Here is a 51801-nt window from a genome sequence, read left to right on the forward strand (position 1 = left end):
CGGTCTCTTTCCGAACCCGGTCGTTAAGTCTCCTTGCGCTGATGGTACTGCCCTGTGGTGGGGTGGGAGAGTAGGTCGCTGCCACGGTTTTTTGTTGGGGAGGGGGTTGCCTTGTGGGCGGCCCCCTCCTTTTTTGTGTGTGGGGTGGTTCTTTGGGGGCTGTCTTGGCCCTCTTTTTTTGTGCCTGTGCTTGTGCGTTTGTGAAAGGGGTGTTGTGCGGGATGGCCGTGGAGAGAGTTCCCACTGGTCGGCGGAGTCGGGTGGCCGGCGCTTTGGCGGTGGGCGGCGATGTCATGTCGTAAGCTGGAGGGCACGAGTACTATGACGCGCTGCTACTGCTCAAGGTGGCAGCGCTTTTGAGTGTTGACGGACGGGTTGGATGACTGAGGACAGCCGATCGGGAGACCGCGAGGACTCCGGAGCAAACGAGCATGGTGGTGACCGCTCCGGCGAGCCTGGCGGTCGGGGACGTGGTGAAGGACCCCGCTCCCGATCCGGCTACAGCGGCTCCCGGGACGACAGAGGCGACGACCGGCGGGATGATCGCGGTGGCTCCCGGGGCCGTGACGACAGTCGGGGCGGGGGTTACCGCGGAGGAGACCGCCGTGACGACCGTGCTCCGCAGGGGGACCGCGGTGGTTTCCGCGGGCGGGACGACCGTGGCCCCCAGGGCGATCGCGGTGGTTTCCGCGGGCGGGACGATCGCGCTCCGCAGGGTGAGCGTCGTGGCGGCGGTGGTTTCCGCCGTGACGACCGCGCTCCCCAGGGGGACCGCGGTGGCTATCGCGGGCGGGACGACCGTGGCCCCCAGGGGGACCGTGGTGGCTATCGCGGGCGGGACGACCGTGCTCCGCAGGGTGAGCGTCGTGGCGGTGGAGGTTTCCGCCGTGACGACCGCGCTCCCCAGGGGGACCGTGGTGGTTTCCGCGGACGCGACGACCGTGCCCCGCAGGGCGACCGTGGTGGTTTCCGCGGACGGGACGACCGTGGTGGTGGAGGTTTCCGGGGCGGGGACCGCCGTGACGACCGGCGCGGAGGAGGTGGCTTCCGGGGCCGGGACGACCGGCGCGACGACCGTCGCCCTCCCCGTGAGGACCGCGACCCCGCCGACATCCCGCCGCAGCTTCCGGAGGAGGCCACCTTCTCCCAGCTCGACCCCGAGACCCGGCGTGACCTCCACTCGCTGCCCAAGTCCCTGGCCGAGCTCATCGGCAAGCACATCGTCGCCGCAGGCATGCTCCTGGACGAGGACCCCGAGCGGGCCTACGCCCATGCCGCCTACGCCCGCCGCAAGGCGTCGCGTGTCCCCGGTGTGCGCGAGGCCTCCGGTGTGGCCGCCTACACCGTCGGCAAGTGGCAGGAGGCCCTGTCGGACCTGCGGGCCGCACGCCGGATGAGCGGCCGGGACAGCTTCCTCGCCATCATGGCCGACTGCGAGCGCGGTCTGGGCCGACCCGAGCGGGCGCTGGAGATCACCGGCGACCCCGCCGCGGCCTCCTTGGACACCGCCGACCGCATCGAGCTGCGGATCGTCGCCGCGGGCGCGCGCCGCGACATGGGTGACGCCAAGGCCGCACTGGCGGAACTCCAGGTTCCGGAGCTCAAGGAGCGCCGGGCCCGTCCGTGGGTCGCCCGCCTGTTCTACGCCTACGCCGACGTCCTGGAGGAGCTGGGCCGCGAGGACGACGCACGTGAGTACTTCTCGCGGGCCTCGGCCGTGGACAGCGATGGTGTGACCGACGCCGACGAGAGGCTGGCCGCGATCGAGGGCGTCGAGCTGGTCGACGTCGACACCGAGGACGGGATCGTCTGGACCGACGCCGAGGAGCAGGAGCTCCCGGAGGCCGACGAGGCCCCCGCCGGCGAGGGCCGTGACCGTCGTGACGACCGCGGCGGCGGCCGGGCACCGCGGGACAGGTACTGAGCCCGTTCCGGGACACCGACGGCACCGCGCCGCCGGGCGGTGAACAGCCGCTCGGCGGCGCCGTCGTGCGCCTGGGGGCGCTCCCCGGAGCCCACGACTCGGTGGTCTGCCTGACCTACGACGGCGACCGCCCCCTGCTCGTCCGCCACAGGGACCGGGGCTGGGAGTTTCCGGGAGGCCATTGCGAACCCGGCGAGACGGTCGAGGACACCGCCCGGCGGGAGGCGCGCGAAGAGGCGGGCGCCACCCTGGGCGAGGTCGGGGTCGTGGGCCACTACGTCCTCGCGAGCGGGCACGTCACCGTCGTCACCCACGCCCGGGTGACCGGGCTGGAACCCCTGAGCGGGGATTTCGAGACCGTGGGGGTGCGGTCCTTCGACGTCCTGCCCGCCGACCGGGAGCTGTCCTGGGCGGACGGCGTCTACGCGCACCTCCTGCGGGAGCTGGGGCTGCCCGGGGCCCCGGCCGCTCAGCCCCCGGCCGCTCAGCCCCCGACCGCCCTGGAGTAGACGGTCGCGGCTGCGACCGGTTCGTACCCGAGCCGCCGGTTGACGGCCAGCATCGGCGCGTTGTCCTCGTGGTTCCCGGTGTAGGCGCGCTCGGCGCCCCGGTCCCGGGCCAGGTGCAGGGCCGCGGTCTTCGCGTAGCCGGCGAGACCCCGCCCGCGGTACTCGCGCAGGACCCCCGTCATCGCCGACTCGACGCGGCTGCCGCCGTCGGACGTGTAGCAGGTCATACCGACCGGTGCGCCGTCGACCAGGATCACCTGGCTCACGGCGTGGTCGTTGTCCGGGCGGGGCCACACGGTGGAGCGCCACTCGTCGTAGGACATGAACCGGCCGTCGTTGTCCGCGCCGGGCTCGTCGGCGGTGGTGAGGCGGTCGATGTCGTAGACGGGCCGCGGGTCGTCCGCGAACCGCTCGAAGGGGCGGAGCTCCACCCCCTCGGGCGCGGGCGGGACCTCCGGCAGGTCCTCCAGGTCCAGGCCCAGGACGTGATGGCTCTCGACCGGGCTGTAGCCGCGCTCCGCCAGCAGTGCCGCGAAGTCCTCTCCGCCGACCTGCACGCCCTCCCCGGCCGCCTCCGCCCGCAGGCTCCCGGCCCCCCGCGCGACCAGGACGGCCTCCGAGGCGTCCAGGAGGCGGGAGTCGAGGCCGGTGCCCAGATGCGTCGCGGCGACCGAGGCGAGGACCGACACCCCGGTCCTCGGGGTGGCCTCTCCGCCGCGCCGGAGTACGGCGCGTATGTGGCCGACCACGCTCCCGTCCTCCTCCACGGCGATGAGGACGGTCTCCTCGAACTCGGCCGAAGGGTGGTCCAGCCGCCAGAGGACGACCTCCTCCGTCAGCACGCGACACGGGTTCGTCCGGTGGAGGAGGGAGAAGAGACCGGGTGTGTCGGCCCGTCGGGCCTGGCGGATCTCGACTGTCATGCGGCGAGACTAGGTGAGCCCGACGGGGGCCGCACCCCCTTTTCCGCAAGGCCGGGGTCCGAGCCTCAGGAGCGCTCCCCGTCCGCCTTCCGCTCGGCCTGCTCCTGCGCGAGCCGGTCCAGCCAGTGCACGATGCCGGACACGTTGGTCTCCGGTCCGGCGAGGATGTCGAGGACCGCGGCGGACTCCGGCGGTGCGTCGGCGGGGAGCGGGCTGTACCTGGAGACCACCTTGTCCCGGACCATGGCGATGGCGTGGTCGAGGTCCCCGGTGGTCCCGTGGGACTCGCGCACCGTCTCCACCCACAGGCGGAGTTCGCCCTCGGCCTTGTCGAGGGTCTCCGGGACCGCCGTGACCGCACCGAAGTGGGAGAACATCAGCCGCTGGGCGCCGATGTCCCCGAAGAGCCGGAGGGTGCGCAGGCACGCGTCCAGGTCGAAGTCCGGCGGCGGGGTGGCGGGGCTGACGTCCCCGGTGAGCGGCCTGTACACGCCCAGCGCGTCGCCGACGTAGAGGTCGCCGGTGAGGGAGTCCACCAGGCCCATGTGGTGCTTGGCGTGTCCGGGCGCGTAGTGGGAGACGAGTGTGCGGCCGCCGCCGAGGTCGATCTCACCCGTCTCGCCCACAGCGCGGATCCGCGCGGCGTCGGTGGGGCTCATGTGCCCGAACAGGGTCTCCAACCTGTCGCCCCACACCATGGCGGCGCTGGCCATCAGCCGGCTCGGGTCGGCCAGGTGGCGGGCGCCGCGCTCGTGCACCACGATCTCGGCGTTGGGGAACAGGGCGGCCATGTCACCGGTGCCGCCCGCGTGGTCCAGGTGGATGTGGGTGACGACGATGGTGGCCAGGTCCTCGGGTGCGAGCCCCAGGCGCGTGACGGCGCCGTGCAGGACGCGGGCCGAGGCGGCGGTGCCGACCTCGACGACGCAGGGCCGTTCGGACCGGATGAGGTAGCTCGACACGACCCCCGGGTATCCGGCGAGCATCGTGTCGATGGCGAAGATGTCGTCGCCCAGGGGGGTGATCCCCTCGGGCGGACCGCTCACGTCCACGTCGTCGTGCACGGCAAGCACCCCTGTTCCCTCGGTTGTGTGCGGTACGGGAAGGACCTGTCCCGAACCGAATCCGACTCTAGGACAAGGGCGTCATGACAGGTCGGACCGGGGGCGGAGTAGAGGGGCGGGTCGTGCCGGGCCGGCGGGCGTCCGGGGCAGGACCCGCGGCGCGCGGGCCGGTGCGGGTCGCCGAAGGTTGTCCACAGGTTCCGGCGGGGCCTTCCCTGCGGGGGCGGGCCGGGCGATCCTGGAGGTCAGCGCAGACGCCCCGACCAGCCGCGGAGCGCCGGACCCCCGGCGGCCTCCCAGCCCTCCGCCGTGTCGCGCCCCTTCCCCCGCCCACCATCCCAGGAGGACGCATGCGACAGGAGACGGCGGTCGCCCGGCGGCGTGCCGCGGCCCGCCCACCGACCGAACAGCCCGGCACCGCGACAGAACCCCCTCCCGGACCCGGCGCCCGCGCGGTCGACCGCCGTGGGGAGCCGGACCCCTCCGACGGGGCCGGAGCCCGACGCGAGCCGGGCCACCGCAACGAGATCGTGGTCGCGGGGCGTGTCACCGCGGAGCCCCTCGTGCGCGAGCTCCCCAGCGGGGACCGTGTCGCCACCTGGCGGGTCTGCGTGGCCAGGCCGACCGACAGCCGGTACGCCGGCCGGGGGGTCGACTCGATCACCTGCGCCAGCTTCGACCAGGACCTGCACGAGGGGATCCGCGCCTGGAGGCTGGGCGACGTGGTCCAGATGAGCGGGGAGCTGCGCCGCCGTACCTGGCGCGGGCGGGAGGGGGTTCGCAGTGTCTGCGAGGTGGAGGCGAGGACCGCGACGCTGGTCCGCGCGGCCGAATCGGGGCACGGCGGGCGCGAGGAGCCGGGGCGGTGAGGCCGCGGCTCGGGTGCTCACCAGCCCAGGCGGGCCAGAACGCCGCGCGCGGCCGGGCCGTCAGGGTCCACCGTGGCGTCCGCCCACACGGCCGCGCACAGGGCACGGAGGCCGTCCAACCGGTCGCCCGTCCCCTCGATCGCCGGAGCGCCCCCGGTGACGGTCACCGTCCACCCGCCGCAGCGGGCCCCGTGGCCGGTGTGCGCCACCTCCGGGTGCGTGTCGTTCATGCCCGACACGTCCCACGCCAGGTAGGCGGGCCGCTGGTGCGCGGGGGCCGCGAGGACGTCCGCGGGCGCGGTCACCCCGGACAGCACCAGCAGGCCTGCCGCGCCGTGCACGGTGGCCCCCTCGATGTCGGTGTCGAGGCGGTCTCCGACGATGAGCGGGTTGCGGGCGCCGGTACGTCGGATGCCCTCCTCGTGCAGGGGGCGCATCGGCTTGCCGGCGACGACGGGCTCGACCCCGGTGGCGTGCGCGATCACCCGGACGAACGACCCGTTGGCCGGAGTGGCGCCCCACTCGCTGGGCGCGGTGGCGTCGGCGTTGCTGGCCACGTACAGCGCGCCGCGCGCCACCGCGAGCGCCCCCTGGTCGAGCAGGTCCCGGCTCATGCTCCGCGAGTACCCCTGGACCACGGCCACGACCGAGTCCGAGGCCACCGTCACCGGGCGCAGGCCCATCTTCCGGACCGCCTGCCGCAGGCCGGTGTCGCCCACGACGAGGACGTCCGAGCCCGCCGGGTGGCGCTCGCTCACGAGCCTGGCGGCCGCCTCGGCAGAAGTCACCACGTCGTCGGGTGCCGCGGCCACCCCCAACTGCGTGAGGTGTTCGGCGATCCGGGCGGGGGTGCGGCCGGCGTTGTTGGTCACGAACGCCACCTTGGCGCCGGCGGCTCGCGCCTTGCCCACCGCCTCCGGGGCCGCGGGCACCGCGTGCGGGCCGATGTACACGACCCCGTCCAGGTCCAGGAGCATCGCGTCGTAGAGCGTGTTCAGGGGACGGTCTGCGGCGAGCAGGGACATGTCGGGGAACCTGTTCCGTGCGGTGGCGTGGTCGGTGTTCAGGCTATGGCCTGGCCTCCGGCCCCCGTGACCGCGCACCCCCGCAACGGGTGTGCCCTGTGTCGCACGGGGCCGGGGCCTGCGGGGCGGGGCCGCCCCGGACGCGGGGCCGGAGCCGGCCCCCCGGCCCCTTTCGGCGGCAGCGGTGGCGGGGGCCCGGCCGGGACGGGCGGTCGCCGCCGTAGGGGGCCGGCCCCACCGGGCGGGTGCGGAGAACCCCAGGCCGGTACTGCGGCCGGCTCCGTGGCGCCGGAGGCGCGCCGGCGAACACCATGGACCCATGTTCAGACTTCCCGCGGCGCTGCTCGCCGCCTCCGTCCTCCTCCTCGCCGGGAATCCGGCCGCCGCGGACACGGCGGACCCCGGGGGAGGGGGGCTGACCCCCGGCGCCGTGGACGCCTACCTGGACGACTACCTGGCGTCCTCGCCGCTGCCCGGCGCCGCGGTCGCCGTCACCCGGGGCGCCGACGTGGTCCACGTCGCGGGGTACGGCACCGACTCCGGGGGCCGGCCGATCACCGCCGACACCCCGATGGGCGTGGCCTCCGTCAGCAAGGCGTTCACCGCCCTGGCGGTCATGCAGCTCGTGGAGGAGGGGGATGTCGGGCTCGACGACCGTGTGGCCGAGCGGCTGCCCGGGTTCACCCTCGCCGACCCGCGCGGCGCGGAGATCACCGTCCGCCAGCTGCTCACCCACACCTCCGGGATGTCCGACACCGCCTTCCGCGAGAAGAGCGAACCCGCCCCCGACGACCTCTCCGGCGCGGTCGCCCGGCTGGCGGGCGCCGGTCTGGCCGCGGAGCCGGGCACGGAGGTGAACTACCACAACCCCAACTACCACGTGGCGGCACGCCTGGTGGAGGCCGTCAGCGGCCTGCCCTTCGGCGAGTTCCTCGAGCAGCGCACGTTCGCGCCCCTGGGCATGGACGACACGGTCACCGTCGACACCGTCGGAGAGGTCTTCGAGGCCGGGGTGGCCAGGGGGCACGTCGGTGTCCTGGGGAACGCCGTCCCCGCCGTCGAACCCGCGAGCTACGTCAACGGCGCCGGGGGCATGGTCACCACCGCCGCGGACATGGCCCGGTGGCTCGTCGCGCAGAACAGCGGGGGCCGGGGCGCGGACGGTGCGCGCATCCTCTCGGAGGAGGGCGTCGCCGCCACCCACGCCCCGCTGGGGGGAGGCGCCGGAGGGGAGCGCAAGGGGCTGGGCTGGGACGTCGGAGAGACACCCGCCGGTGCGCCGATGCTCTCGCACGGCGGCATCCAGTTCACCTACACCGCCCACCAGGCGCTCCTGCCGGAGAGCGGCCACGGGATCGCGGTGATGGCCAACACCGGACTGGGAGGCGCCGACGCCTCGGCGCTGCTCCACGGACTGGTCGCCCTGGCCGACGGTGGCGAGCCGTCGCCTCCCGCCGGACCGTTCCTGCTGGTGGTGGACGCGGTCCTGGCGGGCCTGGCCGTGTCGGCGTGCTTCCTGGCCGTCCGGGGCGTGCGCGGAGCCGGGAGGTGGGCCGCCGCGGCGAGGGAGCGGGCCCGGTGGCGCACCGCGCTCCGGCTGGTACCGGGCCTCGCCGTGGTCTGCGCCGCGGTGGTCCCGCACCGGCTGGTGGCGCTGCTCGCCCAGGGCCGGGACCTCACATGGCTCCAGAGCCTCTACACCGCGCCCACGGCCGTGGTGCTCCTGGTGACCGCCGCGCTGGCCTTCGCCGCGGTGTACGCGGCGCGGGCGGCCGCGCTGGCCCGCCCGCGCCGGCCGCTCAGTCCAGAACCCTCATGACCAGCCCGGTGCGCGGCTTGGGGCCGAACGAGGTGGACTTGCGCGGGGTCAGCTCGCCGCGGTCGGCCACCGCGTACACCTGGCCCACGCCCAGCGCGGGCACGACGACGGCGGTCCCCTTCTCGTGGTGGGCGGCGGCGACCGCCTCGGCGGGGTCGTCGTGCACCATCCGCACCAGGTCCTCCGGGAACTCCCACAGCGGCATGAGCACCTCGTGCAGGACCGCGGTGGGAAGGCGGCGCCACGCGGGGGACCGCTCCGGCATGGCCCGCTCCAGCACACCCTCGTCGAAGCCGTGCGCCAGGTGGGCGTCCCCGTCGGGCGACACCAGCAGGAGGGCGGGGGACTCCGACCCGGCCCGGGCCGCCACCCCGGCCAGGACCTCCGGCGAGGCCGTGCCGAGCGGTTCCACGGTGGCCGCCTCCCGGGCCTCCCGGACCGCCGTGTCGGTGTCCAGGCCGGGCAGCACACGGTGGATGGCCCCCAGGCGGGGAGGGTGGGTGTCGCTGTCGACCAGCAGGGCCAGCCCGTAGCCCCATCCCGGGTCGGGGTACTCCCGGTGGAGGCGGCGGTAGGCGGCGTAGCGGTGGTGCCCGTCGGCGATCAGCGCGGAGCGGCCGGCCAGGTCGGCTGCCACACGCCGCAGCTCACCGGGGTCGGTGAGGGCCCAGAGGCGGTGCTCGGAGCCGTCGCGGGTGCGTGCGGACACCAGCGGGGCCAGCGCCGCCGCGGCCTCGGTCGCGGCGGTCGCGGCCCCGCCGCCGCCCCGGTAGACCAGGAAGATCGGTTCGAGGTTGGCCCGGGCCAGGCCCATCAGGGCGAACCGGTCGCGCACCGGCGGGTCGGCCACGTCCTCGTGCGGGCGCACCGCCGACCCGGCGCCGTCCTCGGGCAGCCGAAGGTTGCCCACCAGGCCGCGCTGGCGCCGGCCGTCCGCCGTGACCTGCTCGTACACGTACAGGGCGGGTTCGCCGTCCAGGGCGAGGACCCCGTCGCCGATCCAGCTGTGCAGGAGGTCGGCGGCGGCGCGGTAGCGGTGCGGCACGGCGCTGTCCGGGTCCTGCCTGCCCAGTTCGTAGGGCAGGGTGACGCGGGCCGCGTTGTGGGGGTCGGACCGCTGGAGCTTCCGCGCCTCCTCGGCGTCGGGGATGTCGTAGGGCGGCGTCAGGAGTCGTGCGAGGTCGAAGTCCCCGTCGATGAACCGGTCCACGTCCGGGTCCGCGTAGCGCAGACCGCGGAAGGGGGCCAGTTCGAGAGCGTGGCGTGGCATCCCAGCAACGTACCCGCCGTGCGGGGGCCGTCGTGTCCGCCCGCGCGCCGGCTCAGAGGAGGCGCCGCAAGCGCAGGAGGTCGCCGACGCTCGCGTCCACCCTGACCCTGCGGCCCAGGAGGGCGCGGGCGGCGTCCAGGCGGTCCTCGGACAGGGCCACCAGGTCGTCGCTGTCGACGGTGACCCGCACCTGCGGTTCCGGGGCCGCGCGGTCGGCGGGCCGGTGGGTGAGGCCGGTCAGGCCCCCGACCGTCAGGCGCATGTCGAAGGCGGTCCCCAGGTCCGGGACCACCACGCTGACGGAGCGCTCGCGGATGTGCTTGCGCCGCTTCTCCTCGGACTCGGAGAGGATGCGCCGGTTGATCTTCTCGATTCCCGCGAGACAGGCGTCGATGCTGCTCATGGCGACATCATGCCCTACCGCGGAGTGCCGGGAATCCTTCTGGGTCCACCGTGACGAATGGGATGGCCTGCCGCGAACGCGTGTCAACGGCGGCCCCGCAGGGGTAGCGTGGGAAGCACCCCCCGCTGCGCAGTGGCCCCTGCTTCCCGGGCCCTTCCCCATTCTCCCGCGGTCCCATCAAGGAGCACCTGAATCATGGTCGTCGACGCGGTACGCACCTATCTCGATGCCGCCAATGGCCTCACCGAACTCTCGCGCAAGCAGGCCGTCGCCGCCGCCAAGACCCTGCTGCGGGCGAACGGCGCCGGAGGCCCCGCCCTCCCCGGGGCGGGAGAGGGCGACACCCCGCCTCCGCGGGTGGGGCAGAGCATCCAGGCGCTGGCGGGCGAGCTCATCGAGACCAGCCAGGCGAACAGGTCGGCCCTCGCCGACCTGGTCCGCGCGGAGGTCGGGCGCCAGCTGGAGCGGATGGACGTGGTCCCGCGCGGTGAGCACGAGCGGCTGGTGCGCCGGGTCGCCGAGCTGGAGCGGCGGCTGGCCGCCCGCCACGCGGTGGAGAGGGCCCTGGCCCCCGAGGCGGCGGGGGCGGCCTCCCCGGTGGCTCCGGCCACCGGTCCCGCCGGACAGGACGCGGACGCGGTCGCCGCCCGCGGACCCGCCGTCCCGCCGGAGACGCAAGGGGCTGCGGGAGGCGGGGTCCCGGAGGTCCGGGAGGCACCCGGAGGCGAGGCTCCCGAGGGTTCCTCCGGCGCCGCTGCCGACGACCGGGACGGGGCCGGGGACCCCGCCGGGGAGGGGGAGGAGGCCGCGCCCGCGGAGGCCGGAGCGGCCGGGACCAAGGCCAGAACCCGGGCCCCTGCCAAGACGGCGCGGGCGCGCTCCACCGCCAAGCGAACCCCCAAGGGCAAGGGCCCCGCGAAGAAGTAGAGTCGGTCGAACGCGATCACCGGGAGAACCATGGACCCCAAGGAACAGGCCGAGGCCGTGGCCGAGCAGACCCTCAGCGGCACCCGGGAGCGCCTGGAATCACTGGGCTCCCGACCCACGTCCGAGCACGTCGCGGTCTTCGACGCCCTGCACCGGGAGCTGTCCGGTGTGCTCGGGGCGCTCGACCAGAACGCGAACACCCCCCGATAACTCTCGGTATCGTAGGTGACCATGGCAAAACGTACTCGGCTCGACGCGGAACTGGTCCGCCGCGGGCACGCACGCTCCCGGGGCCACGCCGCCGAGATCATCGACGGCGGGTTCGTCAAGGTGGCCGGGGTCGTGGCCTCCAAGGCCGCGACCCAGGTGGGCCAGGACCAGCCCATCGTGGTCAGGGCCCCCTCCGACGAACCCCCGTACGTCTCCCGGGGCGCCCACAAGCTCATCGGCGCCCTCGACGCCTTCGCCCTGGACGTCACCGACCGCCGCGCGCTGGACGCCGGCGCCTCCACCGGCGGCTTCACCGACGTGCTGCTCCGCCGTATGGCGGCCCACGTCACCGCGGTCGACGTCGGCTACGGGCAGCTCGCCTGGTCGTTGCGCAGCAACGACCGGGTGCGGGTGATGGAGCGGGTCAACGTCCGCGAGCTCACCCCGGAGCAGATCGGTGAACCGCGCCCGGACCTGGTCGTCGGCGACCTGTCGTTCATCTCCCTGAAACTGGTCCTGGGACCGCTGAAGGACTGCGTGGCGGCCGGTGCGGACTTCGTGCTCATGGTCAAGCCGCAGTTCGAGGTCGGCAGGAACAAGGTCGGCGCGGGGGGAGTGGTCCGCGAGCCCGCGCTGCGCGCCGAGGCGGTCTCCGACGTCGCCGCCCACGCCCTCTCCCTGGGCCTGGGCGTCGTCGGCGTGACCGCGAGCCCGCTCCCCGGGCCCTCCGGAAACGTCGAGTACTTCCTGTGGCTGCGCGCGGGGGCCCCGCCCCTGGACCCGGCCGACCTGGCCCGGGCCGTCGAGGAGGGGCCGAGCTGACGGGCATGGCACCGTGTCTCAGGTGTCCGGTAACGTGACCCGGCCGGGTCAGCGAAGCTCCCGGCCAGTACTCGGGCTCCCCTGTCGGGGAGCGAACGTAAGGGGACGGCGATGACCAGCGGACGCAGTGTTCTCCTGCTGGCCCACACCGGTCGGCCCGCGGCGGTGCGCAGCGCGCAACTGGTCCACGAGAGCCTCAGCCGCGCCGGCCTGACCGTGCGCATGCTCAAGGCCGAGGTCGAGGAGCTGGCCGCGGTGGGCTGTGTGCTCTCCCCGATCGAGGCCGTCGAATCCGCGGACGCGGCCGAGGGGGTGGAGCTGGTCATGGTCCTGGGCGGCGACGGCACCCTGTTGCGGGCCGCCGAGATGGCCCGTCCCGCCGGGGCGCCGCTCCTCGGGGTGAACCTGGGCCACGTGGGCTTCCTCGCCGAGGCCGAGCGCGAGGACCTGGGCGCCACCGTGCGCAGCGTCGTCAACCGCGACTACGACGTCGAGGAGCGCATGACCCTGGAGGTCGCGGTCTTCAACGGGGGGCGCAACAACGGGGCCCCGTCGGTGCGCTCCTGGGCGCTCAACGACGCCACGCTGGAGAAGGGTGAGTCCCGGCGCATCCTGGAGGCCGTCCTGGAGATCGACGGCCGCCCGCTCTCCCGCTGGGCCTGCGACGGGGTGGTGTGCGCCACCCCGACGGGGTCCACGGCGCACGCCTTCTCCGCGGGCGGGCCGGTGGTGTGGCCCGACGTGGAGGCCCTCCTGGTCGTGCCGCTCAGCGCGCACGCCCTGTTCGCCCGGCCCCTGGTCGTGGGGCCGCACGCCACCATCGCCTTCGAGGTGCTTCCGGACACGGCGCCGGGGGTGCTCTGGTGTGATGGACGGCGTATGGTCGAATTGCCCGCGGGGGCACGAATCGAGATCACCCGTGCCGATACGCCGGTCCGGCTGGCCCGGTTGCACCGGGCCCCGTTCACCGACCGCCTGGTGGCCAAGTTCGGCCTTCCGGTCGCGGGTTGGCGCGGGCGGGTCGAGCACGGTCACTGAACGCGGAGTGCGTTCCGGCGCGGCGTTCGCACGAGCGCGCGCGATGAAGTGGAGCCAACCACAGGAGAGGGATCGGTGCTCGAAGAAGTCCGTATCCAGGGACTCGGGGTCATTGACGACGCCGTTTTGGAGTTGTCACCGGGGCTGACCGTCGTCACGGGTGAGACCGGCGCGGGAAAGACCATGGTCGTCACCGGGCTCGGGCTGCTCTTCGGCGGGCGGGCCGACCCCCAGCGCGTACGGCCCGGCGCCGACCGGGCGGTGGTGGAGGGGCGGCTGACCGTCCCCGCCGGCGGCCGTGTGGCCGACCGCGTGCTGGAGGCGGGGGGCGACATCGACGACGACGTCCTCATCCTCACCCGGGCGGTGTCCGCGGAGGGCCGGTCGCGCGCCACGATGGGCGGGCGCTCGGCCCCCGTCAGCCTGCTCGCCTACCTCGCCGACGACCTGGTGGCGGTCCACGGGCAGTCGGACCAGCAGCGGCTCCTGCGCGCCGACCGGCAGCGCTCCTCACTGGACCGCTTCGCCGGCGAGCAGCTGGCGAAGGCCGCCAAGCAGTACACCCTGGCCTACCGCCGCCACCGGGAGGTGACCGCGGAGCTCGAGGAGCTGGTCGAGCGGGCGCGCGAGCGCGCCCAGGAGGCCGACATGCTCCGCTTCGGTGTGGAGGAGATCGCAGCGGCCGAGCCCCTGCCCGGCGAGGACGCCGAACTCCTGGCAGAGGAGACGCGCCTGGCGCACGCCGACGGCCTGCGCATGGCGGCGACCACCGCCCACGAGGCACTGGCGGGGGACCCCGCCTCCGACGTGGAGGTCGACGTGGCCGCGCTGCTCTCCGCGGCCCGCCAGGCGGTGGCCTCCGTCCGCGAGCACGACGCGGAGCTGGCCGCCATCGGCGACCGGCTGGACGAGGCGTCCTACATCCTCACCGATGCGGCCACCGAGCTGGCGTCCTACGCCGAGTCCGTGGACGCCGACCCCGGCCGCCTGGCCCAGGTGCAGGAGCGCCGCGCGCTCCTGACCTCCCTGTCCCGCAAGTACGGCGGGACCACGGACGAGGTGCTGGGCTGGGCCTCGGAGGCGGCCAAGCGGCTGGCGGACCTGGACAACGACGACGAGCGCATCGAGGCCCTGCGCGCCGAGGCCGCCGAGCTGTACGAGGGGCTGGACCGGTGCGCCGCTGAGCTGACGCGCGTCCGCACCGAGGCGGCCGACCGCTTCGGCTCGGCCGTCACCGAGGAGCTGACCGCCCTGGCCATGCCGCACGCCCGCGTGAGCGTGCGGATCACCACGGGCGAGGAGTTCGGCCCGTACGGACGCGACGAGGTCGAGGTCCTGCTGGCCCCGCACCCCAGTTCACCGCCGCTGGCGCTCAACAAGGGCGCCTCCGGCGGTGAGCTCTCCCGGGTGATGCTGGCCATCGAGGTGGTGTTCGCGGGGGCCGACCCGGTGCCGACGTTCGTCTTCGACGAGGTCGACGCGGGGGTGGGCGGCAAGGCCGCGGTGGAGATCGGCCGCCGCCTGGCCAAGCTCGCGCAGCGCTCCCAGGTCATCGTCGTCACCCACCTCCCGCAGGTCGCGGCGTTCGCGGACGCGCACCTGGTGGTGGAGAAGTCGACCGAGGGCCTGGTCACGGAGAGCGGCGTGGTGCGGTTGGACCGCGCGGGCCGGGTCCGCGAGCTGTCGCGGATGCTCGCCGGCCTGGAGGACTCCGAGCTGGGCCGCGCCCACGCAGAGGAGCTGCTCACCAACGCCGCTCCGGAGCGCGCCTACCCCGCCGCCTGAGCGGGAGCCCCGGGACCCGCGGGGCGGATGTGTGACACGGGCCCGTTCCCGGGTAGGGCGGTGGCAGGCCGCCGTCGACGTCCCCGTTGGGGTGGTGACGGCGGACCTGCCCGAACACGCCGATCTCCCAGGTGTTATGACTTACCGTAGTCGCGTTCTGACAGTATGCCAGCGATGAAGGTAACGGATGCGCTCAGCGCCACAGTCATGCGGTTCCGCCGCTCCCGGGCGGACGCTCCCACAGGGCTGGTCGCGCCCGTCCGCTCGGACCGCCGCACCAAGAACCTGACCAAACGCCTCCGCCCCGGCGACATCGCCGTCATCGACCACGTCGACCTGGACCGGGTCAGCGCCGAGGCGCTGGTCGGCTGCGGGGTCTCGGCGGTGCTCAACGTCGCCAAGAGCATCAGCGGCCGCTACCCCAACCAGGGGCCGGAGATGATCGTCACGGCGGGCATCCCCCTCGTCGACGACGTCGACCCCGAGGTCTTCACCCGGGTCCGCGACGGCGAGCGGCTCCGGTTGGAGGGCGCCACCCTGTACCGCGGCGACGAGGCGCTCGCCCGCGGGACCCTCCAGGACGCGGGGACCGTCAGCGCCGCCATGGCCGAGGCCCGCGCCGGGCTCGCCACACAGCTGGAGGCGTTCGCGGCCAACACCATGGCCTACCTCCAGCACGAGCGGGACCTGCTCCTGGACGGTATCGGCATCCCCGACATCGAGACCGACATGGAGGGGCGCCACGTCCTCATCGTGGTCCGCGGCTACCACTACCGCGAGGACATCGCCGCCCTGCGCCCCTACATCCGCGAGTTCAGACCCGTCATCATCGCCGTGGACGGCGGCGCGGACGCGGTCATGGAGGGCGGCTACCGGCCCGACATCATCGTCGGCGACTTCGACTCGGTGTCGGACCAGGCCCTGGCGAGCGGCGCCGAACTCGTCGTGCACGCCTACCGGGACGGCCGGGCCCCCGGCCTCCCCCGGCTCACCGACCTCGGCTACGACGCGGTGGTCTTCCCGGCGACCGGCACCAGCGAGGACGTGGCGATGATGCTGGCCGACGGTTCGGGCGCCGCCCTCATCGTGGCGGTGGGCACGCACGCCACCCTGGAGGAGTTCCTCGACAAGGGCCGTTCGGGCATGGCCAGCACCTTCCTGACCAGGCTCAGGGTGGGCGGGAAGCTCGTCGACGCCAAGGGCGTCAGCCGCCTGTACCGCTCGCGCATCTCGCCCTGGGCGCTGCTCGGGCTGGTCGCCGCCTGTCTGCTCACCATCGTGGTCGCCGCCTACAGCTCACCGGCGGGACAGGTCTACCTCACCTTTCTCGCGGCGCGCTGGGACGTGTTCTCCTACTGGCTGACGGGACTGCTGACGTGATCGATTTCCGCTACCACCTGGTGTCCATAGTCGCGGTGTTCCTCGCACTCACCGTGGGGCTGGTCCTGGGGACCACCATGCTCCAGGACCCCCTGCTGAACACACTCCAGTCCGAGACCGCGGACCTGCGCGGCCAGAGCGAGGACCTGCGCTCCGAGCGCGACGTCGCGGACAAGGTCAACGCCGGGGCCGACGAGATGGCCGAGGCCGTGTCCTCGGACATGCTCGACGGCCGCCTCACCGGCCTGGGCGTGGTCGTGGTGACGGCCCCGGGGGCGAACCCCGAGGTGGCCGACGGGCTCGCCGCACGGGTCGAGGAGGCGGGCGGCGAGGTCGTCGGCCGGGTCGCGGTCACCGACGCCCTCGTGGACGCGGGCAACGCCACCTTCGTCGACGAGCTGTCGATCCAGGTCTCCCAGGACCCCGACGGCCTGACCGGAGGACCCTACGACAAGGCGGGCACGGAGCTCGGGCGCGCCCTGGCTTCCGCCGGCGGGGCGGGGTCCGGCGACGGGGACGCGGAGGGCGCCGGACGGGCGACGGAGGACCCGCGGGAGGCGGAGGAGACCCCCGGAGGGGGTGGCTCCCACGACGCCGAGGCCGTCCTGGACGCCTTCTCCGAGGGCGGTCTGGTCCAGGTCGAGGGCGACCCCGCCGTGTCCGCCGACGCCCTGGTCGTCCTCGCGCCGGCGGCGGGGTCCTCCGACGGGGCCGACCGGGAGGCCGTCAACGCGGTGCTCACCACCGTCACCACCGCCCTGCACCGGGAGGTCGGCGCCGCCGTCCTCGCCGGCGACGTGCCGTCCTCCCGCGGTGACGGGATGCTCGCCCAGGCCCGTGCGGCCGAGCCGGAGTTCGCCACCGCGGACGTGACCGGGCGCCCCATGGGCGACATCATCGCCGTTCTGGCCCTGGCCGAGAACCTGGAGGGGGGCGCCGGGGCGTACGGGATCGGTGAGGGGGTCCGGGGGTTCCTGCCCGACCCGCTGCCCGCCGCCCGCGAGGCGGACGACGCGGCGTCCGGCGCCGCGGAGGAGGCGGCGACCGGCGGGAGGGGCGGCGCCGACGAGTCCCGCCGCACCGTCAGGGAGGGGGAGTGACACCCGTGCCCTCCCACGCCGTGCGCGCGGCCGCGGTCGCGCATGCCGGCTGCGGGCGCCGGCCCGTCCCGCCGCCCCTCCGCTCCCTGGCGCAGGGCCTGGCGGGCGCCGTGGTCGGCGCGGCCGCCGCCCGGGCCGCCTACGCCGTGCTCACCCTGCCCGAGCGCGCCTGCGCCCCCGCCGGGACGGGGGCGCAGGGCGCGACCGGCACGGCTCCCGGAGACCCCCGGGCGGAGGGCTCCGCGGGGGCACCCGGGGCGGACGCCCCCTCCGCCTGGCTGCGCCGCAACTTCCGGGGCCGCGTCGTCACCCTCCAGGAGGGACCGGCCCTGGCCTCGGGGGTGTGCGCCGCCAGCCTCCTCGTCCCCGGGCCGGCGCCGCGGGTGCGCGCCGCGTCCGCCCTCGCCGCGGCGGGGGCCGCCGCGTTCGGGGCCTACGACGACCTCTCGGGCAACGGCCAGGCCCGCGGCCTGCGCGGACACCTGGCCGCGCTCGCGCGCGGAGAGGTCACCACCGGCCTGGTCAAGATGGTCGGCATCGGCGCCACCGGGGTCGCCGCCGCCTCCCTGCTGCGCCGCGGGCCGGTGGACACCCTGGTGGACGGCGCGCTCATCGCGGCCGGCGCCAACCTGGTCAACCTGTTCGACCTGCGCCCCGGCCGCGCCGCCAAGTTCGCCCTCCTCGCCGCGGCGCCGGCCCTGGCCTCGCCCGCGGCGCCCCTGCTCGGCCCGGTGGTGGGCGCCTGTTCCGCGCTGCTCCCCGACGAGCTGGCCGAACGCTCCATGCTTGGCGACGCGGGGGCCAACGCCCTGGGCGCGGCCCTCGGGGCCGCCGCCGTCGCGCAGGCGCCGCGCCCGGTGCGCCTGGCGCTGTTCGGCGCGGTGGCCGCACTGACCCTGGCCAGCGAGGTGACCAGTTTCTCCCGTGTCATCGACCGCGTCCCGGCCCTGCGCCGCCTCGACCAGTGGGGCAGGAGCCCCGTCCGCAGGACGGCCGCCGGAGGGGCGGAGGACGACGGGCGTGCCGGTGCTCCGGGCGAAGGGCGCCCGGTGGGGAGGTGCGCGTGAGGTGTCCGCGGTGTCCCGCGCCGTCCACGGCGTGACGAGCGGTGTCGGCGCGGCGGCGGCGCTCATCGCGGTGGCCACCGTGGGGGCGCGCCTGGCGGGGTTCGGCCGCACGGTGGTCTTCTCGCAGACCGTCGGCGACACCTGCCTGGGCACCGCGTACGTCACCGCGAACCAGATCCCCGCCGTCCTGTTCGAGATCGTCATCGGTGGGGCGCTCACGGCCGTGGTCGTCCCCGTCATGGCCTCGGCCGCCGCCCGCGGCGACCACGACCAGGTGCGCCGCACCGCGTCCGCGCTCATCACCTGGGTGCTGCTCCTGTCCGTCCCGCTGTCCGTCCTGCTCGCCCTCGCGGCGCCCCCGGTGATGGCGCTGATGCTCGGAGCCGGAGCCGGCTGCGACGGGGAGGCACTGCTCGCCCTGTCCTCCCGCATGCTCGTGGTCTTCGCACCCCAGATCGTCTTCTACGGGCTGGCCTCGGTCCTGTACGGCGTCCTCCAGGCGCACCGCAGGTTCCTGGCGCCCGCACTGGCGCCGCTGCTGTCCAGCCTCGTGGTGATCGCCGCCTGCCTGGCCTTCGTGCCGCTGGGCGGCGGCCACCGCCAGGACGTCGCGGGCCTGCCTGCCGCGGCGGAGCTCACCCTGTCGCTCGGCACCACAGCGGGGGCGGCGGCCCTGTTCCTGACGGTGCTCGGCCCCGCCGCGCGGCTGAGGACGGGATCCCGGCCGCGCCTGACGTTCCCCGCCGGGGTGGGGGAGCGGGTGCGCTCCCTGGCGGCGGCGTCACTGCTGCCGCTGGTGGCCATGCAGGTGTGCCTCCTGCTGTCGGTGGCGCTGGCCAACTGGGGTGGGGGCGCGGGGGCGGCCGTGCTCTACACCTACGCGTGGGCCCTGTTCACCCTCCCGTACGGGGTGATCGCGGTCCCCATCGCGACGAGCGCCTTCACCGCCCTCGCCGTGGCCCACGCCGAACACGACCGGGAGGGGTTCGCCGCGCTCGCCGCCGGAGGCGCCCGCGCCTGTGTGGTGGCCACAGCCGGGGTGGGCACCGCGCTGGCGGCCGCCGCCGCCCCGGTGGCCGGGGTCTTCGCCCAGCAGGATCCGCAGACCCTCGAGCGCGCCCTGCTGGCCTACGCTCCGGGTGTGGTGGGCTTCGGCCTGGTCGCCCTGCTCAGCCGGGCCCTGTACGCGTCCCACCACGGACGTTCCGCCGCCGCGGCCCAGGTGGTGGGATGGCTCGTGGTGACGGTGTGCGCCGCGGTTCTGGTGTGGCTGCTCCCCTCGGGATGGTCGATCGCCGGACTGGGCGCGGCCAGCACGGTCGGCCTGACCCTGGCCGCCGTACTGCTCTGCGCGGGCGTGGCGCGCGCGCACGGCCGCGGCGCCCTGGCGGGTGTGGCGCGCTCGGTGCTGGCCGCCGCCCTCGGCGGCGGCGCCGGATGGGTGGCGGGCCGTGCGGTCGCCGGGCTCCTGCCCGCCGACGGGGTGTGGCAGTCGGCGGGGGCGGCCGCCTCGGCGGGCGCCGCGGGGCTGGTGGTCTACGCGGCGGTCGCGGCCCTGGCGGACCGTGCCGCCGTGCGGGCCGTCGCCGACCGGGCCAGGACCGTACTCGAACGCAGGAGGGGGAAGCGGTGAACGGCAGGATCGCGCTGGTCGTCGGTACCAGCACAGGAGGCGTCGGCCGCCACGTCCGCTCACTGGGCGCGGGACTGCGCGCCCGCGGGTACCGGGTGGCGGTGCTCGGCCCGGCCGAGGCCGAGCAGGAGTTCGGGTTCACCTCGGAGGGCCTGCGCTTCTCCCCTGTGCCCATCGGCCCCGCGCCCTCGGCGGGGGACCCCGGCGCGGTGCTGCTCCTGCGCTCGCTGACGCGCGGCGCGGACGTGGTCCACGCGCACGGGATGCGCGCCGGGGCCCTCTGCGCGCTGGCGGGCGCCCGGCCGCTGGTGGTGACGGCGCACAACGCGCCGCCGCCGGTCGGGGGCCTCCTGGCCCTGGCCTACCCCCTTCTGGAACGGATCGTGGCCCACCGCGCGGACGCGGTGCTGGGGGTGTCCGGCGACCTGGTGCGGCGGATGCGCGCGCTCGGGGCGCGGGAGGCCCGCCTCGCCGTGGTGGCCGCGCCGGAGACGGGGACGCCGCTGAACGGGCGCGAGGCCACGCGCGCCGACCTGGCGGTCCTTCCCGAGCGCCCCCTGCTGCTGACCATCGGCCGGCTCGCGGAACAGAAGGGGCTGCACATGCTCCTGGACGCGGCGCCCTCCATCGCCGACCGCAGCCCGGAGCCGGTGATCGCGATCGCCGGGGACGGCCCCCTCTGGGGCCGCCTGCACGACACGGCGGCCGAGATGGACGCCGACGTGCGCATGCTCGGCCACCGCTCGGACGTGGCCGACCTCCTCGCCGCCGCGGACGTGTTCTGTCTCACCAGCCGGTGGGAGGGGCCGTCGCTGGTGATCATGGAGGCGCTGCGGGCGGGGCTCCCCGTGGTCTCCACCCGGGTCGGGGGGATCCCCGACCTGTACGCGGGGACGGTGCTGATGGTGCCGCCGGGGGACACGGAGGCGTTCGCGGCAGCGGTGGGGCGGGTCCTGGACGACCCCGTGCTGGCCGCGGACCTGCGGACCCGTGCACGGGAGACCGCGCGGACGCTGCCGAGCGAGGAGGACGCGGTGGAGGCCGCCGCCGCCGTCTACAAGTCGGTGCTCCGCCGCTGATCCGCGGGGCGCCGGGGGCGGGGCGGGGCGCGGCAGGATCCCCCGGGCCGGGGGACGGGGACCCCTACCCGGGGGCCTGACCCATGTGTCCCGGAGGAGCGATGAATACCACCGCCGCCGCCTCTTCCCGGGAGGGGCCGGAGATGCCATCCTGTTCCGTGGGTCCGAAGGTGTGTCACGGAGTGCGCACGACCGGTACCCTTGGTTTCACGTGAGGGGAGTATCCCTGTCGCGGCGGTGTCGTCATCACGGAGTACAGAGTCGTTCTCCCGGTGCCGTCGGTTCACGTCCTCAGGACGTGAGCGGGAGAGACCTCCGGTAGTTCGACGTGCGTGCACACTGCTCGCGCGCACCAACCGGAGGAGAATCCGTCCGTGGACGTTCCCATGTGGGTGTGGGCTGCGACGATCGGTGGAATGATCGCCATCCTGGTGATCGACCTGGCCATCGTCGACCACCCCTGGAGCAAGAACAAGGGTCCCCAGGAGTTCGGGATCAAGCAGGCCGCCTGGTGGGCGGTCTTCTACATCGGCATCGCCATCCTCTTCGGTCTCGGGGTCTGGTACTTCGGCGGCGGTTCGGCCGGCGCGGAGTACTTCGCGGGCTTCGTCACCGAGAAGAGCCTGAGCATCGACAACCTCTTCGTGTTCTACCTCATCCTGAGCTCCTTCGCGGTGCCCAGGAAGTACCAGCACGAGGTCCTGCTCGTCGGCATCGTCATCGCGATCGTCATGCGCGGCATCTTCATCGCCCTCGGCGCCCAGGTGATCAACGCCTGGAGCGAGGTGTTCTACCTCTTCGGCGCCTTCCTGATCTACACCGGTTACAAGATCGTCCGTGACCACATGAAGGGCGACGAGGAGGAGAAGGACTTCACGCAGACCCCCGTGGTCCGCCTGGTCAAGCGCTTCTGGCCGGTCAGCAGCGACTACCACGGCGCCAAGCTGACCGTGAAGCTCGACGGCAAGCGCCACGTCACCCCGATGCTCCTGGTCATCCTCGCGATCGGCGTCATCGACCTGGTCTTCGCGGTCGACTCCATCCCGGCGATCTTCGGCCTGACCCAGGACACCTACATCGTCTTCACCGCCAACGCCTTCGCCCTGCTGGGCCTGCGCCAGCTGTACTTCCTGCTGGCCGGCCTGATGGACCGCCTGGCCTACATCAGCTGGGGCCTGTCGGCGATCATGGTCTTCATCGGCGTGAAGATGATCTTCCACGCGCTGCACGAGAACGGCATCCACATCGTCGACATCGGCATCGGCACCTCGCTGACCGTGATCCTCGGCATCATGACGATCACCATCGTCGGAAGCCTCGTCAAGTCCAGGATCGACGAGCGCAACAAGCCCGCCGTCGAGGAGGAGAAGGACGTTCCGGTCGACAGGTCCTGATCTCGGGCGGGCGGCCTCCGGGCGGCCCGCGGACATCCTGCGGAACGGCCTTTTTCGAACAGCTGTTCGTCTATAGTGGTGGTGTCCTGGCGCGCGAGCGCCGGGGCACCACCACTTCTCCGTAGTGGAAGAAACCGACGTCGGCGATCGTTAGTCTTGACGGACGGGGAAGGCCGGAGGCCTCCCCGTATCCCCTCACCGGCCCGATTCCGAGGCCGAGGCGGTCGCCTGAGGCCGTTCGCCCGCCACGCCGCGAAGCCACACACGGGTCGCCCGCCGTCATCGGACGCGGTCCGCGCCCCGGTGTGCCTATGCCGAAGGATGTCTCACTCGATGGTCGAACAACTGGTAGTCCGGGGAGCCCGAGAGCACAACCTCAAGGACGTCTCGCTGGACCTTCCGCGTGACTCCATGATCGTGTTCACCGGCCTGTCGGGGTCGGGGAAGTCGTCGCTGGCCTTCGACACGATCTTCGCCGAGGGGCAGCGCCGCTACGTCGAGTCCCTCTCGGCCTACGCGCGCCAGTTCCTCGGCCAGATGGACAAGCCGGACGTGGACTTCATCGAGGGACTGTCCCCGGCGGTGTCCATCGACCAGAAGTCCACCAGCCGCAACCCGCGCTCCACCGTCGGCACCATCACCGAGGTGTACGACTACCTGCGCCTGCTGTGGGCCCGCATCGGCGTGCCGCACTGTCCGGAGTGCCGTCGGGAGATCGCGCGGCAGACGCCGCAGCAGATCGTGGACCGTGTCCTGGAGATGACCGAGGGCACCCGCTTCCAGGTGCTGGCCCCGGTCGTGCGCGGACGCAAGGGCGAGTACACCGAGCTCTTCAAGGACCTGCAGTCCAAGGGCTACACCCGGGCGGTCGTGGACGGCGAGGCGGTGCGCCTGGACGAGGCGCCCAAGCTGGGCCGCTACGACAAGCACGACATCGCCGTGGTCGTGGACCGGCTCTCCGTCAAGGAGGGCGCCCGGGGTCGGCTCAACGACTCCGTCGAGACCGCGCTCAAGCTCGCCGGCGGCACCATCGTCCTGGACTTCGTGGACCTGGACGCCGACGACGCCGAGCGGGAGAAGGTGTTCTCCGAGCACCTCTACTGCCCCTACGACGACCTCTCCTTCGAGCAGCTCGAACCCCGCTCCTTCTCCTTCAACGCCCCCTACGGCGCCTGCCCCGACTGCTCGGGCCTGGGCACCCGCATGGAGGTCGACGCCGAGCTGCTGGTCCCGGACCCGGAGAAGACGCTGGCCGAGGGCGCCATCGGCCCCTGGTCGGGCGGGCCCAACAGCGGCTACTGGGAGCGCATCCTGACCGCGGTCGGCGAGGCCGTCGGGTTCGACCTGGACACCCCGTGGGAGAGGCTGCCGCGCCGCGCGCGCAAGGCGCTCATGGAGGGGCACGACACCCAGGTCCACGTCACCTACCGCAACAGGTACGGGCGCAACCGCTCCTACTACACCGAGTTCGAGGGCGTCATCCCCTGGGTGAAGCGCCGCCACTCCGAGACCGAGAGCGACTACGGTCGCGAGCGGCTGGAGGGGTACATGCGCACCGTGCCCTGCCCCACCTGCGAGGGGACCCGCCTCAAGCCGGTCGTGCTGGCCGTGACGGTGGGCGGACGGTCCATCGCCGAGGTCGCGCAGATGTCGCTCACCGACAGCGCCGCCTTCCTCGCCGGGCTCACGCTCTCCGACCGCGACGCGGTCATCGCGGCCCAGGTCCTCAAGGAGATCAACGCCCGCCTCGGCTTCCTGCTCGACGTCGGCCTCGACTACCTGAGCCTGGCCCGCTCCTCCGGGTCGCTCTCCGGCGGCGAGGCCCAGCGGATCAGGCTCGCCACGCAGATCGGCTCCGGTCTGGTGGGAGTGCTGTACGTGCTCGACGAGCCGTCCATCGGCCTGCACCAGCGCGACAACGCCCGCCTCCTGGAGACCCTCCAGCGGCTGCGCGACATCGGCAACACGCTGATCGTGGTCGAGCACGACGAGGACACCATCCGCGCCGCCGACTGGGTGGTGGACATCGGCCCCGGCGCGGGCGAGCACGGCGGACACGTCGTGGTGTCCGGCATCGTGGACGAACTCCTCACCTCAGAGACGTCGCTGACCGGCGAGTACCTGTCCGGCCGGCGCGTCATCGCGCTCCCCGAGGGGAGGCGACCCCTCACGAAGGGGCACGAGCTGGTGGTGAAGGGCGCCCGGGAGAACAACCTCCACGGGATCGACGTCGCGTTCCCGCTGGGCGTGTTCACGGCCGTCACGGGCGTGTCCGGTTCGGGCAAGTCCACCCTGGTCAACGAGATCCTGTACAAGGCGCTGGCCAAGGAGCTCAACGGGGCGCGCGACGTGCCCGGCCGGCACGTGCGGGTCAACGGCATGAACAAGGTCGACAAGGTCGTGCACGTCGACCAGAGCCCGATCGGGCGCACCCCGCGCTCCAACCCGGCCACGTACTCCGGGGTCTTCGACCACATCCGCAAACTGTTCGCGCAGACCACCGACGCCAAGACGCGCGGCTACCAGCCCGGCCGGTTCTCCTTCAACGTCAAGGGCGGCCGCTGCGAGGCCTGCGCCGGCGACGGCACGCTCAAGATCGAGATGCAGTTCCTGCCCGACGTCTACGTGCCCTGCGAGGTCTGCCACGGCGCCCGGTACAACCGGGAGACCCTCCAGGTCCACTACAAGGGCAAGAGCATCTCCGAGGTGCTCGAGATGCCCATCTCCGAGGCGCTGGAGTTCTTCGAGCCGATCAACGCCATCCGCCGCCACCTCCAGACCCTGGACGACGTCGGCCTGGGGTACGTCCGGCTCGGGCAGCCCGCCACCACCCTCTCGGGCGGTGAGGCCCAGCGCGTCAAGCTCGCGGCGGAGCTCCAGCGGCGCTCCACCGGCCGGACGGTGTACGTGCTGGACGAGCCGACCACGGGCCTGCACTTCGAGGACATCCGCAAGCTGCTGGGCGTGCTCAACCGGCTGGCGGACACCGGCAACACGGTGATCGTCATCGAGCACAACCTCGACGTCATCAAGACCGCGGACCACGTCATCGACATGGGACCCGAGGGCGGTTCGGGCGGCGGCACGGTGATCGCGGAGGGCACCCCGGAGGAGGTCGCGGCGGTCGCCGAGTCCTACACCGGGCGGTTCCTCGCCAAGCTGCTCTAGCGGTCCGGGGCCGAACGGGCCCGCCCTCGCCGGGTTCGGCGGGGGCGGGCCACTCGCCGTCCCGGGCCGGGGCCGGGACGGGACGCCCGGCGCCGGGCGGGCCCCGGAAGGGGCCGGCCACAGCGGATCGGCCCGTTCACGACGGGTGCCGCCGGGTGGGTACAGTCGGGCGTGTCCGTGCGCCACCCTGCCCCGGGCAGCCCCTCGACAGCCAGGAGGTCGGCCACCGCCATGAACGCTCCCCCGCCCGGACCCGAACACGGAGTGCGGCCGGAGGGCCGCCAGGAGCCGCCCCACGACCGGGCGTACGGGCACGCCCCCGCGGACCCGGCCGAGACCACCGTGCCCGCCGCCGGGCACGCGGCCCCCTCCGCCCCTCCCGGGCCCGAGCGGCTGTACCCGCTGGCGGGCTGGCGGACCCGGGTCCTGGCCAGGCTCATCGACCTCGTCCTGGTCGCCCTGCCCGCGCTGCTCGTCGGACTCGTCGTGACGCTGGCCTGGGTCGGGGTCCAGCAGGTCTCCAACGGGTCGACGCAGGGCATCGAGGACCGGTACCCGGTCTTCCTGTCGGTGGTCTGGTTCGCGTTCTACACCGGCTACGAGACCTTCGCCCTCGCCCGCCGGCACCAGACCCTGGGCAAGCGCAGGCTGGGGCTGAAGGTGGCGCCGGTGGAGGGCACCGGCAGCCTGGGCGCCGTGCGCATCACCGCCCTGGTCGTGCGCGCCGCGCTGCTGGCGCTGCCCTTCCTGTTCGTGTACCTGCTGTTCTTCGCCCTCGGCTGGCTCTGGTGGCTGCTGGTCGCCGTCATGGCGGTGCTCACCGGCGGCATGGCCGCCTGGAACAGGCCCAACCGGCAGGGCCTGCACGACAGGATCGCGGGGACCGTGGTGCTCGACGTCGCCGACCCGCAGGCGCACCCCCCGGCCCCGTAGCCCCGGCCGGAGGAGCTTCCCGAGGGGCCCCGGCGCAGGGCACCCCTCCATGCCTACTACATTGTGTAGTGATATTTCCGCGCAGGTGAGGGAGCGTTCGGTCGTGGCCGGTAAGAGGACGTGCGGGTGCGGGGTGAGCAGGCGGAGCCTGCTCGGAACGGCGGGCGCGGCGGCGGCCGTCACGGCCGTGAGCGCCTGCGGCGGGGAACCGCCCCGTCCGCAGGACGTCCGGCGCGGCCAGGTGGTCGGCCAGACCACCGACGTCCCCGAGGGGGCGGGCGCGGTCTTCCACCACAGCAAGCTGGTGGTGACCCAGCCGGAGAAGGACGACTACCGGGCGTTCAGCGCCTCCTGCACGCACGGGGGCTGCACCGTCCAGGAGGTCGACGACGTCATCCGGTGCCTGTGCCACGGGAGCGAGTTCGACATCTCGACGGGCGAGGTGGTCACCGGTCCGGCGCAGGAGCCGCTGGAGGGGTTCACCGTCACGATCGACGGCGAGGACATCATCCTGGACTGACCAGGAGCGCCCCCGGGGCCCGGCCCCGGGGCGGATCGGTCCCGCACGCACGACGGCGCCCGGAGCGCGGGGCCCCGGGCGCCGTTCGCGTCGGATCAGCTCTCCCCGGGGTCTCCTCCGGGAGGGCCGGTGACGCCGTTCGGCTCCCGGCGGCGGAACGCCGAGGTGGGGAACTGCGTGGCGTACGAGGCGTCGTCGTCCCCCGAGACGAACTCGGTGCGGCTGCGCGGCAGCGACTCGGGGTAGTGCGCGACCAGCCACCCGATCAGGTGCTCGCGGATCTCGCAGGCGATGTCCCACTGGGTCCCGGTGTCGGCGGCGGTCGCGACCACCCGCACGATCACCTCGCCCGTCTGGGTGACGTCGACGACCTGGCACGACCAGCTGCGCCCGTCCCAGTTGGAGCTGGAGGTGATCAGGCGGCCGGCCTCCTCGCGCAGCTCCGCGATCGGGACCTCCCAGTCCAGGGGGAGCATGACCTTCGCGGTGATCGCCGTGCCCTGCTTGGTCCAGTTCTCGAAGCTGGTCGTGGTGAAGTTCGCGACCGGCACGACCAGGCGGCGCTCGTCCCAGATCTTGATGGTGACGTTGACCAGGCTCAGCTCCTCGACGCGCCCCCACTCGCCCTCGACCACGACCACGTCGCCGATGCGCAGCGCGTCGCTGAAGGCCAGCTGGAGCCCGGCGAACAGGTTGCTCAGGGTCGACTGGGCCGCGACACCGGCGACGATGCCGATGATGCCCGCGGAGGCCAGCAGCCCGGCGCCGAGCGCCCGCACGGAGTCGAACGTGAACAGTATCGACGCGATGGCCAGGACCACGATGATCGACGTGATGACCCGGCGCAGCAGCCGCACCTGGGTCTGGAGGCGCCGGGCCTTGCGGTCGGCGTCGCCGTTGGCGACCGACAGCCGGGCGAGGACCATGTCGGTGACGGCGTGCGCCAGGCTGATGCCCAGCGCCGTCAGCGACCCGATCATGAGGATCTGCATCGCGTGCTCGATGACCTGGTACGTGCTCCAGGGCACGTCCTGCCGCTCGGGCAGCGCGAGGTTGGCGCCGACCACCGCGGCCGCCGTGTAGCCGGAGACGCGCGTGCGCGCGACCACGTAGTCCGCGACGCGCCAGGCCTTGGCCAGCTTGTTCTTGAGCACCCATCTGATGGCGAACACCAGCAGCAGAGCGAGTGTGACGGCGATGCCGATCGCGATCCATTGGGAGGGGTCCACGACGAGGGTCCTCCTTGTCGTTCATGTCCGGAAGTTCGTCTGTACCCGCCCAACCTAGACCATGCAGATGCGCAATCGTGACGTTTGCATGACCATGGGGTGCGCCCGCACGCGAGGGCCCCTCCGCCACCGGGGCGCCGCAGCCCCCGGCGGCCGGCGTGAGCCCCGCCACGGCGGCCCCGGGCGGGCCGCGAGTGGCCGTCTGTCCCTCCGACCTACCAGAATGGGGTCATGGCTGTGACTCCTCACCTGCGTCCCGCACCCGGATCCATTCCGACCTCGCCGGGCGTCTACCGGTTCAGGGACGCGTCGGGGCAGGTCATCTACGTCGGCAAGGCCAAGAGCCTCCGGTCCCGCCTCTCCTCCTACTTCCGGGACTTCGCGGGGCTGCACCCGCGCACCCAGCAGATGGTCTCCACCGCGGCCGACGTCGACTGGACGATCGTCGGGACCGAGGTCGAGGCGCTCCAGCTGGAGTACTCCTGGATCAAGCAGTACAACCCCCGGTTCAACGTCAAGTACCGCGACGACAAGAGCTACCCCTACCTGGCGGTGACCCTCAACGAGGAGTTCCCCCGCGTCCAGGTCATGCGCGGCGCCAAGCGCAAGGGGGTGCGCTACTTCGGCCCCTACTCCCACGCCTGGGCCATCCGCGAGACGGTCGACCTGCTGCTGCGGGTCTTCCCGGTGCGCACCTGCTCGGCGGGGGTGTTCCGCGGCGCGCGCAACAGCGGCCGCCCGTGCCTGCTCGGCTACATCGGCAAGTGCGTCGCGCCGTGCGTGGGAAAGGCCACCCCGGAGGAGCACCGCGAGCTCGCCGACGACTTCTGCTCCTTCCTGGCCGGGGACACCGGGCGGTTCATCCGCGAGCTGGAGGCGCGGATGAGGGAGGCCGCCGGGGAGATGGAGTACGAGCGCGCCGCGCGCATCCGCGACGACATCGAGGCCCTGCGCGCCGCCCTGGAGAAGCAGGCCGTCGTCCTGCCCGACTCCACCGACTGCGACGTCATCGCCATGGCCGACGACCCGCTGGAGGCGGCGGCGCAGATCTTCCACGTGCGCGGCGGCCGTATCCGCGGACAGCGCGGCTACGTGGTGGACAAGGTCACCGACGCCGGCCCCGCCGAGCTCATGCGGACGTTCCTGGGCCAGCTCTACGGGGCGGCCGAGGGCACGGACGAGAGCGCGGGCACCGGCACCGCCGTGCCGCGCGAGGTCCTGGTCTCGCACGAGCCCGCCGACCCCGAGGCGCTGGCCGCCTGGCTCTCCGGGCACCGGGGCTCCGCCGTCGACCTGCGGGTGCCGCAGAGGGGGGACAAGAAGTCCCTCATGGAGACGGTCGAGAAGAACGCGAGGGAGGCGCTCGCCCGGCACAAGACCCACCGGGCGGGGGACCTGAGCACGCGCAGCCGCGCCCTCAACGAGATCCAGGAGGCCCTCGACCTCGCCGAGGCCCCGCTGCGCATCGAGTGCTACGACATCTCCAACCTCCAGGGGGAGCACGTGGTCGCCTCCATGGTGGTGTTCGAGGACGGGCTGGCGCGCAAGTCGGAGTACCGCCGCTTCTCCATCCGCGGCAGCGGGGAGGGCGACCGCGAGCAGCACGACGTCGCCGCCATGTACGAGGTCGTCAGGCGGCGGTTCCGCCGCTACCTGGAGGAGAGCTCCAGGAGCGGCGAGGTCGCCCGGATGGGCGAGACCGGCGACCCCGGTGGTCACCGGACCGACGACGAACCGTCACCCGGGAAGTTCGCCTACCCGCCTAACCTGGTGGTGGTGGACGGAGCCAGGCCCCAGGCCGAGGCGGCGCGCCGCGCGCTGGACGAGCTCGGCATCGAGGACGTCGCCGTCTGCGGCCTGGCCAAGCGCCTGGAGGAGGTGTGGCTGCCCGGAGACGAGGACCCGGTGATCCTGCCGCGCACCGGGGAGGGCCTGTACCTGCTCCAGCGGCTGCGCGACGAGGCGCACCGCTTCGCCATCGCCTACCACCGGCAGAAGCGGGCCAAGGCCCTGACCGGCAGCAGCCTGGACGAGCTCCCCGGGCTGGGCCCGGCGCGAAGGTCCGCCCTGATCAAGGAGTTCGGCTCGGTGAAGAGACTTGCCTCGGCCTCGGCCGAGGAGATCGCGAACGTGCCCGGCATCGGCCCCAAGCTGGCCGAGACCGTGCACGCGCACCTGTCCGGCGGCCCCGCCGGACGGGGCGGGGAGGGTGACGGGGCCTCAGCAGGAGACACCACTGACGGGGAAGGAGACACATGACGGTCGAACTGGGCGGGGAGCTACCGCCCGAGGTGGTCATCGTCACCGGGATGTCCGGTGCGGGCCGCAGCACGGCGGCCAGGGCCCTGGAGGACCTGGACTGGTTCGTGGTGGACAACCTGCCACCGGGCCTTCTGCCCACGATGATCGAGCTGGCCGGCCGCACGCACGGGGCGGTCCCCCGGGTCGCGGTGGTCGTGGACGTGCGCTCACTGGCCTTCACCGAGGACCTGCTGTCCACGGTGGAGGAGCTGCGCAAGCGCGACATCGTCGCACGGGTGCTCTACCTGGAGGCGGGGGACGACGCCCTGGTCCGCCGCTTCGAGGGGGTGCGCAGGCCGCACCCGCTCCAGGGAGACGGCCGCCTGACCGACGGCATCGCGCGCGAGCGCGAGACGCTGCTCGCCGTCCGCGGCGAGGCGGACCTGGTCATCGACACCTCTCAGCTCAACGTGCACCAGCTCAAGGCACGGGTGATCGGCTTCTTCGGGGAGAGCGACGAGTCCCGGCCGCGCGCCAACGTGGTCTCCTTCGGCTTCAAGCACGGGCTCCCCGTCGACGCCGACCTCGTCCTCGACTGCCGTTTCCTCCCCAACCCCCACTGGGTGCCGGAGCTCAGGCCCATGAACGGCCGCGACGCGCCGGTGAGCGACTACGTGCTGTCCCAGGACGGGGCCAAGGAGATGCTGGAGGCGTACTCGGAGGTCCTCAGGCTGACCATCGCCGGATACCAGCGCGAGGGCAAGCACTACATGACCCTCGCGGTGGGCTGTACCGGCGGCAAGCACCGGAGCGTGGCCATGGCCGAGCAGTTCGCCGACCGGCTGCGCGGACAGGGGGTCGACGTGCACGTCGTGCACCGCGACGTGGGCCGGGAGTAGGGGAGGGGATGCGCGCGGGGACGTCCGGCCGGCCGTCCCCGCGCCGACGGGGGGCGCCGGCACGGCCGAACCGGGCCGGTCGCGCGCCCGGGGGAGGCAGGGCGGGTCAACCGAATCGCCAAGAGGGGCGTCTTCCCCTAGATTGGCCCGGTCACCGCTGGTGCCGTTCCCCGCGCGGACGGGGCGCCGGCGGACCGGGGGCGTGTGCCGACCTGCTGCCCGCCGTCCTCGGCGGCACGGTCCGGCGCGTCCGCTGCAGTCGGGACGAGGGGGCAGGCCACAGCCATGGCGAGAAGCACCGGGCCGGACGGGGACGGGCCGCGCCCACCCCGGGTGGTCGCGCTGGGCGGGGGGCACGGGCTGCACGCCTCCCTCTCCGCGCTGCGAAGGGTGACCACCGACGTGACGGCGGTCGTCACGGTCGCCGACGACGGTGGTTCCAGCGGTCGGCTCCGGCAGGAGCTGGGGGTCCTCCCGCCCGGTGACCTGCGCATGGCGCTCGCCGCCCTGTGCGGGGACGACGAGTGGGGCCACACCTGGAGCCAGGTGCTCCAGCACCGGTTCAGCTCGGAGGGCGAGCTGCACGGCCACGCCGTCGGCAACCTGCTCATCGTGGCCCTGTGGGAACTCCTGGGCGACTCCGTCGCCGGACTGGACTGGGTCGGGCAGCTGCTCGGCGCCCACGGCAGGGTCCTGCCGATGTCCTCGGTCCCGCTGGAGATCGCCGCCGAGGTCTCGGGCCTGGACCCGGAGCGGCCCGACGCGCTGACGACGGTGCGCGGGCAGGTGGCGTGCGCCAGCACCAGCGGCCGGGTGCGCTCCGTCTCCCTGATCCCCGAGGCCCCGCCCGCGAGCCCGCAGGCCGTCAAGGCGGTGCGCGAGGCCGACTGGATCGTGTTCGGCCCCGGGTCCTGGTTCACGAGCGTGCTCCCGCACCTGCTGGTCCCCGATCTGGCCCACGCGCTGGTCACCACCCGGGCCCGGCGGCTGGTGACCCTCAACCTGTCCCCGCAGAGGGGCGAGACCGACGACTTCCGGCCCGAGACCTACCTGGAGGTCCTGCGCGAGCACGCCCCCAAGCTGGGGGTGGACGTGGTGCTGGCCGACCGCGGCACCGTCGACGACGCGGCGCCGCTGCGGGCGGTCACGCGTGAGCTGGGCGGACGCCTGGAACTGGACGACCTGTCGCACTCCGACGGCAGCCCCCGCCACGACGCCGAGCTGCTGGCGGCGGCCTTCGAGCGGATCCTGGTCGACTGACGTTCCTCCGGCCGCCGTCCGGGGAAGACCGGCGTCATGGCCGATCGGAACGTGTACCTGGAGCGCGTCTACGACGAGGTGCGGGACCGGGGCGGCGGGAAGCCTCCGGGAGCCCGCTTCCTCGTGGACCGGCTGTGGCCGCGCGGGGTGAGCAAGGCCTCCATGGAGGGCGTCCGCTGGGTCGGGGAGGCGGCTCCGAGCAGTGAGCTGCGCGCCTGGTTCGGCCACGACCCGGAGCGCTTCCGCGAGTTCGCCGAGCGCTACCGGACGGAGCTGGACTCGCGCCCCGACGCGCTGTCGCCGATCCTCGACGCCGCCCGCCGGGGGCCGGTCACCCTCCTGTACGCCGCGAAGGACGGGGAGCACAACCACGCCGTCGTCCTTCGCGACCGCCTGGAGGAGCTCCTACCGGGGGCGGGGGGCAATTGACCCCACACCGGCACGAAGGCCGACAGCGCTCCGGCGGGGAGGGAGGGTGCGGGGGCGACACGCCGTCCGGGGGTCGGCACCGAGCGTCCCGTAACGTAGTCTGCCTCGGAGAAAGTCCCCGGCGGCCAGCCCGCGGGGACGCATCCCCGGTACCGGGCGCGCGGTGCCGGTTCGGGCTGTTCCAAGGGGAGGATCGCAGCGATGGCGATGACCGGCGTGGTGAAGGATGAGTTGAGCCGTCTGGCCATTCTCAAGCCATGCTGCCGCAAGGCGGAGGTGTCCACCATCCTGCGTTTCACCGGGGGACTGCACCTGGTGGGCGGGCGGATCGTGATCGAGGCCGAGCTCGACACCGGTGCGGCCGCGCGGCGTCTGCGCAAGGACATCTCGGAGGTGTTCGGACACGAGTCCGAGGTGGTCGTGCTCTCCCCGAGCGGGTTGCGCAAGGGCAACCGGTACGTGGTGCGGGTGATCAAGGACGGCGAGTCCCTGGCCCGGCAGACGGGCCTGGTGGACAACAACGGCCGCCCGGTGCGGGGCCTGCCCCGGCACGTGGTGGCGGGAGGGGCCTGCGACTCCGAGTCGGCGTGGCGGGGCGCGTTCATCGCGCACGGCTCCCTGACCGAGCCGGGCAGGTCGATGTCCCTGGAGGTCACCTGCCCCGGGCCGGAGGCCGCGCTGGCGCTGGTCGGCGCCGCCCGCCGCCTCAAGGTGCACGCCAAGGCGCGGGAGGTGCGCGGCGTCGACCGCGTGGTGGTCCGCGACGGCGACTCCATCGGTGCCCTCCTGACCCTGCTGGGCGCGCACCAGAGCGTGCTGGCGTGGGAGGAGCGCCGGATGAGGCGGGAGGTGCGGGCGACCGCGAACCGCCTGGCCAACTTCGACGACGCCAACCTGCGGCGCAGCGCGCGTGCGGCGGTCGCGGCCGGGGCGCGCGTGGAGCGGGCCCTGGAGATCCTGGGGGACGAGGCGCCCAAGCACCTCGTCGCGGCGGGCCAGCTGCGCCTGGCGCACAAGCAGGCGTCGCTGGAGGAGCTGGGCCAGCTGTCCGTCCCGCCGCTGACCAAGGACGCCATCGCCGGCCGCATCCGCAGGCTCCTCGCGATGGCCGACAAGCGGGCGAGCGACCTGGGCATCGAGGGGACCGAGGCCAACCTCACTCCGGACATGCTCGTCCCCTGAGCCCCGGGAGGGCAGGGGAGGGGCGGCAACAGGGCCGCAATGCGGATGTTCGGCTTTGTTAACTGGGAAAACTCCCGGATAACTTCCGAAAATGGTATAGACCTCTTAGCTTCGCGATGTCAGGATGGTCGCGAACCCGCGAGGGGTGGCGGGTCGCTGGACGCGGGGTCGGAACGGCTCCCCGTCGACATTCCGCTAGGCTCTTTGTGAACACCTGTTACGCGTTCACGCTGTTCAACACGGTTGGGTCGGGCTGTACCAGTCCGGTTTCCCCGGGAGTGTGCGAACGCGCGGGTGAAACTGATGTGCGACATATGAGGAGATTGGTTCCGTGACCATCCGTGTAGGCGTCAACGGCTTCGGTCGGATCGGCCGCAACTTCTGGCGCGCGGTCGCCGCCGGCGGCAGCGACATCGAAATCGTCGCGGTCAACGACCTCACCGACACCAAGACGCTCGCGCACCTGCTCAAGTACGACACCGTGCTCGGCACCCTCGACGGCGACGTCGAGGTCGGTGACGACTTCATCCGCGTCGGCGACAAGAACATCAAGGTCCTCGCCGAGCGCGACCCGGCCCAGCTGCCCTGGTCCGACCTCGGCGTGGACGTCGTCATCGAGTCCACCGGCCGCTTCACCAAGGCCGAGGACGCCAAGAAGCACATCGCCGCGGGCGCCAAGAAGGTCATCATCTCCGCGCCCGCCAAGGGCGAGGACCTGACCGTCGTGATGGGCGTCAACGACGACAAGTACGACCCCGCGAGCCACCACGTCATCTCCAACGCCTCCTGCACCACCAACTGCGTGGCGCCCATGGCGAAGGTGCTCCTGGACAGCTTCGGCATCGTCCAGGGCCTGATGACCACGGTGCACGCGTACACCAACGACCAGGTCATCCTGGACTTCCCGCACTCGGACCTGCGTCGTGCCCGCGCGGCCGCGCAGAACATCATCCCGACGACCACCGGCGCCGCCAAGGCCACCGCCCTGGTCATCCCCGAGCTCGCGGGCAAGCTCGACGGTATGGCCATGCGCGTCCCCGTCCCGGACGGCTCCGCCACCGACCTGGTCGTCACCCTGGAGCGCCCGGCCACCAAGGACGAGGTCAACGCCGCGTTCAAGGCCGCGGCCGAGGGCCCGCTCAAGGACGTCCTGGTCTACACCGAGGACGAGATCGTCTCGTCCGACATCGTCGGCACCCCGCCCTCCTGCACCTTCGACTCGAAGATGACGATGGTCGCGGGCAACCAGGTCAAGATCCTCGGCTGGTACGACAACGAGTGGGGTTACTCCAACCGCCTCGCCGACCTGGCCAAGCTGGTCGGCTCCAGCCTGTAACGCCTCGGCCCCCTGGCCACCGGCGCGTGAGACGGCACCCCTTCGCCCGCAGTGCGCGCGGAGGGGTGCCGTCGTGAGCACCCCCCGGCCGTACCGTCCGGGACAGAGCAGACCACACCCCAACGAGGAGACCAGCATGCGGACGATCGACGACCTCGACGTCTCCGGCAAGCGCGTGTTCGTCCGGGCCGACCTGAACGTGCCCCTGGACGGAGAACGCATCACCGACGACGGTCGCATCCGCGCGGCCCTGCCGACCATCGTCAAGCTCCGTGAGCGCGGCGCCCGCGTCATCGTCGCCGCGCACCTGGGCCGCCCCAAGGGCGCCCCGGACCCCCGCTACTCCCTGCGGCCCGTCGCCGCCCGGCTGGGCGAGCTGCTGGGCGCCGAGGTGGCCTTCGCCGCCGACACCGCGGGCGAGTCCGCCCGGGCGACCGCCGCCTCCCTCGGGGACGGTCAGGTCGCGCTGCTGGAGAACGTGCGCTTCGAGCCCGGGGAGACCAGCAAGGACGACGCGGAGCGGGGTGAGCTCGCCGACCGCTTCGCCGAGCTCGCCGAGCTGTACGTCGGCGACGCCTTCGGCGCCGTGCACCGCAAGCACGCCAGCGTCTACGACCTCCCCGGCAAGCTCCCGCACGCCGTCGGCGGGCTCGTCCTGACCGAGGTCGAGGTCCTGCGCACGCTCACCGCCGACCCCCGGCGCCCCTACGCGGTGGTCCTGGGCGGCTCCAAGGTCTCCGACAAGCTCGGCGTCATCGACAACCTGCTGGGCACCGCGGACCGCATCCTCATCGGCGGCGGCATGGTGTTCACGTTCCTCAAGGCCAAGGGCTACGAGGTCGGCTCCAGCCTGCTGGAGGCCGACCAGCTCGACACCGTGCGCGGCTACCTGGAGCGCGCCGAGCGCGAGGGCGTGGAGATCGTCCTGCCCGTCGACGTCGTCGCGGCCGAGAAGTTCGCCGCCGACGCCCCGCACGCCCCGGTCGACGTCGAGGCCATCCCGGCCGACCGGATGGGCCTGGACATCGGCCCGAGGAGCCAGGAGCTCTTCGCCGGGAAGCTGGCCGACGCCAGGACCGTGTTCTGGAACGGCCCGATGGGCGTCTTCGAGATGGAGCCGTACGCGGGAGGCACCCGTGCCCTGGCCCGGGCCCTGGTCGACTCGGACGCGTTCACCGTGGTCGGCGGCGGGGACTCCGCCGCGGCAGTGCGCGCGCTGGGCTTCGACGAGGAGGCCTTCGGCCACATCTCCACCGGCGGGGGCGCCAGCCTGGAGTACCTGGAGGGCAAGGACCTGCCGGGCATCGACGCCCTCCGGTAGGACCGCGCCCCCGGAAGGCCGACGCACACGGTCGGCCACCGACCCGATCCCTCCCAGACAGGAAGTACGAACATGGCCAAGCGCCTGCCGCTCATCGCGGGCAACTGGAAGATGAACAACAACCACCTGGAGGCCATCGCGCTCGTCCAGAAGCTGGCGTTCGGGCTGAACGACAAGGACTACGACAACGCCGAGGTCGTCGTCCTGCCGCCGTTCACCGACCTGCGCAGCGTCCAGACGCTGGTCGACGGCGACAAGCTCAAGATCGGCTACGGCGCACAGGACATCTCCGCGCAGGACAAGGGCGCCTACACCGGTGAGATCTCCGGCGCCATGCTCGCCAAGCTCGACTGCTCCTACGTGCTGGTGGGCCACTCCGAGCGCCGCGAGTACCACAACGAGGACGACGCCCTGGTCAACGCCAAGGTGAAGGCGGCCTACAGGCACGGCATCGTGCCGATCCTGTGCGTCGGGGAGGGCCTGGAGGTCCGCAAGGCGGGACAGCAGGTCGAGCACGTCCTGGCCCAGCTGGACGGCGCCCTCAAGGAGGTCACGGCCGAGCAGGCCGAGCGGATCGTGGTCGCCTACGAGCCCGTGTGGGCCATCGGCACCGGAGAGGTCGCCACCCCCGGGGACGCCCAGGAGGTGTGCGCGGCGATCCGCGCCCGCCTGGCCGAGCTCTACTCGCCCGAGGTCGCGGACGCGGTGCGCGTGCTCTACGGCGGCTCGGTCAAGGGCGACAACGCCCCCGGCATCATGGCCGAGGACGACGTCGACGGCGCCCTGGTCGGCGGCGCGTGCCTCAAGGCGGACGAGTTCGTCAAGGTGATCCGCTTCGGCGAGAAGTAGTCCCCGGACCTCTCGTCCCGTCCCGCCCGTCACCCTTCGATGTCGAACGGTGACGGGCGGAGTGCCCGACAGGTCCGCCGGTCGGGCTAGACTTCGCTGTGGGGTTCTCCGTGCCTCGCGGTTTCCCCACCCGTGCCGCCAAGGCACGGTAAAATCCGAAATTGTCCCCGGTCTCCTCCTTCCCCTTCTCCGTACAGGCCCGGTGCCGCGGCGCCGCCGCCGGTACGGGCGGGAAATGGGGGATCGAGGTTTCCATCCCCCCGCTGCGGGGTCGAGCTACGGGTGAGCGTGTGATCCTCGGTCTGTCCATCTTCGTGATGCTTCTCAGCGTGCTGTTGGTCCTCCTGGTGCTCATGCACAAGGGCAAGGGCGGCGGCCTCTCCGACATGTTCGGCGGTGGCGTCACGTCCTCGCTCGGCGGATCCTCGGTGGTCGAACGCAACCTGGACCGGATGACCATCGTCATCGCGGTGGCGTGGATCCTCTCGATCGTCGTTCTCGGCCTGCTGATCAACCGGGGCATGTGACCCGCGAGCCGCGGGGCGCCCCCAGTCCACAGTCAAGCTCGCCCGATCATCCGGTGGGCCAGTTCGCTGAAGGAGTTTTTCGTGGGTAGTGGCAGTGCCATCCGTGGCAGCCGTGTCGGAGCCGGCCCCATGGGCGAGGCGGAGCGGGGCGAGGCAGCCCCGCGCGTGCGGGTTCCGTTCTACTGCGCGAACCTGCACGAGGTCGTGCCCAGTTTCGCGAGCGAAGCTCTGGTTCCCGACGAGTGGGACTGCCCGCGCTGCGGCTTCCCCGCGGGCAAGGACAAGGCGAACCCCCCCTCCCCGCCGCGCACCGAGCCCTACAAGACCCACCTGGCGTACGTGAAGGAGCGCCGCAGCGAGGAGGAGGGCAAGCTCATCCTGAACGAGGCCCTCGCCAAGCTGCGTGCCGACCGCGCCGCGGTCGAGGCCCACATGAGGGCCGCCGCACAGAACTAGGCCGGGGTCCCGAAGACCTCGCGGAAGGGGTCCGTCGCCGTCGCGACGGGCCCCTTCCCGCGTTCGCGGCCGCCGCGGCGCTCGTGGTCGGCCCTTCCCGCCCGGAAGACCTTTGTCGTCACGGAGCGTGTGCGATTAAAATCGGAGAGTGGCGAAATTCGGGCCAGGTCGACTGAAAACCCTCCTTAGACATGAAGAAGGGAACAACTCTCTCATTCTCGGGACTGATGTGGCTGGTGGGACATAGGGTGATCGCCACGCACACCCCCGAAGCCCCTTGAGGAGATGGTGTCGATGTCAGCGTGTCCTACCGGTGGGGACCACGACTGGATTCTCGGCGACGACCGCAAGTTCCAGTGCGCCAAGTGCGGGGCTCAGAGCGCCCGGCGGTTCTGAGCCCCGGGACCGGGCTGCACGGTTCCGCGTCCGGCGAGCTCGCCCTTCTCCACGGCACGCCAGGTCACCGGCTCTCCCAGGGTCTCGGCCACCCCCTTGGCCCAGCGCTCCAGGGGAGCGAACTGCTCCGGCCCCTCCGGAAGCACGGTGCGGCCCTGGTAGGGCATGCCGTCGAGGACGATGACCTCGCCGTTGAGCCGCAGCTCGGTCTCGTACTCGTTCGCGTTGGGCCTCATGGACCGGACTCTAGTGGGCTGCCGCCCCGGCCGCCCGGACTTTGGCGGGATTGGCCGGGCGCGGCCACCGCCGGGCCCGTTCCAGGGGGTTCCGCCGCACGGAGCACCCGAAAGAGTTGGAAGAATGGGGGGTATGGCCTCCCCCGAAAACGCGGACGTGCCCCCTGCGGTGCGGGGCATCCCCTCGGACCTGACCCAGCCCCCCGGCGGTGTCTCGCACCTGCGCCGGTACGTCAGCCTGCGCGGCCCCAACACGCGGATGTGGATGACCGCCGCGTACTTCTCGGGCGCCCTCACCCTGGGCTTCCTGGTCGTCCTGGGCTCCATGGTCTGGCACGTGCTGCGCGAGGAGTCCACCGTCGGCTCGGTCTCGCTGTGGGCGGTGGCGGGCCTGACCATGCTCTTCGTCGGGCCGGGGAGCAACCTCCTCCTGGTGCGGGGACTGCCCCAGCGCATCACCCGCCAGGGCATCAGCGCCGACAGCGACGGCGTCACGGTCCTCCAGGAGCGCAAGTGGTGGTTCCCGGGAGAGGGGACGTTCATCGCGTGGCCCGAGATCCGCCGCGTCCGCGAGGTGCACACGGGCGGGCGCCGGCTGACGTACTTCATCGAGTTCGTGCTCGACACCCACCGCACCGGGACCGAACTGCCGAGCTGGGCGGAGACCGCCGAGAGCCTCGGGCTGGACCCGGTGGACGCGCCCACGCAGTTCTACGTGCAGGTGCCCAAGGAGCACAAGGAGAGGATCCTGCGGATGGTGGAGCGCACCGCACCGCTGCCCTCGGTCGTGGAGCGGACACCGCCGCTACGGTGAGGCGCGCCCGTCCAGCCGCCGGGTCAGCTCCGCGGCGGCGTCGCGCGCCCTCCCGGCGAGCGCCTGCGGGGTCACCGGTCGCGCGCTCGGGACCGTCAGGCTGATCGCCGCGGCGGGGTGGCCGTTGTGGTCCGAGGCCGCCGCCGCCACCGACACGAACCCCTCGGTGACCTGGCCGTCCTCGATGGACCAGCCCTGGCGCCGCTCCTCCTCCAGGAGCCGCCGCAGCTCCCCGGGGGTGGTCGGCCCGCGCCCGGTGCGGTCGGTGAACGCCGCCGCGTCGGGGTACAGGGCACGCACCTGCGCGCGGGGCAGGCGCGCCAGCATCGCCCGCCCCGACGCGGTCAGGTGCGCGGGCAGGCGCACCCCCACCCCGGTGATCAGCGGCGCGGCGTGCGGCGGCTGCTCCTTGAGCAGGTACAGGGTGTCGGCCCCGTGCAGCACGCCCAGGTGGGCGGTCGCGCCGGTGCTCTCGGTGAGCTGGTGCAGCAGGGGGCGGGCCAGCCGTTCCACGCCGTCGTGGCGCAGATAGGCGGAGCCGATCTCGAACGCCGCCACGCCGAGGCCCCAGCGGCGCTCCTCCGGAAGGTGGGTCACGAACCCCTCCTCCGCCATGGCCTCCAGCAGCTGGTAGACGCTGGAGCGGGGGAGGTCGAGCCCGGCGGCGATGGCCGAGGCGGACACCGGACCGGGGCGCGCCGCCAGGAACCGGAGCAGCCGCAGGGCCCGTGTCGCGGCCGGAACGAGGCTCATGCGTCGATTGTCCCACGCCCCGCCGTCCCCGGCAGGGGCCGAACGGCCCCGTCCCGCCTCCCGGGTCCCCGGGCGGCGCGGGCCCCGGCGCCGCCGGGCGGGCGCGGACGGCCGGCCGCCGGGGGGCGTGCCGGCTGTCCAGGGCTCCCGCGGCGGTGCGGGACACGGGCGGGAGTCCCCTGGGCCCGACCCCGGGGCCTGCACCCTATCCTTGGAAAACTGTTGAGACCCCGGTCGTCCTCGCCGGACGGACATCCGGCAAAGCCTCGAACCAGGGACCACGATGCGACCATCCGACCTCGCGCACGAGCACGGTATCTCGACCCAGGCGGTACGCAACTACGAGCGGGACGGGTTCCTGCCGCCCGCCGAGCGGACCCCCAGCGGCTACCGGATCTACACCGAGGCGCACGCGGCGGCCCTCCGCGCCTACCTCGCCCTGGTCCCGGCCCACGGGTACCCGTCCGCGGGCAGGATCATGCGGGCGCTCCACGACGGCCGGACCGAGGACGCCCTGGAGGCCATCGACCGGGGCCACCTCCAGCTGCTCCGCGACCGGGAGACCCTCGCCGCGGTGCGGGAGGCGGTCGGCCACCTGACGGGGCGGGCCGATGCCGCTCCCGAGCCGCCGGCGGACACCGGGACCCGCACCGTCGGCGCGCTCGCGCGCCGCCTGGGCGTCACCCCGGCGACCCTGCGCAACTGGGAGGCCGCCGGCATCCTCGCCCCCGGGCGGGACCCCTCCACCGGATACCGCGTGTTCGGCCCGCACGACGTCCGCGACGCCGAGCTGGCCCATCTCCTCCGGCGCGGGGGCCACCCCCTGGGGCACATCGCCGCGGTGGTCGAGCGGATCCGGACGGCAGGGGGCGCCGACACCCTGGCCGGCGCCCTGGAGGACTGGCAGGGCAGGCTGACCGCGCGGGGCGCGGCCATGCTCCACGCGGCCGCCCTGCTCAGCCGGGTCCTGGACGTGCGGGCCCGGGCCGCACGGGGCCGGGCCGAGTCGGGCCGGACCGCGGGGGCGCCGCCCGGCTGAGGACCGGACGCCCCGGAACCGCGCCCGTGCGTCTGAGATGTCAGACGGAACCGCCGTGTCAGCGCTTCACCCGGGGCCGTCCGGGCGGTCCAATGGGGGCATGTCCACAGCAGTTCCTCCCGTCGTCGTCGGCGGCGCCCCGCTCACCCCGGCCCAGGTCCTCGACGTCGCGCGCCACGGCGCCCGCGTCACCCTCTCCGAGGAGTCCCGCAAGGCCGTCCGGCACGGCCGGGAACGTGTCGAGGCCCTCGCCCGGGGCAAGGTCCCCGCCTACGGGGTCAGCACGGGCTTCGGCGCGCTCGCCACCCGCCACATCGCCCCCGACCTGCGCGCCCGGCTCCAGCGCTCGCTCATCCGCTCGCACGCGGCGGGCACCGGGCCCGAGGTCGAGCGCGAGGTCACACGCGCCCTCATGCTCCTGCGCCTGCGCACCCTGGCCTCCGGCAGCACCGGCGTCGAGGCCGCCACCGTCGAGACCCTCGCCGCCCTGCTCAACGCCGGGATCACGCCGGTCGTCCACGAGTACGGCAGCCTCGGCTGCTCCGGCGACCTGGCGCCGCTGTCGCACGTGGCGCTCGCGCTCATGGGCGAGGGCGACGTGCGCGACGCGGCCGGTGAGGCCAAGCCCGCCTCCACCGCGCTGCGCGAGGCCGGGATCCGCCCGGTGGAACTGGGCGCCAAGGAGGGCCTGGCCCTCATCAACGGCACCGACGGCATGCTCGGCATGCTCGTGCTGGCCTGCACGGACCTGGAGCGGTTGCTCAAGGTCGCCGACATCACCGCCGCGATGAGCGTCGAGGCGCTGCTGGGCACCGACAGGGTGTTCGCCGACGAGCTCCAGCGGCTGCGCCCGCACCCGGGGCAGGCCGCCTCCGCCGCCAACCTGCGCGCCCTGCTGGCCGACTCCCCGATCGTCGCCTCCCACCGCGGTCCCGACTGCAACCGCGTCCAGGACGCCTACTCCCTGCGCTGCGCCCCCCAGGTCGCGGGAGCGGCGCGCGACACCCTCGCCCACGCCCTCCTCGTGGCCGGGCGCGAACTCGACAGCGTCATCGACAACCCGGTCGTGCTCGACGACGGGCGGATCGAGTCCAACGGCAACTTCCACGGGGCGCCCGTCGCCTACGTCCTCGACTTCCTCGCCATCGCGGTCGCCGACACCGCGTCCATCGCGGAGCGCCGCACCGACCGCATGCTCGACGTGTCCCGCTCCCACGGGCTGCCCGCCTTCCTCGCCGACGACCCCGGCGTGGACTCCGGGCACATGATCGCCCAGTACACGCAGGCCGCCATCGTCTCCGAACTGAAGCGCCTGGCCGTCCCCGCCAGCGTCGACTCCATCCCCAGTTCGGCCATGCAGGAGGACCACGTGTCCATGGGCTGGTCGGCCGCCCGCAAACTGCGCCGCGCCGTGGACGGCCTGACCAGCGTGCTCGCGGTGGAACTGCTCACCGCCGCCCGCGCCCTGGACCTGCGGTCGCCGCTGCGGCCCGGCCCGGCCACCGGCGCCGTCCTGCGCGCCGTCCGGGAGAGGGTCGACGGCCCCGGCCCCGACCGCCACCTGGCCCCCGAGATCGCCGCCGTCGCGGCCATGGTCGCCGACGGATCCGTGGTCGGGGCGGCCGAGACCGTCACCGCGCTCGCCTGACCCCGGCGCGGCCCGGCACCGGGCCGCGCCGGCCCACCACGAACGAGGAGCCCCGCATGAGCACCCCGCGTACCGTCCGAGCCGCGCGCGGCACCGCACTGTCCGCCAAGGGCTGGCCGCAGGAGGCCGCCCTGCGCATGTTCCACAACAACCTCGACCCCGAGGTCGCCGAGCACCCCGAGGAGCTGGTGGTCTACGGCGGTACCGGCAAGGCGGCGCGGGACTGGCGCAGCTTCGACCGCATCACCGCCTCCCTGCGCGACCTGGAGGGGGACGAGACGCTGCTCGTGCAGTCCGGTCGGCCGGTCGGCATCATGCGCACCCACGAGTGGGCCCCGCGCGTGCTGATCGCCAACAGCAACCTCGTGGGGGACTGGGCGAACTGGCCCGAGTTCCGCCGCCTGGAGGCCCGGGGCCTCACCATGTACGGGCAGATGACCGCCGGGTCGTGGATCTACATCGGCACCCAGGGCATCCTCCAGGGCACCTACGAGACCTTCGCCGCCGTCGCCGCCAAGAGGTTCGGCGGAACGCTCGCCGGGACCATCACCCTCACCGCGGGCCTCGGCGGCATGGGGGGAGCGCAGCCGCTCGCCGTCACCATGAACGACGGCGTGGCCGTCGTGGTCGAGTGCGACGGCAGCCGCATCGACCGCCGCATCGAGCACCGCTACCTCGACGTGCGCGCCGACGGCCTCGACCACGCCCTCGACCTCGCCGTGAAGGCGCGGGACGAGCGGCGGCCCCTGTCGATCGGCGTGCTCGGCAACGCAGCCGAGGTGTTCCCCGAACTCCTGCGCCGCGGTGCCCCGGTCGACGTCGTCACCGACCAGACCTCGGCCCACGACCCGCTCGCCTACCTGCCCGCGGGCGTCTCCGTCGAGGACTGGAAGGACCTGGCCCGGGCCGAGCCCGAGGAGTTCACCCTCCGGGCGCGCGAGTCCATGGCGGCGCACGTGGAGGCCATGGTCGGCTTCCTCGACGCGGGCGCAGAGGTGTTCGACTACGGCAACTCCATCCGCGACGAGGCGCGCGAGGGCGGGTTCACCCGGGCGTTCGACTTCCCCGGGTTCGTGCCGGCCTACATCCGCCCGCTCTTCTGCGAGGGCCGCGGGCCGTTCCGCTGGGCCGCGCTGTCCGGGGACCCCGCCGACATCGCGCGCACCGACCGCGCCGTCCTCGACCTGTTCCCCGAGAACGAGCACCTGGCCCGGTGGATCCGCCTGGCGGGGGAGCGGGTGGCGTTCCAGGGGCTCCCCGCCCGCATCTGCTGGCTGGGCCAGGGCGAGCGGGCCGCGGCCGGGCTGAGGTTCAACGAACTGGTCGCCTCCGGCGAGATCTCGGCGCCGCTGGCCATCGGCCGCGACCACCTGGACACGGGCTCCGTGGCCTCCCCCTACCGCGAGACCGAGGGCATGAGGGACGGCTCCGACGCCATCGCCGACTGGCCGCTGCTCAACGCGCTCGTCAACACCTCCTCCGGCGCGTCCTGGGTGTCCGTCCACCACGGCGGCGGCGTGGGCATGGGCCGCTCCCTCCACGCCGGCCAGGTCAGCGTCGCGGACGGCACAGACCTGGCCGCCGCCAAGCTGGAGCGGGTGCTCACCAACGACCCCGCCACGGGCGTCATCCGCCACGTGGACGCCGGGTACCCCGAGGCCGAGCGCGTCGCCGAGGCGCACGGCGTCCGCGTCCCCATGAAGGAGGGCGAGTGAGCTTCGACCGCCTGTGGGCCGACCTGGAGCCCGTGGGACGCGACGCCGGGAGCGGCGGCTACCGCCGCCACACCTGGGCAGGCGCCGACACCGAAGCCCGCGCCTGGTTCACGGAGGCCGCGACCGCGCGCGGGCTCGACGTGCGCGCCGACCGCAACGGCAACCTGTGGGCCTGGTGGGGCGTCCCCGGTCCGGGGGCGGTGGCCACCGGGTCCCACCTGGACTCGGTGCCCGACGGAGGGGCCTTCGACGGTCCGCTCGGTGTCGCCTCGGCCCTGGCCGCCGTGGACGAGCTGCGCGGGCGCGGGGTCGCGCCCGCCCGTCCGCTCGCCGTCACGGTGTTCGCGGAGGAGGAGGGCGGCCGGTTCGGCGTCCCGTGCCTGGGCAGCAGGCTGAGCGCGGGAGAGGTCTCCCCCGAACGCGCGCGCGGGCTCACCGACGCCTCCGGGGTCACCTGGGGGCAGGCGATGGAGGCCGCCGGGCACGACCCGGCGGCGATGGGCGCCGACCCCGGGGCCCTCGCCGACCTGGACGTGTTCGTGGAGCTGCACGTGGAGCAGGGACGCGCACTGGAGGACACCGCGCACCCGGTGGGCGTGGCCTCCTCGATCTGGCCGCACGGCCGCTGGCGGATGGACTTCACCGGACGCGCCGACCACGCCGGGACCACCCGGCTCGACGACCGCAGCGACCCCATGCTGCCCTTCGCGCACGCGATCCTGGCCGCGCGCGCCCAGGCGGAGCGGCACGGCGCCCGCGCCACGGTCGCCAGGGCCCTGATCGACCCCAACGGCACCAACGCCGTCCCGTCCCGGGTCAGCGCCTGGCTGGACGCCCGCGCCGCCGACGCCGCGTCCCTGGAGGCGGTCGTCGACGGGGTCCGCGAGGCCGCGGCGGGCGCCGCACGCGACCACGGCGTGGGCTACGCGATGGACGCCGAGTCCCTCACACCCCTGGTGGAGTTCTCGCACGGCCTCCGCGACCGCCTGGCCGCCGTGGTCGGGTCGGGGGCCCCGGACCCGCGCGTGCCGCTGCTGCCCACGGGCGCCGGACACGACGCGGGCGTGCTCGCCGCCCACGTGCCCACCGCCATGCTGTACGTGCGCAACCCGACCGGGGTGTCCCACTCCCCGCAGGAGTACGCCCGTCCCGAGGACTGCCACGCCGGGGTGCTCGCCCTGGCCGACGTCCTCCAGGACCTCCTCGCCCGCCCCGTCCGCCGGGGCGGCGCCCGGTGACCGGCGCTCCGGGGGCGGTCCCGGGCGGGCCGCCGCGAGCGGGGGGCGCCGCCGGAACCGCTCCGGACATGCCGGGGGCCCGGGCCCCCGCGGCCGGGGGCGGGCCCGCGCCGCGCCGCGTGTGGTGCGAGTGGGCCTGGACCGGTGCCGGGGACGGGAGCCCCGAGTACGGCGTGCTCGTCGAGACCGCCGGGGGCCGCATCACCGCAGTGAGCCCGGGAGCCGTCGCGCCCGCCGGGGCCGAGACCCTCACCGGCCTCACCCTGCCGGGCCTGGCCAACGCGCACTCGCACGCCTTCCACCGGGCCCTGCGCGGACGCACCCACACCGGCGGCGGGTCGTTCTGGACCTGGCGCGAGGCCATGTACCGCGTCGCGGACCGGCTCGACCCGGACACCTACCTGCGGCTCGCCAGGGCCGCCTACGCGGAGATGGCCCTGGCGGGCGTCACCTGCGTGGGCGAGTTCCACTACCTCCACCACGCCCCCGGCGGGACCCGCTACGCCGACCCCAACGCCATGGGCGCGGCCCTGGTGCGGGCGGCGGCCGAGGCCGGGCTCCGCATCACCCTGCTGGACGTGTGCTACCTGTCCGGCGGCCTGGACCCCGGCGGAGCGCACCGGCCGCTGGAGGGGGCCCAGCGGCGCTTCGGCGACGGCGACGCCGCACGGTGGGCCGCCCGGGCGGCCGGGTTCGCCCCCGTGGGGGACCACGCGCTGGCGGGCGCCGCCGTCCACTCGGTACGGGCCGTCCCCGCCGCGCAGCTGCCCGACGTCGTCGCCTACACCGCCGACCGCGACGCGCCCCTGCACGCCCACCTCTCCGAACAGCCGGCCGAGAACGCGGCCTGCCTGGCCGCCTACGGCCGCACCCCGGCACGGGTGCTCGACGACGCGGGCGCGCTCACGCCGCGCACCAGCCTCGTGCACGCCACCCACCTCACCGACGACGACGTCGGCGCCGTCCGGCTCTCCGGCGCCACCGTGTGCCTGTGCCCCACCACCGAGCGGGACCTGGCCGACGGCCTGCCCCGCACCGGCGACCTGCTGCCCGCCCCGATCACCCTGGGCACGGACCAGCACGCCCAGCTCGACCTGTTCGAGGAGGCCCGGGCGGTCGAGCTCCACGAGCGCCTGCGCACCCACAGGCGCGGCACCCTGGGAACCGGCGCGCTCCTGCGCGCCGCCACCGCCCACGGGCACGCCTCCCTCGGCTGGGAGGACGCGGGCGCGCTGCGGGCCGGGGCGCGCGCCGACCTGGTCAACATCCCCCTGGACGGCGTCCGGCTGGCCGGGGCCGACCCCGCGCGCGCCGCCGACGCCGTCGTCTTCGCGGCCTCCGCGGCCGACGTGCGCCACGTGATGGCCGACGGCCGCTGGACCGTCCGCGACGGCGTCCACACGCTCGTGCCCGACACCGCGCACGAACTCGACACGGTGATCAAGGAGATCCACTGATGGCCGACGTGCCCGAGAGCATCCTCATCGACGACATCGCCACCCTGGTCACCAACGACCCCTCCCGGGGCCGCGGCGCCGTGGGCGAGATCCGGGACGCCGCCATGGTGGTGCAGGGCGGCAGGGTGGCCTGGGCGGGCCCGCGCTCCCAGGCGCCGGACGCCGACGCGAGGGTCGACGCGGCCGGGCGCTGCGTCCTCCCGGGGTTCGTGGACAGCCACTCCCACATCGTGTTCGCGGGGAACCGCAGCCGCGAGTTCGCCGCGCGCATGAGCGGGCAGCCGTACTCGGCGGGCGGCATCCGCACCACCGTCGCCGCCACCCGCGAGGCCTCCGACGCCGACCTGCTCGCGGGGGCGCGGCGCCTCGTGGGCGAGGCCCGCGCCCAGGGCACGACCACCCTGGAGGTCAAGTCCGGCTACGGGCTCACCACGCGCGACGAGGAGCGCTGCCTGGCCGTCGCCGCCCGGGTCACCGACGAGGTGACCTTCCTCGGCGCGCACGTGGTCGCCCCCGAGTACGCCGACGACCCCGAGGGCTACCTGGACCTGGTCACCGGCCCCATGATGGACGCCTGCGCACCCCACGCGAGGTGGGTCGACGTCTTCTGCGAGCGCGGCGCCTTCGACGAGGACGCCTCCCGCCGCGTCCTCACCGCCGGGAGGGAGCGCGGCCTGCTGCCCAGGGTGCACGGCAACCAGCTGGGCGAGGGGCCGGGCGTGCGCCTGGCCGTCGAACTCGGCGCCGCCTCCGTGGACCACTGCACCCACCTGTCCGCCGCCGACGTGGAGGCCCTGGCCGAGGCCGGCGGACGCCCCGAGCCCACGGTCGCCACCCTGCTCCCGGGCGTGGACTTCTCCACCCGCCAGCCCTACCCGGACGCACGCGCCCTCATCGACGCGGGGGCGGTCGTCGCCCTGGCCAGCGACTGCAACCCAGGCTCCTGCTTCACCTCCAGCCTGGCCTTCTGCATCGCCGTCGCGGTCCGCGACATGGGCATGACCCCGGACGAGGCGGTGTGGGCCGCGACGGCGGGCGGTGCGCGGGCCCTGCGCCGCACCGACGTCGGCCACCTCGCCCCGGGCGCGCGCGCCGACCTCACCCTGCTCGACGCGCCCGACCACGTCCACCTGGCCTACCGCCCCGGGGTCCCGCAGGTCGCGGCGGTCTGGAAGGACGGGGAGCTGGTCGCCGGACGGCCCTGACCCGGGGCCGCCCGGCCGGACGACGGAGTATGACGCGGGGAGGTCCGGGGCCCGTGAAAAGCCGTCCGAACTCAACGGGCGGCTAACGTCCGCGAAACCTGGGCCGCCCACCCTGGTTCCACGTCGGTGCGCGTCCCGCCGCCGCGGAACAGCGTCGTTCCGGGGCGGCGGGTGCACCTTCTCCCAGGGAGGGCCGCAGTGAGCCTTTGGCGGATCAGGACGGCTGTCGAGGACCGGCCGGGCGGGCTCGCCGGGGTCGTCGGCGCCCTCGCGCGATGCGGCGGGGACATCGTCGGACTCTCCATCCACACGGACGTGTCCGGGGTGGTCGACGAGTTCGTCGTCGACATCCCCGGCGACCACGCCGTCGCCGTCCGGGCGCTCGGCGAGCACTGCCCCACCGGCACGGTCACGGCCGTCCCCGCCCAGAGGCGCGAGGTCGGGGACGACGTCACCCGGGCGCTGCTGCTCACCGCGAGGCTGCGGTCGCACCCCAACCGGCTCCCCGACGCCCTGGCCGAACTCCTGTCGGCGGACGGGGCCCACTGGACCAACCTGACCCGTGTCGAGGAGGCCGCCGATCCGGCGGGCACCGCCATGCTGGTGCCCGTCGGACCGCTCCGCGGGGTCCTCGTCCGGCGGCGGTCGCACGCCTTCACCTGGACGGAGTCGAGCCGGGCCGAGGCGCTGGTGCGCTCGGTGATGCCCTCGACCGGGCCGGTGCCCACCGACCGGACCGTCCGTACCGCCGGGGGCGAGGAGCTGTCCCTGCGCCAGGTGCGCGAGGCCGACGCGCCCGCTCTGAGCGGCCTCCACCGGCGCTGCTCGGCGGAGACCGTGCGCAGCCGCTACTTCGCGGGGATGGCGGAGCTGAGCCCGTACATGCTGAGGGTGTTCTGCGACCCCGGGCGCGGGCTCACCCTGGCGGTGCGCCCCCGGGGCGGGAAGGACCCGGTGGCCCTGGGCCACCTGATGTACACCCTCGACCCGGGGGTCGGCGAGATCGCCTTCCTGGTGGAGGACGCCTGGCAGGGGCGCGGGGTGGGCACCGCCCTGGCCCGCGAGCTGACCGTGATCGCCGCGGACTGGGGCCTGGCCGAGGTGCGGGCGGAGACCGCGCTGGCCAACGCGGGGATGATGCGGATCATGCGGCGCCTGGGCGCCTCCGTGCGGGGCCACGGGGAGGGCGGCCCGTACGTGCAGGCCAGGGTCCCGGTCGTCGAGGCGCTGCAGGGGGGATCGGGCGGGGCCGCGCGGCACGGAGGCAGGCTCGCCCGGCTGATGGGGCAGGGCTGAGCGGTCCGGCGGGCGCCGGCCGCGCGCGGCCCGCGTGTCCGCGGGGCCGCGAGGACGCGAGGACGCGAGGACGCGGGGGCGGCGACCACCGGGGGTGTCGCCGCCCCCGCTCGCGGTTGACGCGATGAGGTGTCTCCTGGGGCACGGGAGGACCGTTCCCCGGAGGTCTCCTGCTGCTACTCGCTGTCGCTGTCCGCGGCGTCGTCGCCGTTCCCGGAATCCTCGGTGGAGGCGGGGGAGGACTTCTTGGTGACGCGGCGCTTCTTCACCGGACGCGAGTAGTCGACGAGGGGCTCCAGGCGGGCTTCGTGCTCCTTGAAGCACTCGCCGCAGGCGTCGACCTCACGGACGGCGCCGTCCCAGGCGAACTGGATGACCTCACTCGCCTCGACCTTCTCCTCGCGGACGGCGTGGGGATCGCAGTACTTGCGCGTGAAGACCTCGGTGACCACGGCGGGGATTTCCCTTCGGTATCGCGTGAATGTGCGGACCCCTTAATCATACACCTGTACGAACGCGGAAACCGGCTGAACGCCGGGGTTCCGTCATGGGTTCGGGGTCGACCCGAAGCCTAGCGAAGACCGGCGACATATGCGCCAACGTGTGGCGCGAGTGCCCCCGGTGACCAGCGGGTCCGCGTGGTGCGGGAGGGGCTGTGATCCCGGTCGCGCGGGGCCGGGGGCGGTTCGGGCGCCGCCGCCGCGACCCGGGAAATGGCTCCGGGGCGATATGGGGCCGGGTGATCGACTTCTCTCTTCTTCGTCCGATTTCTCGTGTCGGCGCGCCGGAATTCCGGGAAGTGGATGTGCGAATTCGGTGAACGCGGAGTGGTGCGCGTGGCTAGTGTGTTGCCGATCCGGAGCGGGCCGCCCAGCGGGCGGAGCCGTCCCGGAAAACCGGTGGGGGGAGCACGCGGGGTGCGCACCGGCGAATGGCGGGTCCCGCGGGGAGCGGGCGCGGTCGAGGAACGGGGGGAGCGCCGTGGTCGAGTACATGGAGGGCGCGTACCGGGGACGTGTCGGGGACCGGGGGGAGGACTTCGGCGACCGTGAGGGCAGGTCGGAGGCGGATCGGCGCCGTGCGCGCGCGGAAGCGGCGCACGCGTGCGAGCGCATGTCGGTCGATCCGGGCTTCGTGAAACTCCGAAGGGGATTCACGCTCCAGGCGGTCCTGCTGGTGTCGTCATTCCTTCTCGGTTACCTGTCCTATCTGCTCCTGTCCGCGTACGCGCGCGATTTCATGAGCATCGAGATCGTGGATTCGGTCAACGTGGCACTGGTCATGGGAATCGGTCAGTTCCTTCTCACGTTCGTGCTCGCCTGGGCGTTCAGCCGTTTCTCCGACCGCTCCCTCGACCCGCTGGCGCAGGAGATCCGCGACCGGGCCCGCGCCGACGCCGCGGCGGTGCGCTGA

Annotated in this window: 47 protein-coding genes and 1 rRNA gene; 38 read left to right on the top strand and 10 right to left on the bottom strand. The window is 73.8% G+C overall.

Going from position 1 to position 51801, the window contains the following annotated elements; all coding sequences use genetic code 11:
- Window positions 1-87, top strand: a 5S ribosomal RNA gene (rrf, locus tag ACWGL3_RS07995); the annotation flags it as partial.
- Window positions 88-319: 232 nt separating this feature from the next.
- Here rrf and ACWGL3_RS08000 read toward each other — a convergent pair.
- Window positions 320-1180 carry a hypothetical protein gene (locus ACWGL3_RS08000; protein WP_452461079.1) on the bottom strand — a complete coding sequence of 287 codons (861 nt, stop codon included), beginning with the start codon at window positions 1178-1180 and terminating at the stop codon, window positions 320-322.
- Window positions 1181-1234: 54 nt separating this feature from the next.
- On the opposite strand from ACWGL3_RS08000, the gene ACWGL3_RS08005 reads away from it, so the two are divergent.
- Window positions 1235-1924 (top strand): tetratricopeptide repeat protein, encoded by a 690-nt coding sequence (locus ACWGL3_RS08005; RefSeq protein ID WP_267948961.1) that lies wholly within the window; start codon window positions 1235-1237, stop codon window positions 1922-1924.
- A 65-nt stretch (window positions 1925-1989) separates the two neighbouring features.
- Window positions 1990-2433 (top strand): NUDIX domain-containing protein, encoded by a 444-nt coding sequence (locus tag ACWGL3_RS08010; protein WP_452461080.1) that lies wholly within the window; start codon window positions 1990-1992, stop codon window positions 2431-2433.
- Here the strand turns inward: ACWGL3_RS08010 and ACWGL3_RS08015 are convergent.
- Window positions 2409-3356, bottom strand: coding sequence for a GNAT family N-acetyltransferase (locus ACWGL3_RS08015; protein ID WP_267948963.1), 948 nt, complete (start codon window positions 3354-3356; stop codon window positions 2409-2411). The genes ACWGL3_RS08010 and ACWGL3_RS08015 overlap by 25 nt on opposite strands.
- Window positions 3357-3421: 65 nt before the next feature.
- The gene (locus tag ACWGL3_RS08020; protein WP_267950314.1) at window positions 3422-4420 is read right to left on the bottom strand and encodes an MBL fold metallo-hydrolase; all 999 of its coding nucleotides are present in this window, start codon (window positions 4418-4420) and stop codon (window positions 3422-3424) included.
- A 350-nt stretch (window positions 4421-4770) separates the two neighbouring features.
- Here ACWGL3_RS08020 and ACWGL3_RS08025 point away from each other — a divergent pair, with 350 nt between their 5' ends.
- On the top strand, window positions 4771-5289 hold the full coding sequence (locus tag ACWGL3_RS08025) for a single-stranded DNA-binding protein (RefSeq protein WP_346660239.1): 519 nt from the start codon (window positions 4771-4773) through the stop codon (window positions 5287-5289).
- Window positions 5290-5306: 17 nt separating this feature from the next.
- Here the strand turns inward: ACWGL3_RS08025 and ACWGL3_RS08030 are convergent, their stop codons facing one another.
- Window positions 5307-6314 (bottom strand): HAD-IIA family hydrolase, encoded by a 1008-nt coding sequence (locus tag ACWGL3_RS08030; protein WP_452461081.1) that lies wholly within the window; start codon window positions 6312-6314, stop codon window positions 5307-5309.
- A gap of 319 nt (window positions 6315-6633) precedes the next feature.
- Between ACWGL3_RS08030 and ACWGL3_RS08035 the strand changes: the two genes are divergently transcribed.
- The gene (locus ACWGL3_RS08035) at window positions 6634-8133 is read left to right on the top strand and encodes a serine hydrolase domain-containing protein (RefSeq protein ID WP_267948965.1); all 1500 of its coding nucleotides are present in this window, start codon (window positions 6634-6636) and stop codon (window positions 8131-8133) included.
- Here the strand turns inward: ACWGL3_RS08035 and ACWGL3_RS08040 are convergent.
- Window positions 8114-9403 carry a DUF1015 domain-containing protein gene (locus ACWGL3_RS08040; RefSeq protein ID WP_267948966.1) on the bottom strand — a complete coding sequence of 430 codons (1290 nt, stop codon included), beginning with the start codon at window positions 9401-9403 and terminating at the stop codon, window positions 8114-8116. The genes ACWGL3_RS08035 and ACWGL3_RS08040 overlap by 20 nt on opposite strands.
- 52 nt (window positions 9404-9455) lie before the next feature.
- Window positions 9456-9806, bottom strand: coding sequence for an SCP2 sterol-binding domain-containing protein (locus tag ACWGL3_RS08045; RefSeq protein ID WP_267948967.1), 351 nt, complete (start codon window positions 9804-9806; stop codon window positions 9456-9458).
- 195 nt (window positions 9807-10001) lie between these two features.
- On the opposite strand from ACWGL3_RS08045, the gene ACWGL3_RS08050 reads away from it, so the two are divergent.
- The 14 genes from ACWGL3_RS08050 (at window position 10002) to ACWGL3_RS08115 (ending at window position 26862) form a co-directional block, all read left to right on the top strand.
- Window positions 10002-10733: a coiled-coil domain-containing protein gene (locus ACWGL3_RS08050; RefSeq protein WP_267948968.1), complete on the top strand. Its 732-nt coding sequence runs from the start codon at window positions 10002-10004 to the stop codon at window positions 10731-10733.
- Between the two features lie 30 nt (window positions 10734-10763).
- Complete coding sequence (locus ACWGL3_RS08055; protein ID WP_267948969.1) at window positions 10764-10943, top strand: hypothetical protein; 180 nt, start codon at window positions 10764-10766, stop codon at window positions 10941-10943.
- A 21-nt stretch (window positions 10944-10964) separates the two neighbouring features.
- Window positions 10965-11765, top strand: coding sequence for a TlyA family RNA methyltransferase (locus tag ACWGL3_RS08060; protein ID WP_267948970.1), 801 nt, complete (start codon window positions 10965-10967; stop codon window positions 11763-11765).
- Between the two features lie 111 nt (window positions 11766-11876).
- Window positions 11877-12803, top strand: a complete 927-nt coding sequence (locus ACWGL3_RS08065) for an NAD kinase (RefSeq protein ID WP_267948971.1) — start codon at window positions 11877-11879, stop codon at window positions 12801-12803.
- A 75-nt stretch (window positions 12804-12878) separates the two neighbouring features.
- Window positions 12879-14588, top strand: a complete 1710-nt coding sequence (gene recN / locus ACWGL3_RS08070) for a DNA repair protein RecN (protein ID WP_267948972.1) — start codon at window positions 12879-12881, stop codon at window positions 14586-14588.
- 207 nt (window positions 14589-14795) lie between these two features.
- Window positions 14796-15968 carry a putative cytokinetic ring protein SteA gene (steA, locus tag ACWGL3_RS08075; RefSeq protein WP_267950316.1) on the top strand — a complete coding sequence of 391 codons (1173 nt, stop codon included), beginning with the start codon at window positions 14796-14798 and terminating at the stop codon, window positions 15966-15968.
- Complete coding sequence (locus ACWGL3_RS08080; RefSeq protein ID WP_267948973.1) at window positions 15965-17068, top strand: copper transporter; 1104 nt, start codon at window positions 15965-15967, stop codon at window positions 17066-17068. The genes steA and ACWGL3_RS08080 overlap by 4 nt, the downstream gene beginning before the upstream one ends.
- Before the next feature lie 86 nt (window positions 17069-17154).
- Window positions 17155-18135, top strand: coding sequence for a hypothetical protein (locus ACWGL3_RS08085; protein WP_267950317.1), 981 nt, complete (start codon window positions 17155-17157; stop codon window positions 18133-18135).
- 10 nt (window positions 18136-18145) lie between these two features.
- The gene (murJ, locus tag ACWGL3_RS08090) at window positions 18146-19768 is read left to right on the top strand and encodes a murein biosynthesis integral membrane protein MurJ (RefSeq protein ID WP_452461086.1); all 1623 of its coding nucleotides are present in this window, start codon (window positions 18146-18148) and stop codon (window positions 19766-19768) included.
- Window positions 19765-20847 (top strand): glycosyltransferase family 4 protein, encoded by a 1083-nt coding sequence (locus ACWGL3_RS08095; RefSeq protein ID WP_267948974.1) that lies wholly within the window; start codon window positions 19765-19767, stop codon window positions 20845-20847. Before murJ ends, ACWGL3_RS08095 begins: the two co-directional genes overlap by 4 nt.
- A 374-nt stretch (window positions 20848-21221) precedes the next feature.
- Entirely contained in the window at window positions 21222-22241 is a 1020-nt protein-coding gene (locus tag ACWGL3_RS08100; RefSeq protein WP_267948975.1) for a TerC family protein, read from the top strand.
- A 333-nt stretch (window positions 22242-22574) separates the two neighbouring features.
- Window positions 22575-25409 carry an excinuclease ABC subunit UvrA gene (gene uvrA, locus ACWGL3_RS08105; protein ID WP_267948976.1) on the top strand — a complete coding sequence of 945 codons (2835 nt, stop codon included), beginning with the start codon at window positions 22575-22577 and terminating at the stop codon, window positions 25407-25409.
- A gap of 231 nt (window positions 25410-25640) precedes the next feature.
- Window positions 25641-26342, top strand: coding sequence for an RDD family protein (locus tag ACWGL3_RS08110; protein WP_452461082.1), 702 nt, complete (start codon window positions 25641-25643; stop codon window positions 26340-26342).
- Between the two features lie 133 nt (window positions 26343-26475).
- A complete protein-coding gene (locus ACWGL3_RS08115; protein WP_267948978.1) occupies window positions 26476-26862 on the top strand; it encodes a Rieske (2Fe-2S) protein in 387 nt (128 codons plus the stop codon).
- Window positions 26863-26957: 95 nt separating this feature from the next.
- On the opposite strand, the gene ACWGL3_RS08120 is transcribed toward ACWGL3_RS08115, so the two are convergent.
- Complete coding sequence (locus ACWGL3_RS08120) at window positions 26958-28091, bottom strand: mechanosensitive ion channel family protein (protein ID WP_267948979.1); 1134 nt, start codon at window positions 28089-28091, stop codon at window positions 26958-26960.
- A gap of 231 nt (window positions 28092-28322) precedes the next feature.
- Between ACWGL3_RS08120 and uvrC the strand changes: the two genes are divergently transcribed.
- The 10 genes from uvrC (at window position 28323) to ACWGL3_RS08170 (ending at window position 38591) form a co-directional block, all read left to right on the top strand.
- Complete coding sequence (gene uvrC, locus ACWGL3_RS08125; RefSeq protein ID WP_344183266.1) at window positions 28323-30350, top strand: excinuclease ABC subunit UvrC; 2028 nt, start codon at window positions 28323-28325, stop codon at window positions 30348-30350.
- On the top strand, window positions 30347-31231 hold the full coding sequence (gene rapZ, locus ACWGL3_RS08130; RefSeq protein WP_267948981.1) for an RNase adapter RapZ: 885 nt from the start codon (window positions 30347-30349) through the stop codon (window positions 31229-31231). Before uvrC ends, rapZ begins: the two co-directional genes overlap by 4 nt.
- Window positions 31232-31516: 285 nt before the next feature.
- Window positions 31517-32491, top strand: a complete 975-nt coding sequence (locus ACWGL3_RS08135) for a gluconeogenesis factor YvcK family protein (RefSeq protein WP_267948982.1) — start codon at window positions 31517-31519, stop codon at window positions 32489-32491.
- Between the two features lie 36 nt (window positions 32492-32527).
- Window positions 32528-32920 (top strand): DUF488 domain-containing protein, encoded by a 393-nt coding sequence (locus ACWGL3_RS08140; protein ID WP_267948983.1) that lies wholly within the window; start codon window positions 32528-32530, stop codon window positions 32918-32920.
- A gap of 201 nt (window positions 32921-33121) precedes the next feature.
- A complete protein-coding gene (gene whiA, locus ACWGL3_RS08145; protein ID WP_267948984.1) occupies window positions 33122-34102 on the top strand; it encodes a DNA-binding protein WhiA in 981 nt (326 codons plus the stop codon).
- A 331-nt stretch (window positions 34103-34433) separates the two neighbouring features.
- Complete coding sequence (gene gap, locus ACWGL3_RS08150; protein WP_267948985.1) at window positions 34434-35438, top strand: type I glyceraldehyde-3-phosphate dehydrogenase; 1005 nt, start codon at window positions 34434-34436, stop codon at window positions 35436-35438.
- Window positions 35439-35574: 136 nt separating this feature from the next.
- A complete protein-coding gene (locus ACWGL3_RS08155; RefSeq protein WP_267948986.1) occupies window positions 35575-36759 on the top strand; it encodes a phosphoglycerate kinase in 1185 nt (394 codons plus the stop codon).
- Window positions 36760-36831: 72 nt separating this feature from the next.
- Window positions 36832-37608: a triose-phosphate isomerase gene (gene tpiA / locus ACWGL3_RS08160; protein ID WP_452461083.1), complete on the top strand. Its 777-nt coding sequence runs from the start codon at window positions 36832-36834 to the stop codon at window positions 37606-37608.
- Between the two features lie 290 nt (window positions 37609-37898).
- Window positions 37899-38135, top strand: coding sequence for a preprotein translocase subunit SecG (secG, locus tag ACWGL3_RS08165; RefSeq protein WP_267948988.1), 237 nt, complete (start codon window positions 37899-37901; stop codon window positions 38133-38135).
- 81 nt (window positions 38136-38216) lie between these two features.
- Window positions 38217-38591 carry an RNA polymerase-binding protein RbpA gene (locus tag ACWGL3_RS08170; protein ID WP_267948989.1) on the top strand — a complete coding sequence of 125 codons (375 nt, stop codon included), beginning with the start codon at window positions 38217-38219 and terminating at the stop codon, window positions 38589-38591.
- Window positions 38592-38965: 374 nt separating this feature from the next.
- On the opposite strand, the gene ACWGL3_RS08175 is transcribed toward ACWGL3_RS08170, so the two are convergent.
- Window positions 38966-39223, bottom strand: coding sequence for a hypothetical protein (locus ACWGL3_RS08175; RefSeq protein ID WP_267948990.1), 258 nt, complete (start codon window positions 39221-39223; stop codon window positions 38966-38968).
- Window positions 39224-39356: 133 nt separating this feature from the next.
- On the opposite strand from ACWGL3_RS08175, the gene ACWGL3_RS08180 reads away from it, so the two are divergent.
- Window positions 39357-40037, top strand: a complete 681-nt coding sequence (locus ACWGL3_RS08180) for a hypothetical protein (RefSeq protein WP_267948991.1) — start codon at window positions 39357-39359, stop codon at window positions 40035-40037.
- Here the strand turns inward: ACWGL3_RS08180 and ACWGL3_RS08185 are convergent.
- Complete coding sequence (locus ACWGL3_RS08185; protein ID WP_267948992.1) at window positions 40029-40790, bottom strand: IclR family transcriptional regulator; 762 nt, start codon at window positions 40788-40790, stop codon at window positions 40029-40031. The two genes, ACWGL3_RS08180 and ACWGL3_RS08185, sit on opposite strands and share 9 nt — an antisense overlap.
- Window positions 40791-41073: 283 nt before the next feature.
- Here ACWGL3_RS08185 and ACWGL3_RS08190 point away from each other — a divergent pair, with 283 nt between their 5' ends.
- The 7 genes from ACWGL3_RS08190 to ACWGL3_RS08220 all read left to right on the top strand — a co-directional run bounded on the left by ACWGL3_RS08190 (window position 41074) and on the right by ACWGL3_RS08220 (window position 50388).
- On the top strand, window positions 41074-41829 hold the full coding sequence (locus tag ACWGL3_RS08190) for a TioE family transcriptional regulator (protein WP_267948993.1): 756 nt from the start codon (window positions 41074-41076) through the stop codon (window positions 41827-41829).
- A 100-nt stretch (window positions 41830-41929) separates the two neighbouring features.
- Window positions 41930-43477 carry a histidine ammonia-lyase gene (gene hutH, locus ACWGL3_RS08195; protein WP_267948994.1) on the top strand — a complete coding sequence of 516 codons (1548 nt, stop codon included), beginning with the start codon at window positions 41930-41932 and terminating at the stop codon, window positions 43475-43477.
- Window positions 43478-43533: 56 nt separating this feature from the next.
- Window positions 43534-45192 carry a urocanate hydratase gene (gene hutU, locus ACWGL3_RS08200; RefSeq protein ID WP_267948995.1) on the top strand — a complete coding sequence of 553 codons (1659 nt, stop codon included), beginning with the start codon at window positions 43534-43536 and terminating at the stop codon, window positions 45190-45192.
- Entirely contained in the window at window positions 45189-46430 is a 1242-nt protein-coding gene (locus tag ACWGL3_RS08205) for an allantoate amidohydrolase (RefSeq protein ID WP_267948996.1), read from the top strand. Before hutU ends, ACWGL3_RS08205 begins: the two co-directional genes overlap by 4 nt.
- 68 nt (window positions 46431-46498) lie before the next feature.
- Window positions 46499-47887 (top strand): formimidoylglutamate deiminase, encoded by a 1389-nt coding sequence (locus tag ACWGL3_RS08210; protein WP_452461084.1) that lies wholly within the window; start codon window positions 46499-46501, stop codon window positions 47885-47887.
- Window positions 47887-49092 (top strand): imidazolonepropionase, encoded by a 1206-nt coding sequence (gene hutI / locus ACWGL3_RS08215; protein ID WP_267948998.1) that lies wholly within the window; start codon window positions 47887-47889, stop codon window positions 49090-49092. The genes ACWGL3_RS08210 and hutI overlap by 1 nt, the downstream gene beginning before the upstream one ends.
- A gap of 198 nt (window positions 49093-49290) precedes the next feature.
- Window positions 49291-50388 (top strand): GNAT family N-acetyltransferase, encoded by a 1098-nt coding sequence (locus ACWGL3_RS08220; RefSeq protein WP_452461085.1) that lies wholly within the window; start codon window positions 49291-49293, stop codon window positions 50386-50388.
- Between the two features lie 176 nt (window positions 50389-50564).
- Here the strand turns inward: ACWGL3_RS08220 and ACWGL3_RS08225 are convergent, their stop codons facing one another.
- Window positions 50565-50840 (bottom strand): hypothetical protein, encoded by a 276-nt coding sequence (locus tag ACWGL3_RS08225; RefSeq protein WP_267949000.1) that lies wholly within the window; start codon window positions 50838-50840, stop codon window positions 50565-50567.
- A gap of 529 nt (window positions 50841-51369) precedes the next feature.
- On the opposite strand from ACWGL3_RS08225, the gene ACWGL3_RS08230 reads away from it, so the two are divergent.
- Window positions 51370-51801, top strand: coding sequence for a DUF485 domain-containing protein (locus ACWGL3_RS08230; RefSeq protein WP_355013402.1), 432 nt, complete (start codon window positions 51370-51372; stop codon window positions 51799-51801).

It is taken from the genome of Nocardiopsis sp. NPDC055824, assembly GCF_053616335.1.

Bases quoted from the DNA above. Each gene is read 5' to 3' on its own strand.
- ACWGL3_RS08180 (WP_267948991.1), top strand. From the start codon at position 39,357: ATGGCCTCCCCCGAAAACGCGGACGTGCCCCCTGCGGTGCGGGGCATC.
- ACWGL3_RS08060 (WP_267948970.1), top strand. From the start codon at position 10,965: ATGGCAAAACGTACTCGGCTCGACGCGGAACTGGTCCGCCGCGGGCAC.
- ACWGL3_RS08035 (WP_267948965.1), top strand. From the start codon at position 6,634: ATGTTCAGACTTCCCGCGGCGCTGCTCGCCGCCTCCGTCCTCCTCCTC.
- hutI (WP_267948998.1), top strand. From the start codon at position 47,887: ATGGCCGACGTGCCCGAGAGCATCCTCATCGACGACATCGCCACCCTG.
- ACWGL3_RS08175 (WP_267948990.1), bottom strand. From the start codon at position 39,223: ATGAGGCCCAACGCGAACGAGTACGAGACCGAGCTGCGGCTCAACGGC.
- ACWGL3_RS08190 (WP_267948993.1), top strand. From the start codon at position 41,074: ATGCGACCATCCGACCTCGCGCACGAGCACGGTATCTCGACCCAGGCG.
- ACWGL3_RS08015 (WP_267948963.1), bottom strand. From the start codon at position 3,356: ATGACAGTCGAGATCCGCCAGGCCCGACGGGCCGACACACCCGGTCTC.
- uvrA (WP_267948976.1), top strand. From the start codon at position 22,575: ATGGTCGAACAACTGGTAGTCCGGGGAGCCCGAGAGCACAACCTCAAG.
- ACWGL3_RS08050 (WP_267948968.1), top strand. From the start codon at position 10,002: ATGGTCGTCGACGCGGTACGCACCTATCTCGATGCCGCCAATGGCCTC.
- rapZ (WP_267948981.1), top strand. From the start codon at position 30,347: ATGACGGTCGAACTGGGCGGGGAGCTACCGCCCGAGGTGGTCATCGTC.
- ACWGL3_RS08055 (WP_267948969.1), top strand. From the start codon at position 10,764: ATGGACCCCAAGGAACAGGCCGAGGCCGTGGCCGAGCAGACCCTCAGC.
- ACWGL3_RS08005 (WP_267948961.1), top strand. From the start codon at position 1,235: ATGCTCCTGGACGAGGACCCCGAGCGGGCCTACGCCCATGCCGCCTAC.
- ACWGL3_RS08110 (WP_452461082.1), top strand. From the start codon at position 25,641: ATGAACGCTCCCCCGCCCGGACCCGAACACGGAGTGCGGCCGGAGGGC.
- tpiA (WP_452461083.1), top strand. From the start codon at position 36,832: ATGGCCAAGCGCCTGCCGCTCATCGCGGGCAACTGGAAGATGAACAAC.
- ACWGL3_RS08065 (WP_267948971.1), top strand. From the start codon at position 11,877: ATGACCAGCGGACGCAGTGTTCTCCTGCTGGCCCACACCGGTCGGCCC.
- hutU (WP_267948995.1), top strand. From the start codon at position 43,534: ATGAGCACCCCGCGTACCGTCCGAGCCGCGCGCGGCACCGCACTGTCC.
- ACWGL3_RS08135 (WP_267948982.1), top strand. From the start codon at position 31,517: ATGGCGAGAAGCACCGGGCCGGACGGGGACGGGCCGCGCCCACCCCGG.
- steA (WP_267950316.1), top strand. From the start codon at position 14,796: ATGCGGTTCCGCCGCTCCCGGGCGGACGCTCCCACAGGGCTGGTCGCG.
- ACWGL3_RS08140 (WP_267948983.1), top strand. From the start codon at position 32,528: ATGGCCGATCGGAACGTGTACCTGGAGCGCGTCTACGACGAGGTGCGG.
- whiA (WP_267948984.1), top strand. From the start codon at position 33,122: ATGGCGATGACCGGCGTGGTGAAGGATGAGTTGAGCCGTCTGGCCATT.
- ACWGL3_RS08045 (WP_267948967.1), bottom strand. From the start codon at position 9,806: ATGAGCAGCATCGACGCCTGTCTCGCGGGAATCGAGAAGATCAACCGG.
- ACWGL3_RS08040 (WP_267948966.1), bottom strand. From the start codon at position 9,403: ATGCCACGCCACGCTCTCGAACTGGCCCCCTTCCGCGGTCTGCGCTAC.
- ACWGL3_RS08185 (WP_267948992.1), bottom strand. From the start codon at position 40,790: ATGAGCCTCGTTCCGGCCGCGACACGGGCCCTGCGGCTGCTCCGGTTC.
- uvrC (WP_344183266.1), top strand. From the start codon at position 28,323: ATGGCTGTGACTCCTCACCTGCGTCCCGCACCCGGATCCATTCCGACC.
- hutH (WP_267948994.1), top strand. From the start codon at position 41,930: ATGTCCACAGCAGTTCCTCCCGTCGTCGTCGGCGGCGCCCCGCTCACC.
- ACWGL3_RS08210 (WP_452461084.1), top strand. From the start codon at position 46,499: ATGCCGGGGGCCCGGGCCCCCGCGGCCGGGGGCGGGCCCGCGCCGCGC.
- ACWGL3_RS08155 (WP_267948986.1), top strand. From the start codon at position 35,575: ATGCGGACGATCGACGACCTCGACGTCTCCGGCAAGCGCGTGTTCGTC.
- ACWGL3_RS08030 (WP_452461081.1), bottom strand. From the start codon at position 6,314: ATGTCCCTGCTCGCCGCAGACCGTCCCCTGAACACGCTCTACGACGCG.
- ACWGL3_RS08025 (WP_346660239.1), top strand. From the start codon at position 4,771: ATGCGACAGGAGACGGCGGTCGCCCGGCGGCGTGCCGCGGCCCGCCCA.